This window comes from Actinoallomurus oryzae, assembly GCF_039541955.1.
Lineage (GTDB): Bacteria > Actinomycetota > Actinomycetes > Streptosporangiales > Streptosporangiaceae > Actinoallomurus > Actinoallomurus oryzae.
This window is the reverse complement of the sequence record NZ_BAABHF010000026.1, coordinates 113694-168782: the sequence shown is the minus strand read 5'-3', so window position 1 is coordinate 168782 and position 55089 is coordinate 113694. Positions and strand designations below refer to the sequence as shown.

The 55089-nt window shown below is 73.0% G+C and carries 51 protein-coding genes and 2 riboswitches (2 of these 53 running past the window's edge); of the genes, 17 read left to right on the top strand and 34 right to left on the bottom strand.

Annotation, left to right across the window (positions count from 1 at the left end; genetic code table 11):
• On the top strand, positions 1-192 hold the final stretch of the coding sequence (locus ABEA10_RS26255) for a PPOX class F420-dependent oxidoreductase (RefSeq protein ID WP_345468549.1). It extends 237 nt beyond the left edge of the window; the window shows 192 of its 429 coding nt (coding positions 238-429); the start codon falls outside the window, past its left edge; it ends in the stop codon at positions 190-192.
• Between the two features lie 99 nt (positions 193-291).
• Here the strand turns inward: ABEA10_RS26255 and ABEA10_RS26250 are convergent, their stop codons facing one another.
• Entirely contained in the window at positions 292-1422 is a 1131-nt protein-coding gene (locus tag ABEA10_RS26250) for a tetratricopeptide repeat protein (protein WP_345468547.1), read from the bottom strand.
• A gap of 246 nt (positions 1423-1668) precedes the next feature.
• On the opposite strand from ABEA10_RS26250, the gene ABEA10_RS26245 reads away from it, so the two are divergent.
• Both ABEA10_RS26245 and ABEA10_RS26240 read left to right on the top strand, forming a co-directional pair.
• Positions 1669-1872 (top strand): helix-turn-helix transcriptional regulator, encoded by a 204-nt coding sequence (locus tag ABEA10_RS26245; protein ID WP_329235699.1) that lies wholly within the window; start codon positions 1669-1671, stop codon positions 1870-1872.
• Positions 1850-2257 carry a hypothetical protein gene (locus ABEA10_RS26240; RefSeq protein WP_345468546.1) on the top strand — a complete coding sequence of 136 codons (408 nt, stop codon included), beginning with the start codon at positions 1850-1852 and terminating at the stop codon, positions 2255-2257. Before ABEA10_RS26245 ends, ABEA10_RS26240 begins: the two co-directional genes overlap by 23 nt.
• A 50-nt stretch (positions 2258-2307) precedes the next feature.
• Here the strand turns inward: ABEA10_RS26240 and gcvP are convergent, their stop codons facing one another.
• The 3 genes from gcvP to ABEA10_RS26225 form a co-directional block, all read right to left on the bottom strand.
• The gene (gene gcvP, locus ABEA10_RS26235; protein ID WP_345468544.1) at positions 2308-5148 is read right to left on the bottom strand and encodes an aminomethyl-transferring glycine dehydrogenase; all 2841 of its coding nucleotides are present in this window, start codon (positions 5146-5148) and stop codon (positions 2308-2310) included.
• Positions 5149-5203: 55 nt separating this feature from the next.
• A riboswitch (glycine riboswitch) is annotated at positions 5204-5317 on the bottom strand.
• Positions 5318-5415: riboswitch (glycine riboswitch) on the bottom strand. It lies immediately after the preceding riboswitch.
• An 83-nt stretch (positions 5416-5498) separates the two neighbouring features.
• Positions 5499-6332 carry an ABC transporter permease gene (locus ABEA10_RS26230; RefSeq protein WP_345468543.1) on the bottom strand — a complete coding sequence of 278 codons (834 nt, stop codon included), beginning with the start codon at positions 6330-6332 and terminating at the stop codon, positions 5499-5501.
• Positions 6332-7321, bottom strand: coding sequence for an ATP-binding cassette domain-containing protein (locus ABEA10_RS26225; protein WP_345468542.1), 990 nt, complete (start codon positions 7319-7321; stop codon positions 6332-6334). The genes ABEA10_RS26230 and ABEA10_RS26225 overlap by 1 nt, the downstream gene beginning before the upstream one ends.
• A 107-nt stretch (positions 7322-7428) precedes the next feature.
• Between ABEA10_RS26225 and ABEA10_RS26220 the strand changes: the two genes are divergently transcribed.
• On the top strand, positions 7429-8223 hold the full coding sequence (locus ABEA10_RS26220) for a TetR/AcrR family transcriptional regulator (protein ID WP_345468541.1): 795 nt from the start codon (positions 7429-7431) through the stop codon (positions 8221-8223).
• Positions 8224-8327: 104 nt separating this feature from the next.
• Entirely contained in the window at positions 8328-10784 is a 2457-nt protein-coding gene (locus tag ABEA10_RS26215; RefSeq protein WP_345468540.1) for a lysylphosphatidylglycerol synthase domain-containing protein, read from the top strand.
• 340 nt (positions 10785-11124) lie between these two features.
• Here the strand turns inward: ABEA10_RS26215 and ABEA10_RS26210 are convergent, their stop codons facing one another.
• The 7 genes from ABEA10_RS26210 to ABEA10_RS26180 form a co-directional block, all read right to left on the bottom strand.
• Positions 11125-11718, bottom strand: a complete 594-nt coding sequence (locus tag ABEA10_RS26210) for a MerR family transcriptional regulator (protein WP_345468539.1) — start codon at positions 11716-11718, stop codon at positions 11125-11127.
• 689 nt (positions 11719-12407) lie between these two features.
• Positions 12408-12878 (bottom strand): bifunctional nuclease family protein, encoded by a 471-nt coding sequence (locus tag ABEA10_RS26205; protein ID WP_329235718.1) that lies wholly within the window; start codon positions 12876-12878, stop codon positions 12408-12410.
• Positions 12879-13238: 360 nt separating this feature from the next.
• Positions 13239-13949, bottom strand: coding sequence for a transcriptional regulator FtsR (gene ftsR, locus ABEA10_RS26200; RefSeq protein WP_345468537.1), 711 nt, complete (start codon positions 13947-13949; stop codon positions 13239-13241).
• Between the two features lie 82 nt (positions 13950-14031).
• Entirely contained in the window at positions 14032-14583 is a 552-nt protein-coding gene (locus ABEA10_RS26195) for an FHA domain-containing protein (protein WP_345468535.1), read from the bottom strand.
• A gap of 324 nt (positions 14584-14907) precedes the next feature.
• Entirely contained in the window at positions 14908-15771 is an 864-nt protein-coding gene (locus tag ABEA10_RS26190; protein ID WP_345468534.1) for a DUF881 domain-containing protein, read from the bottom strand.
• On the bottom strand, positions 15768-16100 hold the full coding sequence (locus tag ABEA10_RS26185) for a small basic family protein (RefSeq protein ID WP_285576105.1): 333 nt from the start codon (positions 16098-16100) through the stop codon (positions 15768-15770). Before ABEA10_RS26185 ends, ABEA10_RS26190 begins: the two co-directional genes overlap by 4 nt.
• Positions 16097-16960 carry a DUF881 domain-containing protein gene (locus ABEA10_RS26180; protein ID WP_345468531.1) on the bottom strand — a complete coding sequence of 288 codons (864 nt, stop codon included), beginning with the start codon at positions 16958-16960 and terminating at the stop codon, positions 16097-16099. Before ABEA10_RS26180 ends, ABEA10_RS26185 begins: the two co-directional genes overlap by 4 nt.
• Positions 16961-17052: 92 nt before the next feature.
• On the opposite strand from ABEA10_RS26180, the gene ABEA10_RS26175 reads away from it, so the two are divergent.
• The 3 genes from ABEA10_RS26175 to ABEA10_RS26165 all read left to right on the top strand — a co-directional run bounded on the left by ABEA10_RS26175 (position 17053) and on the right by ABEA10_RS26165 (position 18717).
• Complete coding sequence (locus tag ABEA10_RS26175; protein WP_345468529.1) at positions 17053-17526, top strand: zinc ribbon domain-containing protein; 474 nt, start codon at positions 17053-17055, stop codon at positions 17524-17526.
• A gap of 157 nt (positions 17527-17683) precedes the next feature.
• Positions 17684-18232, top strand: a complete 549-nt coding sequence (locus ABEA10_RS26170) for a 2'-5' RNA ligase family protein (RefSeq protein WP_345468527.1) — start codon at positions 17684-17686, stop codon at positions 18230-18232.
• A 74-nt stretch (positions 18233-18306) separates the two neighbouring features.
• Entirely contained in the window at positions 18307-18717 is a 411-nt protein-coding gene (locus ABEA10_RS26165; RefSeq protein ID WP_345468524.1) for a hypothetical protein, read from the top strand.
• Between the two features lie 10 nt (positions 18718-18727).
• Here ABEA10_RS26165 and ABEA10_RS26160 read toward each other — a convergent pair whose 3' ends face one another.
• The 5 genes from ABEA10_RS26160 to ABEA10_RS26140 form a co-directional block, all read right to left on the bottom strand.
• The gene (locus ABEA10_RS26160) at positions 18728-19741 is read right to left on the bottom strand and encodes an alpha/beta fold hydrolase (RefSeq protein WP_345468521.1); all 1014 of its coding nucleotides are present in this window, start codon (positions 19739-19741) and stop codon (positions 18728-18730) included.
• Positions 19738-22236, bottom strand: coding sequence for a mannose-1-phosphate guanyltransferase (locus tag ABEA10_RS26155; RefSeq protein ID WP_329235737.1), 2499 nt, complete (start codon positions 22234-22236; stop codon positions 19738-19740). Before ABEA10_RS26155 ends, ABEA10_RS26160 begins: the two co-directional genes overlap by 4 nt.
• A 31-nt stretch (positions 22237-22267) precedes the next feature.
• Complete coding sequence (clsA, locus tag ABEA10_RS26150) at positions 22268-22861, bottom strand: cardiolipin synthase ClsA (RefSeq protein WP_345468518.1); 594 nt, start codon at positions 22859-22861, stop codon at positions 22268-22270.
• Positions 22862-23088: 227 nt separating this feature from the next.
• Complete coding sequence (locus ABEA10_RS26145) at positions 23089-23328, bottom strand: DUF397 domain-containing protein (protein WP_345468516.1); 240 nt, start codon at positions 23326-23328, stop codon at positions 23089-23091.
• A 621-nt stretch (positions 23329-23949) separates the two neighbouring features.
• The gene (locus ABEA10_RS26140; RefSeq protein WP_345468514.1) at positions 23950-25599 is read right to left on the bottom strand and encodes a beta-N-acetylhexosaminidase; all 1650 of its coding nucleotides are present in this window, start codon (positions 25597-25599) and stop codon (positions 23950-23952) included.
• Between the two features lie 373 nt (positions 25600-25972).
• On the opposite strand from ABEA10_RS26140, the gene ABEA10_RS26135 reads away from it, so the two are divergent.
• The gene (locus ABEA10_RS26135) at positions 25973-26659 is read left to right on the top strand and encodes a dienelactone hydrolase family protein (protein WP_345468512.1); all 687 of its coding nucleotides are present in this window, start codon (positions 25973-25975) and stop codon (positions 26657-26659) included.
• Between the two features lie 20 nt (positions 26660-26679).
• On the opposite strand, the gene ABEA10_RS26130 is transcribed toward ABEA10_RS26135, so the two are convergent.
• Positions 26680-27564 (bottom strand): phosphotransferase family protein, encoded by an 885-nt coding sequence (locus ABEA10_RS26130; protein WP_345468510.1) that lies wholly within the window; start codon positions 27562-27564, stop codon positions 26680-26682.
• 172 nt (positions 27565-27736) lie between these two features.
• On the opposite strand from ABEA10_RS26130, the gene ABEA10_RS26125 reads away from it, so the two are divergent.
• Positions 27737-30397 carry a methyltransferase domain-containing protein gene (locus tag ABEA10_RS26125; protein WP_345468507.1) on the top strand — a complete coding sequence of 887 codons (2661 nt, stop codon included), beginning with the start codon at positions 27737-27739 and terminating at the stop codon, positions 30395-30397.
• Positions 30397-31953: a glycosyltransferase family 39 protein gene (locus ABEA10_RS26120; protein ID WP_345468505.1), complete on the top strand. Its 1557-nt coding sequence runs from the start codon at positions 30397-30399 to the stop codon at positions 31951-31953. The genes ABEA10_RS26125 and ABEA10_RS26120 overlap by 1 nt, the downstream gene beginning before the upstream one ends.
• A 54-nt stretch (positions 31954-32007) precedes the next feature.
• On the opposite strand, the gene ABEA10_RS26115 is transcribed toward ABEA10_RS26120, so the two are convergent.
• Entirely contained in the window at positions 32008-33024 is a 1017-nt protein-coding gene (locus ABEA10_RS26115; protein WP_345468503.1) for a class I mannose-6-phosphate isomerase, read from the bottom strand.
• 79 nt (positions 33025-33103) lie between these two features.
• On the opposite strand from ABEA10_RS26115, the gene ABEA10_RS26110 reads away from it, so the two are divergent.
• Together ABEA10_RS26110 and ABEA10_RS26105 are read left to right on the top strand one after the other, a co-directional pair.
• Positions 33104-33919, top strand: a complete 816-nt coding sequence (locus ABEA10_RS26110) for a phosphotransferase (protein WP_345468501.1) — start codon at positions 33104-33106, stop codon at positions 33917-33919.
• A gap of 131 nt (positions 33920-34050) precedes the next feature.
• On the top strand, positions 34051-36084 hold the full coding sequence (locus ABEA10_RS26105; RefSeq protein WP_345468499.1) for a phosphocholine-specific phospholipase C: 2034 nt from the start codon (positions 34051-34053) through the stop codon (positions 36082-36084).
• Positions 36085-36137: 53 nt separating this feature from the next.
• On the opposite strand, the gene ABEA10_RS26100 is transcribed toward ABEA10_RS26105, so the two are convergent.
• Complete coding sequence (locus ABEA10_RS26100; protein WP_345468496.1) at positions 36138-36977, bottom strand: SAM-dependent methyltransferase; 840 nt, start codon at positions 36975-36977, stop codon at positions 36138-36140.
• A gap of 222 nt (positions 36978-37199) precedes the next feature.
• Here ABEA10_RS26100 and ABEA10_RS26095 point away from each other — a divergent pair, with 222 nt between their 5' ends.
• Positions 37200-37988 (top strand): putative protein N(5)-glutamine methyltransferase, encoded by a 789-nt coding sequence (locus ABEA10_RS26095; RefSeq protein ID WP_345468494.1) that lies wholly within the window; start codon positions 37200-37202, stop codon positions 37986-37988.
• A gap of 51 nt (positions 37989-38039) precedes the next feature.
• On the opposite strand, the gene ABEA10_RS26090 is transcribed toward ABEA10_RS26095, so the two are convergent.
• Both ABEA10_RS26090 and ABEA10_RS26085 read right to left on the bottom strand, forming a co-directional pair.
• Complete coding sequence (locus ABEA10_RS26090) at positions 38040-38690, bottom strand: YHS domain protein (RefSeq protein ID WP_345468492.1); 651 nt, start codon at positions 38688-38690, stop codon at positions 38040-38042.
• 160 nt (positions 38691-38850) lie between these two features.
• Positions 38851-40038 (bottom strand): MFS transporter, encoded by a 1188-nt coding sequence (locus tag ABEA10_RS26085; protein ID WP_345468489.1) that lies wholly within the window; start codon positions 40036-40038, stop codon positions 38851-38853.
• A gap of 73 nt (positions 40039-40111) precedes the next feature.
• On the opposite strand from ABEA10_RS26085, the gene ABEA10_RS26080 reads away from it, so the two are divergent.
• Positions 40112-40870: a DeoR/GlpR family DNA-binding transcription regulator gene (locus tag ABEA10_RS26080; protein ID WP_345468487.1), complete on the top strand. Its 759-nt coding sequence runs from the start codon at positions 40112-40114 to the stop codon at positions 40868-40870.
• 15 nt (positions 40871-40885) lie between these two features.
• Here the strand turns inward: ABEA10_RS26080 and ligD are convergent, their stop codons facing one another.
• Positions 40886-41848 (bottom strand): non-homologous end-joining DNA ligase, encoded by a 963-nt coding sequence (gene ligD, locus ABEA10_RS26075; protein WP_345468484.1) that lies wholly within the window; start codon positions 41846-41848, stop codon positions 40886-40888.
• 147 nt (positions 41849-41995) lie between these two features.
• Between ligD and ABEA10_RS26070 the strand changes: the two genes are divergently transcribed.
• The gene (locus tag ABEA10_RS26070) at positions 41996-42457 is read left to right on the top strand and encodes a GNAT family N-acetyltransferase (RefSeq protein ID WP_345468482.1); all 462 of its coding nucleotides are present in this window, start codon (positions 41996-41998) and stop codon (positions 42455-42457) included.
• 86 nt (positions 42458-42543) lie between these two features.
• Here ABEA10_RS26070 and ABEA10_RS26065 read toward each other — a convergent pair whose 3' ends face one another.
• Genes ABEA10_RS26065 through ABEA10_RS26055 form a run of 3 tightly spaced genes read right to left on the bottom strand, consistent with a single transcriptional unit; the run spans position 42544 to position 44115 of the window.
• Complete coding sequence (locus ABEA10_RS26065; RefSeq protein WP_345468480.1) at positions 42544-42849, bottom strand: DUF6204 family protein; 306 nt, start codon at positions 42847-42849, stop codon at positions 42544-42546.
• Positions 42837-43490 carry a TetR/AcrR family transcriptional regulator gene (locus ABEA10_RS26060; RefSeq protein ID WP_345468478.1) on the bottom strand — a complete coding sequence of 218 codons (654 nt, stop codon included), beginning with the start codon at positions 43488-43490 and terminating at the stop codon, positions 42837-42839. The genes ABEA10_RS26065 and ABEA10_RS26060 overlap by 13 nt, the downstream gene beginning before the upstream one ends.
• A gap of 46 nt (positions 43491-43536) precedes the next feature.
• On the bottom strand, positions 43537-44115 hold the full coding sequence (locus ABEA10_RS26055; RefSeq protein ID WP_345468475.1) for a hypothetical protein: 579 nt from the start codon (positions 44113-44115) through the stop codon (positions 43537-43539).
• A gap of 176 nt (positions 44116-44291) precedes the next feature.
• On the opposite strand from ABEA10_RS26055, the gene ABEA10_RS26050 reads away from it, so the two are divergent.
• Positions 44292-45281 carry an aldo/keto reductase gene (locus ABEA10_RS26050; RefSeq protein WP_345468472.1) on the top strand — a complete coding sequence of 330 codons (990 nt, stop codon included), beginning with the start codon at positions 44292-44294 and terminating at the stop codon, positions 45279-45281.
• A 54-nt stretch (positions 45282-45335) separates the two neighbouring features.
• Here the strand turns inward: ABEA10_RS26050 and ABEA10_RS26045 are convergent, their stop codons facing one another.
• From ABEA10_RS26045 to ABEA10_RS26005, 9 genes are all read right to left on the bottom strand, one after another.
• On the bottom strand, positions 45336-46034 hold the full coding sequence (locus tag ABEA10_RS26045) for a GntR family transcriptional regulator (protein WP_345468470.1): 699 nt from the start codon (positions 46032-46034) through the stop codon (positions 45336-45338).
• The gene (locus tag ABEA10_RS26040) at positions 46027-48543 is read right to left on the bottom strand and encodes a penicillin acylase family protein (RefSeq protein WP_345468467.1); all 2517 of its coding nucleotides are present in this window, start codon (positions 48541-48543) and stop codon (positions 46027-46029) included. The genes ABEA10_RS26045 and ABEA10_RS26040 overlap by 8 nt, the downstream gene beginning before the upstream one ends.
• Complete coding sequence (locus ABEA10_RS26035; RefSeq protein ID WP_345468464.1) at positions 48540-49511, bottom strand: ABC transporter ATP-binding protein; 972 nt, start codon at positions 49509-49511, stop codon at positions 48540-48542. The genes ABEA10_RS26040 and ABEA10_RS26035 overlap by 4 nt, the downstream gene beginning before the upstream one ends.
• A 153-nt stretch (positions 49512-49664) precedes the next feature.
• Positions 49665-50642, bottom strand: coding sequence for an ABC transporter ATP-binding protein (locus ABEA10_RS26030; protein WP_345468462.1), 978 nt, complete (start codon positions 50640-50642; stop codon positions 49665-49667).
• On the bottom strand, positions 50635-51480 hold the full coding sequence (locus ABEA10_RS26025; RefSeq protein ID WP_345468459.1) for a polysaccharide deacetylase family protein: 846 nt from the start codon (positions 51478-51480) through the stop codon (positions 50635-50637). Before ABEA10_RS26025 ends, ABEA10_RS26030 begins: the two co-directional genes overlap by 8 nt.
• Positions 51477-52265, bottom strand: a complete 789-nt coding sequence (locus tag ABEA10_RS26020) for an SDR family NAD(P)-dependent oxidoreductase (RefSeq protein ID WP_345468457.1) — start codon at positions 52263-52265, stop codon at positions 51477-51479. The genes ABEA10_RS26025 and ABEA10_RS26020 overlap by 4 nt, the downstream gene beginning before the upstream one ends.
• Before the next feature lie 55 nt (positions 52266-52320).
• A complete protein-coding gene (locus tag ABEA10_RS26015) occupies positions 52321-53184 on the bottom strand; it encodes an ABC transporter permease (RefSeq protein ID WP_345468454.1) in 864 nt (287 codons plus the stop codon).
• Positions 53181-54155, bottom strand: a complete 975-nt coding sequence (locus ABEA10_RS26010; RefSeq protein ID WP_345468451.1) for an ABC transporter permease — start codon at positions 54153-54155, stop codon at positions 53181-53183. The genes ABEA10_RS26015 and ABEA10_RS26010 overlap by 4 nt, the downstream gene beginning before the upstream one ends.
• A gap of 2 nt (positions 54156-54157) precedes the next feature.
• Positions 54158-55089, bottom strand: partial view of an ABC transporter substrate-binding protein gene (locus ABEA10_RS26005; RefSeq protein ID WP_345468449.1) — the 3' portion only. The gene runs 586 nt beyond the window's last position; 932 of the gene's 1518 nt are visible here — the last part of the coding sequence; its start codon lies beyond the right edge, outside the window; the stop codon is at positions 54158-54160.

Below are 55089 nucleotides of genomic sequence, written 5' to 3'. Positions count from 1 at the left end.
GTGTCGCTGTGGGGACGCGCGACGCTCTCCACGGACGTGGACGAGGTCCGCCGGTGGGCGACCCGCCTCGGCGGCCGCTACATGGGCGCCGAGCACGCCGAGGAGTACGGCGCGCGCAACGGCGTACCGGGCGAATACCTCGTCCGCGTACGCATCGAGAAGGTCGTGGCAGTGAGGGACATCGCCGACTGACAGTAATGAAGCGGCAGGTGAGGGACGAGCCGTCCGCGTAGCGAGTGCGACCATCCGACACGAGCGGCGAGCCGACGAGCGACCTTCGCGCTCATCGGCTCACTCGTCGCCGGGCCACCTCGGGGGTGGTATCGGCGTGTCCGGGCCCATGACCTGCCGCAGGCGTTCGGCGAAGCTCTCCTTCAGCGCCTCGCCCCAGGCGTAGTCCTCCGGCACCCGGACGAGCTGGCCGAGCAGGTCGTAGATCTCGGCGGGCAGCCCCTCGGGGCCTTCGCCGTGGCGCATGGCGGCGATGGCGTACATGTGGTCGAGCGCGCCGAACGCCTCGCCGGTCAGCAGCGGGAGGGCGCCGGCCCGCAGCGCGGCCTCGATGTCGTCCTCCCACCACAGGTGCTCGCCGCCGTCGGTGGCGAACGTGCGCCGCAGCCGGGCGCGTACGTGCTCGCCCAGCGCCGGGTCGTCCAGCCCGCGGCGCCACACCTCCTGGGCCGCCTCGTCGCGGCCTCGCAGCGGAAGCGTGCGGGCCAGCAGCTCGATCGCCAGCGGCACGACCTCGGGGTCGGAGTCCTCGGTCGGGGTGACGCTGCCGAACGCGGCGATCGCCTGCTCCAGGTGGGCGATGCCGAGACTCACCGCGAGGCGCGCGTGCGCCTGCCGGTCGCGCTTGCGGTCGAGGACCTCCATCGCCCCGTCGAGGGCGCGCTGGGCGCGCGCGGGCTCGCCCCAGTCGAGCAGCCGCAGTGCGAGGTCGTGCGCGGCGGCCGGGGCGTAGCGCGGGTCGCGGGTGGCGATGGCACGCTCCCACCACTCGCAGGCCTGCGCGGCGTCGCCCTCCTCGTCGGCGATCTGCGCGAGCGCCAGGCAGGCGGGCGGCAGGTAGGCGGGGTTGGCGAAGTCGACCACGGTGCGCCAGGCCTCGCGCGCCCGGTCGCGGTCGCCGGAGCGCTCCCACGACAGCGCCAGGTGGTACGCGGCGCGCGCGCCGTACTCCGGGTCCTTGGTGCCGATCGCGACCCGGTCGGCCTCGCGGGCGCCGTCGAGGTCACCGCCGCTCTCGAGCACCACGGCGAGCCCGAGGGCCGCCTGCGCGCGCTCGGTGGTGCCGCCGGTCTCCAGCACCTGGCGGAACAGCGTGGCGGCGTCGTCGAGCCGGCCGCCCTCGGCGTGCGCGCGCGCCTCGTCGAGCCGGGTCGACGGCTGCGCGGCCGTCTCCTCCGGCGGGGTCGTCATGACGTGCTCCCGCGGCCACGGGGGAACCCGTCACCGGACGTCCTCATCGGCGCCTCGCAGGCGTCGCTCGCACTCATCTCCGTGCCCTTGGGGGTAGGCGGCGTGTGGGATGAGCCTAACGGGATTCGGGCCGCCCCGTCCCGCAGCGTGACCGTGATGTCCGGCTCGGGCCAATGGAAAGCGTCCTTGACATCTCGACCGTGTAAAGCATACTTTCCATGGCGAACGTCAAAGGAGCTTTACAGCATGCGGAACGACGTGCGCGAGCTACGGGCCGCGAAGGGCCTGTCGCAGCAGGCGCTCGGGCAGGCCCTCGGCGTGTCCCGTCAGACGATCAACGCGATCGAGCAGGGCCGGTACGACCCTTCCCTCCCGCTCGCGATCCGCATGGCCCGCTATTTCGGCAGGACCGTCGAGGAGGTCTTCCATGTCGACGATGAGAGGTCATGAGGCCGCCCGCACACGGCGCTGGCTGGTGCCAGGCCTGTGTGTCGTGGCCGGCGCCGGCTACGCCGCCGTCTTCCTGGCCCACCACCGTCCGATCGCGGCCGTGATCGGCGCGGGTGTGATGCTCGCGTACGCGCTCGTGCTGGTGATCTTCTCGCGGCGCAGCGAGGCGGTCGCCCTGCTCCGCGAGGACGGCCCGGACGAACGCCGTGCCCTGATCACGACGAGGGCGGCCGCGACCACCCTGTACGCCCTGATGGTCCTCTCGGTGATCATGCTCTTCGTCCAGCTCGCCCGCGGCGCCGACCCCGGCGCGTGGGGCGTGGTCTCCGGCGTCGGCGGCTTCGTGTTCATCGTCTCGATCGCGTACGAGTCGCGGCGCCGCTGACGCCGCACAGGGGCGTCCGGACCGCGGCCGGCCCGGACGCCCGTACGGGATCAGGACTCGAAGGCCTCCGGCGGCGGGCAGGCGCAGACGAGGTTGCGGTCGCCGTAGGCCTGGTCGATGCGGCGCACCGGCGGCCAGTACTTGTTCTCCCGCAGCGACGGGAGCGGGTAGGCCGCCTCCTCGCGGGTGTAGGAGTGCTTCCAGTCGGTGGTCAGCAGCGCCGCCGCGGTGTGCGGGGCGTTCTTGAGCGGGTTGTCGTCGGCGTCGTAGTCGCCGGCGGCGACCCGCTCGACCTCCCGCCGGATCTCGATCATCGCGTCGCAGAAGCGGTCGAGCTCGGCGCGGTCCTCGCTCTCGGTCGGCTCGATCATCAGCGTGCCGGCCACCGGGAAGGCGAGGGTGGGGGCGTGGATGCCGTAGTCGATGAGCCGCTTGGCGACGTCCTCGGCGGTGACCTTGGTCTCCTTGGTGATCTTCCGGATGTCGATGATGCACTCGTGGGCGACGAGGCCGCCCCGGCCGGTGAAGAGCACCGGGTAGTGGCCGTCGAGCCGCTTGGCGACGTAGTTGGCGGCCAGCACCGCCGCCTCGGTCGCCTCGCGCAGCCCGTCGGCGCCCATCATCGCGATGTAGGCCCACGAGATCGGCAGGATGCCCGCCGAGCCCCACGGGGCCGCCGAGATCGGGCCGCTGCCGGTCTCCGGACCGGCCTCGGACCGCAGCGGGTGGTTCGGCAGGAACGGCACGAGGTGCTCGCGCACGCCCACCGGGCCGACGCCCGGCCCGCCGCCGCCGTGCGGGATGCAGAAGGTCTTGTGGAGGTTCAGGTGCGACACGTCGGCGCCGAACTCCCCCAGGCGTGCCAGCCCGACGAGGGCGTTGAGGTTGGCGCCGTCGACGTAGACCTGGCCGCCCGCCGCGTGCACGCTCTCGCAGACCTCGGTGATCGTCTCCTCGTAGATGCCGTGCGTCGAGGGGTACGTCACCATGATCGCGGCGAGGGAGTCGCGGTGCTTGTCGATCTTGGCGTGCAGGTCGTCGAGGTCGATGTCACCGCTCTCGGTGCTCTTCACCACGACCACCCGCATCCCGGCCATCACCGCGCTGGCGGCGTTCGTGCCGTGCGCCGAGGAGGGGATCAGGCAGACGTTCCGGTGGCTCTCACCGCGTGAGGCGTGGTAGCCGTGCACGGCGAGCAGGCCGGCCAGCTCCCCCTGCGAGCCGGCGTTGGGCTGCACCGACACCTTGGCGTACCCGGTGATCTCGGCCAGCCACGACTCGAGCTCGCCGATCATCTCGACGTACCCCTGCGCCTGCTCCAGCGGGGCGAACGGGTGGATCTGCGCGAACTCCGGCCAGGTGATCGGCTCCATCTCGGTCGTGGCGTTCAGCTTCATCGTGCAGGAACCGAGCGGGATCATCGAGCGGTCCAGCGCGATGTCCTTGTCCTGCAGGCGGCGCAGGTAGCGCAGCATCGCCGTTTCCGACCGGTGCGCGTGGAACACCGGGTGGGTCAGGAACTCGCTCTCCCGCCGCAGAGCCGGCGGGAACTCGTCCCCGGCCGCGTCGGCGGCCTCGTCCTCCGCGCCGCCGAACGCCCGCAGGACCCGCGTGACGTGATCGCCCGTGGTCGTCTCGTCACAGGCGACACCGACCTGGTCGGCGTCCACCCGGCGCAGGTTGATCCCGAGGTCGAGCGCCCGGCGTACGACCTCATCGGCCCGGCCGGGGACCCGGGCCAGCACCGTGTCGAAGAAGCGGTCGTGCACGACCTCGACGCCCTGCCGGCCCAGGCCGGCGGCGAGGCGCGCCGCGTGGCCGTGCACCCGCTCGGCGATGCCCTTCAGGCCCTCGGGACCGTGGTAGACCGCGTACATGCTCGCCATCACGGCGAGCAGCACCTGGGCGGTGCAGATGTTGCTGGTGGCCTTCTCTCGGCGGATGTGCTGCTCTCGCGTCTGCAGCGCGAGCCGGTACGCCTGCCCGCCGTCGGCGTCGAGCGAGACCCCGACGAGCCGCCCGGGGAGCTGGCGCTGGATGCCATCGCGCACCGACATGTAGCCGGCGTGCGGGCCGCCGAAGCCGTACGGCACGCCGAAGCGCTGCGTGGTGCCCACCGCGATGTCGGCGCCGAACTCCCCCGGCGGCCGGAGCAGCGTCAGGGCGAGCAGGTCGGCGGCGACCACGACCTGGGCGCCGCGCCCGTGCGCCGCCTCGGTGAGGCCGGACAGGTCGCGTACGGCGCCGCTCGCCCCCGGATACTGCAGCAGCACGCCGAAGAAGTCGCCCTCCGGCAGCCCCTCGGACGTGTCGGCGACGACGACCTCGATGCCCAGCGGCACCGCGCGGGTGCGGATCACCTCGACGGTCTGCGGCAGCACGTCGGTGTCGACGAGGAAGGCGTCGCCGCTCCCCCGCGGCGCGACGCGGTGCGCCAGCGTCATCGCCTCCGCGGCGGCGGTGCCCTCGTCCAGCAGCGAGGCGTTCGCCACCGGCAGCCCGGTCAGGTCGCTCACCATGGTCTGGAAGTTCAGCAGCGCCTCGAGCCGGCCCTGGGAGATCTCCGGCTGGTACGGCGTGTAGGCGGTGTACCAGCCGGGGTTCTCCAGGACGTTGCGCAGGATCACGCCCGGGGTGATCGTGCCGTGGTAGCCGAGGCCGATCATCGAGGTGAGGACCTGGTTGCGCGCGGCCAGCTCGCGCAGCCGCGCCAGCGCCTCCACCTCGCTCAGGGCGGGCGGCAGGTCGAGCGGGCGGCCGGTGCGGATCCGGGCGGGCACGGCCGCGTCGACGAGCGCGGCGACGCCGTCGTACCCGGCGGCCTCGGCCATCGCGGCGCGTTCGGCCGGTGAGGGTCCGATGTGGCGGGCGGCGAACGGAACCTCGATCATGGGAAGCCTCCAGGCGGGTCGGGGCGCGAACACCACCGGGCACGGCCGGTGGCCGGTCTCCCCCTCTGTCACCTGAACCTGAGAGCTTCGCCGCGACGGGCGCGGCTTGCACCTTCGGTGAGGATCGGCGGCCGGCAACGCGGCCTCCGGTCCCGCTTTCCAGAGGTGCCTCGCCCGCACGGTCCTTTTGCCTGAGAGGTTCCGGGGAGGTTTGCTCCTTCGGCGCCCCTGTGCTGGCTGCACCGGGGTCTCTCCCGCACGGGTTCGACGGCGATCTCCACCCTACCGGAGGCTTATCGCCACGACGTTAAGCGCGGGGCGTACCGACCGTAAGAGCCCGGCTCTAAAGGTCAGCGGTTCAGCGTACGGAAGCGACGGACGGTCAGCGGGACGAAGATCGCCAGCAGCACGCCGCACCAGACCAGCGTCGCCGCGACCGGATGCCGCAGCGGCAGGGCGGCGTGCGCCGTGACGACGCCCGGGTTGCCGAAGAGGCCGCGGCAGGCGGCGACCATCGCGCTCACCGGGTTCCAGTCGGCGATCACTCGCAGCCAGGCCGGCATGCCCGCGGTCGGCACGAAGGAGTTCGACAGCATCGAGACCGGGAAGATCAGGGGGACCATCTGGTCGGCGGTCTCCTCGTTCTTCACCAGCAGGCCGCAGAGCACCCCGGCCCACGAGAGGGCGTACCGCAGGAGGATGAGCAGGCCGAACGCCGCGAGGGCCCGCGGCAGCCCCTCGTGGATCCGCCAGCCGACGGCCAGCCCGCAGCCGACCATGATGACCATGCCGGCGAGGCCGACGATGATGTCGCCGCCCACCTGGCCGAACGGCACCGCCGACCGGGCCATCGGCATCGAGCGGAACCGGTCCATGACCCCCTTGGAGGAGTCGGTGGCCACCCCGACCATCGTGGCCATGAAGCTGGTCATCGTGGTCATGGCGAACAGGCCGGGCATGAGGTACTCCCGGTAGTCACCGCCGCCGGGGACCTTGATCGCGCTGCCGAAGACGTAGCCGAACAGCACGACCATCACGGCCGGGAAGACCAGAGCGCCGACGAGCTCCCCGGGCTGGGACCTGAGCTGGAGCAGATTGCGCCACACCAGCGTGAGGCCGTCGGTGAGGGTCCAGCGGAGCCGGCCGAGGCGGCCGGTGGGCGCGGCGGGGGCGTGGAGGACCATCAGGCGCTCACCTTCTCTTCGGTCTCTTCGGTCTCTCGGGCGTCTTCGGGGTCCTCGGTCCCGCCGGTGAGGCGCAGGAACACCTCATCGAGGGTGGGGCGCCTCAGCGTGACGTCCTCGACCCCGACGCCGGCGCGGTCCAGCTCGAGCACGACGGCGGGCAGGGTGAGGGAGCCGGCGGGGACGGGGACGCTCACCCGGCGGGACTCCGGGTCGGTGTCCGGCTCGCCGATGCGGGAGAGCACGGCGGTGGCGTCGGCGAACGCGGCCACGTCGGACACGACCACGTCGATGCGGCTGCCGATCTCACCCTTCAGCTCGTCGGGCGTGCCCGAGGCGATCACCTGGCCCCGGTCGACCACCGCGATCCGGTCGGCGAGCCGGTCGGCCTCGTCGAGGTACTGCGTGGTCAGCAGCACGGTCACGCCGTCGGCGACCAGCTCGCGGATCGTGTCCCAGATCTCGCCCCGGCTGCGCGGGTCCAGGCCGGTCGTGGGCTCGTCCAGGAAGAGCACCGGCGGAGCGGTGATCAGGCTGGAGATCAGGTCGATCCGGCGGCGCATGCCGCCGGAGTAGGTCTTGACCAGGCGGTCGCCGGCCTCGGCGAGGCCGAAGCGCTCGAGCAGCTCGTCCGCGCGCCGCCGGGCGGTCTTGGCCGGCAGGCGGTACAGGCGCCCGAAGAGCCGCAGGTTGTCGCGCCCGCTCAGCTTCTCGTCCATCGAGGCGTGCTGGCCCGCCAGGCCGATGCGGTGGCGCACCTGGTCGGCCTCGCGGACCACGTCGTACCCCGCGACCCGCGCCCGCCCGGCGTCGGGCAGCGTGAGCGTCGACAGGATCCGCACGGTCGTGGTCTTGCCGGCGCCGTTGGGGCCGAGCAGGCCGAGGACGCTGCCCTCGGGCACCTCCAGGTCGACCCCGCGCACGGCCTCCGTCCGGCCGAACCGCTTGCGCAGCCCCTCGGCCCAGATGGCCGACTCCGAGCTCGTCATCTCATCGCTTCCCCTCGTACTGTGTACCCCGTACGCTTCGTGTGTACAACGTACGCGCTCTGCGTACGTTGTACAAGCCCTGATAGGTTTGGTCGGGTGAGGGCGGGATGACTGACGCGGTGAACCCCGGGGACGACGGGCGGGACGAGCGGCTCCGCAAGGTGGCCGAGGAGTTCGAGAGGCAGCGGGCGCAAGGCCGGCAGAAGCCGACGCTCTGGGAGCGCCTCGAGGGTCCCGGGCGCGGCCCGCGGCCCGCGCTGACGCATCAGCAGATCGCCGCTGCCGCGGTCGAGATCGCCGACGCCGAGGGGCTGGGCGCCGTGTCCATGCGGCACCTCGCCGAACGCCTGGGCGTCGCCACCATGAGCCTGTACCGCTACGTCACCGGCAAGGACGAGATCTACGAGCTGATGCTCGACGCGGTGATGGCCGAGATCGCCCTGCCCGAGGGAGGCTGGCGCGAGGTCGCCGACGCGTACGCCCGCCAGTTCCGCGCGGTCAGCCTGCGCCACCCATGGACGATCCAGGCGTTCACCCGTGTCCCCATGGCCCTGTCCCCCAACAGCGTCGCGCTCACCGAGCAGGCCCTGACCTCGGTCGACGGCCTCGATATCGACGTCGACACGATGATGGCGGTGTTCGGCGCGGTGAGCGCCTTCGCGCGCGGCGCGGTCTTCTCCGAGGTGGCGCAGCGGGAGGTCCTGCGGCGTAAGGGCTGGGAGTCCGAGGACGACGTACGGCTGGCGTACCTGCCGTGGGTCCGGTGGATGCTGGAGTCGGGCCGCTACCCGGTGCTGAGCCGTTACATCGTCGAGGGATCCAATGAGGACGACGCCGACTGGCAGTTCGAGTTCGGCCTCACCTGCGTACTCGACGGCATCTCCGCCCGGCTCGGCATCTGAGGCTCCCCTGGTGCCTCTCGCGAGGGCACCCTTCCGTACCCCGGAAGGCGGCACTGAGGACATCCCGCAGATAACCGAGCTGCCGGCCTGGGAAGATTCACCTCGTGCCCGCTAATGAATCCCCCGACCGGCCGCACGACGGTGACATGCTGACGCGGCCACGCGGCGAAGTCCCGGGCGGCACCACGGCCGATCCCCTGGTCGAGGAGCCCTCGCTGCCGGCGCGCATCCGCCGGCCCGCCGACGCCTTCCGGTTCCTGGTGTCCGTCGGCGTCATCGCGCTGATCCTCGGGCTCGCCCACGTGGCCCGCCAGACGACCACCGGCCTGTCCTCCGACATCACGCACGGCACCGAGCAGGCGCCGCACCTGCTCCTCACCCTCGCCGGGCTCGCCTCCGGCATCGTCGTGCTCGCCGTCCCGGTCGCCTTCGGCGTCGAACGCGTCATCCACCGCGACGGCCTGCGCATCGCGATCGGCGTGCTCGCCGCGGTCCTGGCCCTCGGCGTGTCGCTGGCGGTGGACTCCTGGGTGACCGCCGCCGGCATGCGCGACCTCGCGTGGTACCTCACGTGGAAGCGGCACGGCGGCTGGTTCCCCGGCCCGGCGCACATCGACATCACCCCGGTCATCGCCTACGTCACCGCCGTACGGCTGTCCGGCCGTACGCGCTGGCAGGTCGTGACCTGGGCGGTCGTCTTCCTGGACGCGATCGCCTCGCTCACCGCCGGGGCGATCACGCCGCTCGCGCTCGTCACGACGTACGTCATCGGGCGCGCCGTCGGGTACGGCACGCTGTACGCGGCCGGTTCGCCCAACACGCGGCCGCCGGGCCGCGCGGTGATGACGGCGCTGCGGCGGGTCGGCCTGGAGCCGGTCCGCGCCGCGCGGACCTCCGGCGATCATGACGACTTCCGCAGCTACGGCGCCACGCTCGCCGACGGCCGCAGCGTCGACGTGACCGTGCTCGACCGCGACCAGCAGACCGCCGGGCTGCTCTACCGGGTGTGGCGGCGCGCGCGGCTGCGCGGCGGCACCCCGCGCCGTACGATCCGTTCGCTGCGCCGGTCGCTGGAGCAGGAGTCGCTGATGGCGTACGCCACGGCGGCGGCGGGCGCGGCCACACCGCGGCTGCTGGCCACCTCGGAGGTGGGCAGCGAGGCGGCGCTGCTGGCGTACGAGCGCGTGCCCGGGCGCACGCTCGACGAGCTGCCCGAGGAGGAGCTGACCGACGCGCTGCTCGCCGACGTCTGGCGGCTGCTCGCCCTGCTCCAGCGGCACCGGCTCGCCCACCGCCGGCTGGTCGCCGCGAGCGTCCTCATCGCCGCGGACGGCCGCCCCCACCTCACCGACCTGCGCACCGGCGAGACGGCCGCCGGTGACCTGGCCCTGCGGATCGACCTGGCCCAGCTGCTCACCGACGTGGCCCTGCGCGTCGGCCCGGAGCGCGCGGTCCGTACGGCGGCGGCCGTGCTCGGCCCCGAGGCCCTCGCCGCCGCGGTTCCGCTGCTGCAGAAGGTCGTGCTCGCCCGGAGCACCCGGACCGCCCTGCGCCGGGACAAGCGGTCGCTCAGCGCGCTGCGGGAACAGATCCGCGTCCTGCGCCCGGAGATCGCCGCCGAGCCCGCGCAGCTCGACCGGTTCAGCCCCCGCACCCTGATCAGCGTGATCGCCGGGATGGTCGGCGCGTACATCCTGCTGTCCCAGCTCGGCAACGTCGACGTCTCGGGCCTGGTCTCGAACGCGGACTGGCGCTGGTTCGGCGTCGGGCTCGCGGCGTCGGCGCTCAGCTATCTCGCGGCGGCGTTCATGCTGCTCGGCTTCGTGCCGGAGCGGCTGCGGCTGTGGCGTACGGTGCTGGTCCAGCTCGCCGCCTCGTTCGTGAAGCTGGTGGCGCCCGCGGCGGTCGGCGGCATCGCGGTGAACACGCGCTACCTGCAGAAATCCGGCGTCCCGGCGGGGCAGGCGGCGGCCAGCGTCGGCGCCTCGCAGCTCACCGGGATGGGCTGCCACGTGCTGCTGATCCTGCTGTTCGGGTACGTCACGGGCAGCGGCGGCACCGGACCCTCGCTCCCGCCCTCGCGGACGATCATCATCGCGCTGCTCGCGGCGGCCGTCCTGGCCGTCGTCGTCTTCTCGATCGGGCCGCTGCGCCGCCTCGTCACGTCCCGGACGCGCTCGCTGTTCGCCGGGGTCGTGCCACGGCTCCTGGACGTCCTGCAGTCCCCGAAGAAGATCGCCACGGGCATCGGCGGCACGCTGCTGCTCACCGTGGCGTTCGTGGTCTGCCTGGACGCCTCGATCCGCGCGTTCGGCGGGTCGATGGGCTTCACGACGGTCGCCGTGGTGTTCCTGACGGGCAACGCGCTGGGCTCTGCGGCGCCGACACCGGGCGGCCTGGGGGCCGTGGAGGGCGCTCTGTCGCTGGGCCTGACGCTGGCCGGCCTGCCCGCGGGTACGGCGACGTCGGCGGTGCTGATGTTCCGGCTGCTGACCTTCTGGCTGCCGGTCCTGCCCGGCTGGGCCGCCTTCACCCATCTCCAGCGTTCCGAGGCGATCTGAGGCGCCCGGAAACGGAGACCGCCGCGCGTACGGCGGGGCCCGCCCTGCGCCGTGCGGTTCGTGGCTCCGGCGGGTCAGCCCGTGCGGCGAGCCGGTTCGTGTGGCGACGGGGCGCTCAGGAGGCAGGCCGAGTGTGGCGGGCACGGCGACCGTGAGCCGGTCGTACGGCGCTCAGGAGACGAGCGGGAGGCGGGTCGGCCCGTACGGATCGCGAGCCGGTTCGTACGGCGTCACGGCGCTCAGGAGATGAGCCGAGGGCGGGTCGGCCCGTGCGGCGGGCACGGCGATCGCGAGCCGGTTCGTACGGCGTCACGGCGCTCAGGAGGTAAGCCGAGGGGGGTCAGCCCGTGCGGCGGGCGCGACGGCGGTGAGCCAGTTCGTCGCCCGGCGCGTCGTGTTCGCTGTGGGCGCGTTCGGCGGGGAGCTCGGCCAGACCGGCCTCCACCTCCTGCCAGACCCGTCCGAGCGCGATGCCGAAGACGCCCTGGCCGCCCTGGAGGAGATCGACGACCTCGTCGGGCGACGTGCACTCGTAGACGCTCACGCCGTCGCTCATCAACGTGATCTGCGCGAGGTCCTCCACGCCGCGGTTCCGCAGGTGCTCGACGGCCGTACGTATCTGCTGCAGTGACACTCCCGTGTCGAGCAGCCGTTTGACGACCTTGAGCACCAGGATGTCGCGAAAGCTGTAGAGACGCTGCGAGCCGGACCCGTGCGCGGACCGTACGCTCGGCTGCACGAGCTCCGTGCGCGCCCAGTAGTCGAGCTGGCGATAGGTGATGCCTGCGGCGGCACACGCGGTCGGCCCGCGGTATCCGACGTCGTCGGGAAGGGGCGACACCGCACCACCGAACAGGAGTCCCTGCTCTCCGGCGCGTTGAGAGGCATCACGCCTGTCGCGGGCCGCCTTGCCCTCGCCGCTGCTTGCCGCCACGCGGACCTCCGGCTCTATCATCCCGCAGTGATCCACCAAGGGGGTTTGACGGAATTACACCGCAGGTGTTCAAGCAGCACGGTAGGTCGCGGCCAGACGAGGGTCAACGTCCGCCCTCGGCGCGTCGCAGGCGACTGCAAACCGTTACGACGTCTCCAAATCACCGCAGTCGCTGTCTTTGGGGCATCTGCCCACGTACCACCGGCCTTGGTGACGAGGCTATGCCCCCGGCTCGCATGGAGGAAACCTTCCGGCCTCGGCGCTTTCCCCGTCCAAGACCCGAATGCACCCCAGGTCAGACGGACGGTCGCCGCCGCGAGCCTCCCAGCGCACGCGGAGGACCACGTACGCCGCGCCCCGAGTCATCCACAGCCACCGGAACGCCTTCCCCGGCGGGCCCTGGCCCTGGACAATGAGAGTGGGATGGAACCCCCAGGGAGGGCGGACGTTCCACGGGACCGGGACACCTCCACGCGACCCGGCCACCTCCAGGGGGCCGGTCACCTCTAGGGGCCGGGCTGGGTCCATGCGTCAGCGGGGCTAAGGCCATGCGTCAGCGGCCGGGGCGGCCTGAAGTCTGTGCCCGTGACGGTATCGCGTCCACGGCGCCGACGGTCGGCCCGTGCGGCGCGCCCTCACCGGTCATCGGCGAACGGGGGCCGACGACGGGTCAGCGGCGTGCGGCCGGGTCAGGTGGCGCGGCCGAAGTCCTCGGGCGAGATCGTGTCGAGGAACTCCCTGAACTTCTCGACCTCGTCCTCCTGCTCGTCCGGGATCGCGACGCCGGCCTCCTCCAGCACGTCCTCGCTGGCGAAGATCGACGCGCCGGTGCGCAGTGCCAGGGCGATCGAGTCCGAGGGGCGGGCGCTGACCTCGACTCCGTTGGAGAAGATCAGGTCGGCGAAGAAGATGCCCTCCCGCAGGGCGGTGATGTTCACGGTGCGGAGCTGGACCTCGAAGGCGTCCAGGACGTCACGGAACAGATCATGAGTGAGCGGACGCGCGGGCAGCACACCCTGCTGGGCGAAGGCGATCGCGGTGGCCTCCACCGCCCCGATCCAGATGGGCAGGTAACGGTCCCCATCCGTCTCCTTCAGCAGCACGATGGGCTGGTTGGAGGGCATCTCGACCCGTACGCCGACGACCTCCATCTGCTTCACTGCGGCTCCCTGCTGAGACGGCTTACCCGAAACCCTTTAGCCCAACGTACACCCGGGCCGGGCCGTGCCGGGGCGCCGCAGAGGGCCGGATCCGCCCGGTTCACCGGGCGTACGGGCCTGGTCGGGGCACCGCACGGGCCCCGAAAGCGGCCGGCGAGCAGCATCATGATCTTCCTCTCGCCGCAGGGACTCCGGGCGTGCCGCTACCAAGCGTTGCGACCAGACTCCTGACAGTCACGAGACGCCTCCCTCTGTCCGCGGCGGTCGACGAGAGGCGGCGGACTCATGCGAGGGCTCCGCGACGGTGAACTCGCCGAGGGACGCGCCCGGCGCACGGCAGGCGGCTGGGCCGGGAAGGGGTCAGGGTTCGAGGGTGGCCCGCAGTCCGGCGGAGACGAGGGCCGCGTGCAGCTTCAGCGACAGCGACGCGATCTCCTTCGCGGTCTCGGCGGCGCGTGCGTGGGCGCCCGGGCTGCGCTGGCGCATGGTCGGCGCGACGGCCGCCTCGATCAGGCCGACCTCGCGGTCCGCCGCGGCCTTGACGGCCCGCAGGTGACGCGGCTCGAAGCCGAAGGGGCGCAGCGCCGCGGCGGCGCGCGCGATCGTCAGCGCGTCGCCGTCGTACTGGCCGCCGACCCGGCTGACGAGCCCGAACTCCTCCAGCTCGCCGAGCACCTCCGGATCGATCCCGGCGGCGTCGAGAAGCTGCCGGCGCGTCAGCCGTACGTCGCCGGTGTCCTCGTGGACACTGTCGGTGGCGACGAGTCCGCGAGGCGTGCGGCGGCGTCCGCCCAGCGGCGGTGGGTTCTGTCCGCGGTCGACCGCGTCGAGGTGCTCCTTGATGACCCGCAGCGGCAGGTAGTGGTCACGCTGCGCGGCCAGGATGAACCGCAGCCGTTCGGCGTCCGCCGGGGCGAACTTGCGGTAGCCGGACGGGCTGCGTTCGGGTTCGATCAACCCCTCCGACTCGAGAAAACGGATCTTCGAGACGGTGATGTCGGGGAACTCCGCCGACAGGAGTCCCAGCACCTCTCCGATCGTCATGGACGCGCGTGCGGCCGACCCGCTCATGCGCGCACCCACGGCGGGCGAAGGTCGACGGACCCGGCGGCGCGGACCTCATGCGCCCCGGGCGACCAGGCCTCCAACGCCCTCACAGCCCTCCTGGAGGCCGCACGTCGCCGGCGTGGTGCGGGTTGGTGAGGAACACCAGCCGGAACTTGCCGATCTGGACCTCGTCACCGCCGGACAGGCCCGCCTCGTCGATCCGCTCGCGGTTGACGTAGGTGCCGTTGAGGCTGCCCACGTCGCGTACGGAGAACTGGGCGCCGCGGCGGTAGAACTCGGCGTGCCGGCGGGACACCGTCACGTCGTCGAGGAAGATGTCGCTGTCGGGGTGGCGGCCCGCGCTGGTGCTGTCGCTGTCGAGGAGGAAGCGGCTCCCGGCGTTCGGCCCCCGCTTGACGACCAGCAGCGCGGTGTTCGGCGGCAGGGCCTCGACGCCGGACTGGTCGGCGGGGACCTCGTCGCCGACGTCGCCCACCTCGGCGTCGACGGCGCCCAGCGATATCGTCGACGTCGGGTCGTTCGGCTCGCCCATCACCGGCGGCGGCCCGCTCCGCGTCAGCGGGGTGCCGCACTGCGAGCAGAAGCGTGCATCATCCGGATTGGCGTGACCACACTGCGTGCAGTAGACGCTCGGCATTTATCGGCTCGGCCTCCTACCTATGGCCTCGGGTGTGCCAGTGGCACCGTACGGCGCGGAGGACGAGCGCTCGGCACCGCGGGTCTGCTCGGTCCCCAGCACGTCATCCCCCTCCGAGCGCCGTCGGCGATGACGCCCGTTTCGTCCTCACCCCGCAACGACGACGGTTGCCGCAACTTACGCGGCAACGCCCGAGGGGTCAACCACGACAGGCGTCGTCTGCCCTCAAGCTACCGTCGGCACTGATCGCCGGTCCACGCCGCCGCGCCGGGGGAAGAACCAGGCGTACCTCTCGCTACCGAAAGTAGTGGATAACCACACCGCCTACGGCGATCTTACCGCCTGAACGGTGATTTTCTCACGCTGTGCGACGACGCCGTCGGCTCCGCTGTTGTGCAGGGTCCGCAGGACGCCTCCGGGGATGTTCATCGCCGTGGCGAGTGTGTGCGGATCGCCGATGGCGAGGAACCGGTACGGCGGCGTGAGCAGGTGCCCGTCGGCCATCACACCGCCGCCTCCGGACGGATCGGTGAAGTAGGTGCTCACGCCCACGCGTACGTCCCCGACCTGGACGACCTCGGCACCCGCGTCGCGCAGCTCCTCCAGCGTGTCGAGAAGGGAGGCGGCGCGCACCCGGCCCTGCGGGTCGTTGATGGTCAGCTCGATGCCGGGGCCGGTGGCGGGCAGCGTGCCGGCGAGGATGCCGTACGTCGTGGCGCGGCGCCGGGCGTCCTCGAGCGCGGCCTGCCCCTGGGCGTCGTGTTCGAGTCCGGACTTGGTGGCGTCCAGGTCGCGGATGTCGGAACGCAGCCGGTCCGAACGCTGCGACAGGTCGCCGAGGATGCCGACCAGCTCGTCCTGACGCGCGGTGGCGAACTTGGTGTCCTTGTCGTTGGAGCGCACCTGGGCGGCGACGGCGAAGCCGAGCACCGCGCACAGCACGGCGACGATCAGCTGTCCACGGTTGAGGCGCGGGCGCAGCAGCCCCTTCCTCCCGGCCGCGCCCGGGTTCTCCCCTCCGCCGGTAGGGGACTCCGGCGCGCCGCGCTCGCCGCTCCCCTCGCCCACCGGCCCTCCCTCACCGGAAGAGACCTCGGGCGCACCACGCTCGCCGCTTCCCTCGCCCACCGGCTCTCCTTCGGCGGAGGAGGCCTCGGGCGCGCCGGTCCGCTCGCTCTGTTCGCTCATGCCTGGAAGAGCTTGCGCCGGATCGCGGCGACGTTGGAGAAGATGCGGATGCCGAGGACGACCACGACGCCCGTGGACAGCTGCGAGCCCACGCCGAGCTGGTCGCCGAAGAACACGATGAGCGCCGCGATGATCGTGTTGCTGAGGAACGACACGACGAACACCTTGTCGTCGAAGACGCCGTCGAGCCGGGCCCGCAGGCCGCCGAACATGGCGTCGAGCGCGGCCACGATGGCGATCGGCAGGTACGGCTGAAGCCACAGCGGCACCCCGGGGTGGAAGACGAAGCCGAGCACGACTCCGGCGGCGAGGCCGATGAGGGCGATCACTTGGGGGTCTCCTCCGGCTGGGCGTAGCGGAGTTGCGGGGCGGGCGCCGCGGGGAGCCGCACGTCGTCCTCCTGGCGGATGTCGAAGCGGATGCCGAACGTGGCCTCGAGGGTACGGAAGGCGCGGCCCGCCGGGGAACCGGCGAAGTCCTTGCCGATGCCGTCGTCGCCGAGGGCGGTCACGACGTACGGGGGCGAGAGCGGCCGGTAGTCGACCAGGATGGCGTCGCCGGCGGAGCGGATCGCGGTCGTGGCGGTCATCCGCTGGCCGTTGACGGCGACCGCCGTCGCGCCGACCGCCCAGAGCCCGTTGACGAGCCGTTGCAGGTCCTGGTCGTAGATGCGGCCGTCCTGCTGGGCGGTCGCGCCGTGCGTGGTGTGGGAGTCGTCCACCGTGACGACCGCCCCCGCGCCGGAGGCGGGCGCCGCCGCCGCCTCGCCGGCGGCACGGTCGAGCGACTGGTGGGCGTTCTGACCGGCGTCGCTGCGGGCCAGCGCCGAGCGGCGGAGGCTCTCGGTCTGCCGTTGCAGGGAGTCGGCCTGCCGCTGGAGGGAGTCGGTCTCGTCGGTACGTTGGCGGATCTGCGCGATCAGGGCGTTCCGCTGGCGTTCGGCGACCGGCGCGCCCCGGCGCACCTGGATGACCGCGACGGCGCCGAGCAGGCCGAGGAGCAGGGTCGCCGCGAGCAGCCGCGACGCCCGCCCGGCACGGCCCGTCCGGCCGGTCCCGCCCGAGGCGGCCCGGCGCGCGGCGGCCTTCTCGTACCCGGGGTCGAGGCCGGAGCCGGACAGCAGGTCGGCGAGCAACGACATGGAGGCGTCCGGCCGGTCCCACCGCCTCCTCGCTCCCTCTTCGCTCATCGGATGTGCGGCGTGAAGTTCTCGGCTTTCAGGCCGGTGAGAGAACGCCGCTCCCTCCTTGGAATGTCGGTGACGGTGGTTAGCGTGTTCACATGCGGTTTCGGCTTCAGCCCACACCCGCCCAGGAGCAGGTTTTGCTGGAGCACTGCACACACGCCCGATATGTGTGGAATCTCGCCTGTGAGCAGCAGAAACATCGGCGGCCGGGACGGACGAGCACACCAGGCCATGCCGAGCAGTCCCGCCGGCTGACGGAAGCGAGGCGTTCGGAGGACAAGGCCACGGGCCGGGTGGAGAAAGTCGCTTCCGTCTACACGTCCCAGACCTGTAACGCCTGTGGGCGCTGCGCAGCGGACAACCGTGAGAGCCGAGCGGTTTTTCGCTGTCGCGCCTGCGGGCACACCGACAACGCGGATGTGAACACGGCCGAAAACATCGCGGCAGGGCGTGCCGTGACGTTCCTGCCCCGACCAACCGACCCCGGCCGACCTCCCGAGCGGGGAGCCCTCCAGCCGTTGGGCGGGGTTGCGAACCGCGAACCTCAACCTGCTCTCTCCTCCGCGTAGGAATGAGTGGCTTGGAATCCTCTGCCGTCAGGCGGGGGAGGACGTCAACCGCCCCATTGTGGCAAGCCCGCACCACTCACCGAACCGTGCGGGCGCTACAGACGGCTTCAGGGGAAATACGGTGGAGTTTCCGCACGGTCGACCGGACACTTCCGGCATGACGCCGACGCAGAGTGCGCTGATCGTGCCCGTACCCGAGGCCGAGGAGGCGGTCGGCCCGCACCGCGCGTCACTCGACACCGCCGCCTCGTGGGGTGTGCCCGCGCACGTCACGGTGCTCTACCCGTTCCTGCCGCCCGGCCGGATCGACGACGAGGCGCTCGCCCGTGTCGCCGGCGCGGTCGCCGCCGTACCCCGGTTCGCGATGACCCTGCGGAGCGTCCGCTGGTTCGGCGACGCGGTCGTCTGGCTGGCGCCCGAGCCCGGCGAGCCGTTCCGGGCGCTCACCGCGGCCGTCTGGGGGCGGTTCCCCGAGACGCCGCCGTACGGTGGCGCGCACCCTGACTCGACGCCGCACCTGACGATCGGGCACGACGCGCCCCGCCCGGTGCTGGAGCGGGCGGCCGACGCGGTCACGGCGCACCTGCCGATCCGCGCCGCCGTCGGCTTCGTCTCCCTCATCGTGGGGTCACCGGAGCCGAACTCCTGGCGCGCCGTCGCCGAGTTCCCGCTGGGCGACGGCGGGCGAACTCCCAGGGAACTCTGAGCGGGCTCGCACGTGTTCCCCAGGACCCACCGGTGGACTGGATCCCGGCACGCTCCGACGGTGGGGGGTCATCGATGGGACACACGGGGGAGGTTCCGCTCCTGCGGCTGCCGATCAGCGGCTGGACGGTCCGGGTGGGCCGGGGCGCCGCCGACCGCGCGGCGCTGGAGGTGTACGAGGGATCCCGGATGGCGGACGTCTGCGTCGCCACGCCCGTGTCGGTCTCGGTCCTGCGCGGGGCCTGGCGCAGCCCGCGCGGCGGCGTGCCCTGGGCTCTCGCCTGGGGCCAGCTTCCCACCGGGACGACCTCGGTCACCGCGGGGTTCACCACCGGCGGGCTCAGGCCGGCGATGCGGCGGATCCCGGCGATCGTCATCGAGGGCATCTACTGGGTGGCCGAGGCCGCGGGCGGCTTCGGCGGCGTGACCGTGCACGCGGGCCCGGTCCTGGTCAGCGGCCGGCTCCGCCGCGCACGCGCCCGCTGAGAGGGCCGTGTCAGGGACGGCGCCGGGCCGCGAGGCCCTCGACCGCGCGGGCGACCTCGCCCGGCGAGGAGATCATGGTCAGGTGACGGGCGCCCGGGATGAGGGTGGGCGGCGGGGCCCCGATCCGCCGGGCGGTGTCGGCCGCCGACGTCTTGGCGAAGACGTGGTCGTCCGCGCCGTACACGACCGCCTTGGGCAGGCTCACCCCGCGCAGCAGCTCCAGCCGCCGAGCCGGCAGGCCCGCGACGCCGTTCCGCAGCATGCCCCAGACCCCGGCCTCCGCCCCCGCGACCTCGTACGGGCGGCGCCACACGTCCACCCCGGCGGCGTCCAGGCGCGGGCAGGCCGGCCCGCACTGGGACGAGTAGATCTCGCGGATCAGCCAGTCGGAATGCACGACCATGCGCAGGAGCGTGATCCGGTACGGCGGGATCAGCAGGTGGCGGAGGACGGCCGGAGGGCCGGCGCCGCCGGCCAGCGCGTCGCCGTCGAGGAGCAGCAGCCCGCCGGCACGCGCGGGGGCGCGCAGCACCGCCTCGGCCACGATCGCGGCGCCGGCCGAGTGGCCGACGAGCACCGGCCGGTCGAGCCGCATCGCGTCCAGGAACGCCAGCAGCTGCCGCGTCTGGTGGTCCACCGTGTACGGTCCGCGGCGGGTCGTGTAGCCGGCGCCGTCCAGGTCGATGGCGTACACGCGGTGGTCGCGGGCGAGGAGCGGCGCGAGACGCGCCCAGGTGTCGGCGGACTCCGCGGCGCCGTGCACGAGCACGATCGGCGAGCTGCCGCTCCCCCACACGCGGTACCGCGTCATCAGGTCGCCGGTCCGCACGTACGTCAACCCGGCCGGAGGGCGCGCGCGGCCGGCCGTCGCCGCGTTGTAGATGAACGAGAAGACCGTGGCCGCCACGATGAGCGCCGCGACGGCCGCCGCCAGGCGCCGCAGCCACCGCCGGACCCGGGAACGCCTCCGCGGGGCGGGCGTGCCGTCGACCGGCGCGCCCGCGGCCTCTTCCGCGCCGATCAACTACCGGCGCTCTCGACCACGCGCGCCCAGTCCTGCAGGAGGTCCTGGGCGGTGTCGCGGTCGGCTCCCTCGGCCCAGAGGTGGGTGACGGCCTCCGCGGGGTCCGGCAGTACCAGGATCCAGCTCGTGTCGTCCTCGATGACGCGTACGCCGTCGGTGGTGTCGACCCGGCGGTCGCCGGCGGCCTCCACGACGTGGCGCATCACGCTGCCCTTGGCCGCCCACGGGGTGGGCACGGACCGCTTGAGCAGGTGCGCCTCGGGGATCCGATGGTCGATCTGGGACAGGGTCAGGCGCGTGCGGGCGACCAGCCCGAGCATCCGGATGAACGCCGCGATGCCGTCCACCGTCGGGCTGAACTCCGGGATGATGAACCCTCCGCGCCCGTCGCCGGCGAAGATGTTGTCCTCCGCGGCGGCGGCCTTGGTCAGCACGTCCTGCGAGGTCGAGGTCCACTCGACCTGCACGCCGTGGAAGCGGCACACCTGCTCGGCCACGCGCGTGGTGGTGACCGGCAGGGCGACGCGGCCGCCGCGCCGCTCGGAGGCGACCAGGTCGAGCACGACGAGGAGGCCGCGGTCGTCGCTGATCAGCTCGCCGTTCTCGTTGACGAGGGTGATGCGCTCGCCGACCGGGTCGAACCGCACGCCGAACGCCGCGCGCGAGGACGACACGAGCTCGCCGAGACGCTGCAGGTCGCGCATGCGCTCGGCCAGGGTCTCGGTGGGCGACACCTCGTCGAGCCGGTTGTTGACGGTGAGGACCTCCACGCCGAGCCGGCCGAGGAGCTGCGGCAGGACGAGCGAGGCGGTGCCGCCCGCGCAGTCGATGACGATCTTGAGCTCGGCCTCGCGGACGCCGCGCATGTCGATGCAGCGCTGCAGGTCGCGGACGTAGGTCTCCACGACGCGGGAGGGATAGGTCAGCTCGGCGATCTCGCCGGGGAACGCCCGGCGGTACTCCTGCCGCCCGAACACCCGCTCCAGCTTCCGCTGGGCCGCCTGGGACAGGTCGGCGCCGTGCTCGTCGAGGAAGACGATGTCGACGCCCTGCGAGTCACCGGGGGTCGTGCGGATCACGATGCCGCCCGCGCAGTCCTCGCGCGCCGTCTCGTACCGCGCGACCGGGATCGGGCACGCCTCCAGGTCCCGTACGTTGATCGCGCTGGCGGTGAGCGCGCTCTGCACGGCCCGGTTGAGCGTGCGGGCGGCGCGCGAGGCGTCGCGGGAGGCGGTGACGCCGGCGCCCTTCTTCAGGGTCGTGGCGTACGCGCTGGCGAGCCGTACCGCGAGCTCCGGGGTGATCTCGACGTTGATCAGGCCGGAGACGCCGCGCGGGCCGAACAGGGTGCGCTGGCCGCGGGACTCCCAGATGACGCTCGTGTTGACGACCGCTCCGGCCTCGATCGTCTTGAACGGGTACACCTTGACGTCGCTGGAGACGTACGCCTCGGACTCGATCACGCACTCGTCGCCGATGACCGCGCCCTCCTCGATGCGGGCGCCGGCCATGACGTCGGTGTTCTTGCCGACGACGCAGCCGCGGAGGTTCGTGGACGGCCCGATGAAGACGTTGTCGTGCACGACGGCGCGGTGCAGGAACGCGCCCTCCTTGACCACGACGTTGCTGCCGAGCACGGTGAACTCCCGCAGCTCCGCGCCGGCCTCGACCTTGGCGTAGTCGCCGATGTAGAGCGGGCCCTTCAGCACCGCCTCGGAGTCGACCTCCGCACCCTCGGCGACCCACACGCCCGGGGAGACCTCGAAGCCGTCGGGCTCGATGTCGATCTTGCCCGACAGCATGTCGGCCTGGGCCTTGAGGTAGCTCTCGTGGGTGCCGACGTCCTCCCAGTAGCCGTCGGCGACGTAGCCGTACAGCGGGGCGCCCTCGGCGAGGAGCTTGGGGAACACGTCACCGGACCAGTCGACCGGCTCGCCCGCCGCGACGTGGTCGAGGACCTCCGGCTCCATGACGTAGATGCCGGTGTTGGCGGTGTCGGAGAAGACCTGGCCCCACGTGGGCTTCTCCAGGAACCGCTGCACGCGGCCGTCGTCATCGATGATGATGATGCCGAACTCCAGGGGGTTGGGCACCCGCTTGAGCGCGATGGTGACGAGCGCGCCGTTCTCCTTGTGGAAGCGCACCAGGTCGGTCAGGTCGATGTCGGTGAGCGCGTCACCGGAGATCACCAGGAAGCGCTCGTCGCGCAGGGCGTCCTGGGCGTTCTTGACGCTGCCGGCGGTGCCGAGCGGCATCTCCTCGGTCGCGTAGCTGAGGCTCATGCCGATCTCCTCGCCGTCGCCGAAGTAGTTGCGCACGAGCGCGGCGAGGAACTGCACCGTCACGACGGTCTCGGTGAAGCCGTGCCGCTTCAGCAGGCGCAGCACGTGTTCCATGATCGGTTTGTTGACCACCGGCAGCAGTGGCTTCGGCTGGTTGGCCGTCATGGGCCGCAGCCGCGTCCCTTCCCCACCCGCCATCACAACCGCTTTCACGGGAGCCACTCCTTTGCGATGGGTGCGCCGATCATGGTCTGGGTTCCGCTCCCTTCAGTTCGCCGGGGCTGTGCACGGTCCGGACGAGCTGCCGGGTCTGGGCGGTGTAGAGCACCGCCGCCCACCAGTACAGGCCGGTCCCCCAGAGCGTGAACGCCCAGCCGACGACCTTCGGCACCGTGGCCCACGCGCCCGAGTGGGCGCCCAGCAGCAGGAGCGGGAAGGCGTAGAGCAGGCAGAGGGTGGCGGCCTTGCCCACGAAGTGGACCGGGAGCGCCCCGAAGCCGTGCCGCCTGAGCACGTAGAGGGGGACGCCCATGTAGACCTCGCGGGCGACGAGCAGGACCGCGAGCCACAACGGGACGATGTCGCGGACGACCAGGCCGATGAGCGTGGCGAAGATGTAGAGGCGGTCCGCCGCGGGGTCCAGGAGCGTGCCGATCCGGCTGGTCTGGTCGAGCATCCGGGCGAGCTTGCCGTCCAGCCAGTCCGAGAGCCCGGCGAAGACCAGAATGCCCAGTGCCCACCAGTCCTGCTCGATCAGTATGAGCCACAGAAAGACGGGGACACCGAGCAGACGGGCCAAGCTCAATGCGTTCGGCCACGTCCACAGACGGTCGTTCAACGGCCACCTCCCGCTCCCCAGCGCTGGTCATGACCTTACCTGTCGGTACTGGCGTGCCGAATAAGTGGTGCTGGACACAACCGGAACAGGCCATTGACGGCGCACGCTGCCCGGACATCTGACCTGCGCTGCAGCGGTCACGGGGGCGGATCCGATCTTCGCGGGCCGGGCACGTCCGGCATCGGCCAGCCACGGAGACGGCGCTGGCCCGGACCACGCGCCGCATGTTATTGATCCGGCCCGCGGGCCGGCCGGAGCGCCGCCGGACCGGGCCGTGGCGCCGCGTCCCGGCCCGCCGCCCCGGCGGGGTGAGCGCCTCCGCCCGCCGCCCGCCGAGCGCCTCCATCGGCCGCTTCCGCGGGGGCCCGTGCCACCTCGACGCAGTTTCCACTCGGATTGCTCCGGCTGCTCTTTCGCCAAGCCGCAGCGGGGAGACCTGACTGCGGGTCGCTGCCGACAGGACGCATCCCCGCCCCCTTTTGAACGACGCCCTCACGGGTCGTGAGCCACCACGGACCAGCGGACGCGATGGCGGCGAATGATCGGCGAGGAGACCCACGGCCCGGCACGCACACATCCGATTTGCGGACATCATAGATCCTGCACATACCCGGTGCACGTGCATATCGGCGGACCAGGTTCCGGACGCATTCGAATTCATCGATGCAGTCGGCCAAATCGCACAATAACGTCGATCGTCCGCCGGCTCCGCCGAGGCGGAGGGCGGGTTGAGGGGCGCCGGGCGCACACGGCCTGGGCTGCCTGAGCCGGCGCGGCGTCCAGCGCCCGTATCGCCGGCCCCCGGATGCGCGTCAGGGCCGGCCAGTGACGGAGCCGGACCTTCTGGGGCGGATCGGGACCCCGTCATCTTCTTCTCGTTCCGCCGGCCACACGGGTTGGGCGGTGCGATTCGTTGGAGATCCACAGAGGATCGGCACACCCGCTGACCTGGTGGAACACTTCGAACGTAACTCCATGTGTCACGGCGGCGGAAGAGGATCGGGCGGACGGAAATTCGCAACGGGCGCGGCCCCGGATCCGTAACTCGCCGACGCCCGGGCGCCGCTCGCCCCGCCGGTCGGGGCGGCTCACGAAGCGGTCATCGGCCAGGGCACCTGCGGTGATCGGTAGTAGTTCACCGACAGCGCCGACCAGCGGGGGCCCTGGGCGGCGAGACGCAGCCGGAAGTCGCTCCACGCCCGCGCCGCCCGCGGCGACCAGCCGATCTCGGCGATGGCCGGCAGCCGCGGGAACGCCATGTAGTCGATGTCGTCGTCGGTGACGATGGTCTCCGACCACAGCGGGGCCTCCACGCCGAGGACGTCCTTTTCGGTCACGCCGTCGACCAGCGAGGCCGGGTCCCAGTCATAGGCGTCCCGGACCTCGACGAGACCGGCCCAGTCCTGCCCCAGCCGGGTGTTCTCGTCGTACTTCATGTCGAGGTAGGCGCGGTTCGCCGGGGACATCACGACCTTGGCGCCCTGGGCGACGGCCTCGCGCACGGTCCTGGTGCCGCTCTCCGAGCCCGTGGCGGTGTTCCAGTACTGCGCGACCGACCCGGCCGGGAGCCGCCCCGCGCCGATCTCGTTCCAGCCCGCCATCTTCTTGCCGTGCGCGGTGACGATCGGGCCGATCCTGCCGATGTACGTCGCGTAGTCGGCGGCCGTCGTGCTGTGCGCCTCGTCGCCGCCGATGTGGAGGTACGGCCCGGGGGTCAGCCGGGCGAGCCGGCCGAGCACGTCGTCGAGCAGCTCGTACGTCACGGGCTTGGCGATGCACCAGGAGCTGAACCCGACGTCGGTACCGGTGTAGAGCGGCGGCGCCTTGTCGTCGCAGTTGAACCTGGCGTACGAGGCGAGGGCGGCGTTGGTGTGACCGGGCCCGTCGATCTCCGGGACGACCGTGATGTAGCGCTCGGCGGCGTAGCGGACGATCCGGGTGTAGTCGGCCTGCGTGTAGTAGCCGCCCTTCCCGCCGCCGACCTCGGTGCTCCCGCCGTAGGAGGCCAGGCGCGGCCAGCCGTCGATCGCGATGCGCCAGCCCTGGTCGTCGCTCAGGTGCAGGTGCAAGGTGTTGATCTTGTACAGCGCGGCCAGGTCGATGTAGCGCTCGACCTGACCCACCGTGAAGAAGTGCCGGGCGACGTCGAGCATCGTGCCGCGCCACGCGAAGCGCGGGGAGTCCTCCACCCGCACGCCGGGCACGGTCCACGGGCCGCGCTGGACGGTCGACGCCTCCACGGCCGGAGGGAGGAGCTGGCGGAGCGTCTGGACGCCGCGGAACAGGCCCTCCGCCGTGCCGGCCTCCAGCCGCACGGACGTCCTGCTCACGGCGAGGCGGTAGGCCTCGCCCTGCTCCCGGCCGGACAGGGCCAGCGAGATGACGTCGTGCGCGGCGCCGCCGGCGACCACCGGCAGGCGGTAGCCCGTGGAGCGGCGCAGGATGCCGGCGAGGTAGGTCCCGGCCGTACCCGATCCGGGCCGCGCGACGATCCGGGTGGCGCGGGTGAGGGTGAACGTCACTCCGGGGACGGCCCGCACCGACGAGGGCTCCGGCACCAGACGCGGCGCGGCGACGTGCGGGGTGGCCGTGGCCGGCCGGGCGGTCGCGGGAGCGCCGGGGACGCAGGCGAGGGCCGTGGCCGCCGCCCCGGCGGCCAGGACACGGCGTCCGCGGTCGGTGCGCCCGGCGAGAGTGCCGCCGGGACGGCCGGACCGGGCCGGTGGTGCACCTGCCACGCGAACCTCCGCTGGGAACGGGCGGCCCGCGCGGGCCGCGTGCGCCCGGGCCCCCGCCCCGCCCGGCGGTGCTCGGCCGACGTTTGTTAGGAAGGCTTCCTATATGCCCCGCGACGATAAGGAAACTCTCCGACCGCGTCAAGACCGTTCTTCGCCGACCATCCTAACCATCGGTCATGACGCGCGTCAGGACGCGCCCGCCTTCGACGAGGGTGGAACCGGCGCGTACGCCGTCGGACATCGCGGACGACCCGGCGCTCCCACCGGCAACGGCGATCGCGTACCGCGAGGCGGCCCCCGGCCGGTGAGCCGGGCGACGGGTGCGGCGCGACGAGGCGTAGCGTCGAAGGTACGGCGAGTTCGGAGGTCGGACATGAACGCGGACATGAACACCGTCGAGGAGAACCGCCACATCCCGGTCGCGGACGTCATCCTGGAGGCCGACGTCGTCGTCCCCGCCCAGGCCCGCGGGGTGGTGCTGTTCGCGCACGGCAGCGGGAGCAGCCGGCACAGCCCCCGCAACCGGCACGTCGCGAGCGTGCTGCGCGAGGCGGGCCTGGCCACCGTCCTGGTCGACCTGCTCACCCCGGCGGAGGAGCAGCGCGACGCCTGGACCGCCGAACTCCGGTTCGCGATCGGCATGCTCGCCACACGCGTCGCGGCACTGGCCGACTGGGTCTCGGCGTTCTCCCGCACCGAGGGGCTGGGCATCGGGCTGTTCGGCGCCAGCACGGGTGCGGCGGCCGCGCTCGTCGCGGCGGCGGAGCGGCCCGAGATCGTCCAGGCGGTCGTCTCCCGGGGCGGACGGCCGGATCTCGCCGGGGAGTACCTGCACCTGGTCCGCCAGCCCACGCTGCTGATCGTCGGGGAGAACGACCCGGCCGTCATCGACCTGAACCGCCGGGCGCTGCGCGAACTGCCCGGCGAGGGGCGCCTGGAGATCGTCCCGGGCGCGTCGCACCTCTTCGAGGAGCCCGGGGCACTGGAGCAGGTGTCGTCGCTGGCCCGCGACTGGTTCCTGCTGCACCTGCGGCCCGTGGCGCACGTCGTCGGGAGCTGACGCCCCCGTGTCGGCCGCCGTCACAGCTCCGACAGCGCGATGGCGACCCAGTGCTCGAAGCGCCCGTAGCGGTCGGCGACCTCCTGCGTGCGCGGGAGCGGCATGTCCAGGATCGCGTCGGCCGCGTCGGTGAGGTCCCAGTACGGGTGCCGCAGATCCCGGCCGGACGCCTCACGGTAGGCCTGCTGGAACCGCGCGGCGACCTCCACCCCGTACTCGGCGGCCAGGTTGAGCCGCATCCGCGCCAGGTCGATCCCGTACGGCCCGTGGCTGCCGGTGGTCCAGTCGACGATGCCGGTCAGGCGGTCGCCGGACCACACCGTCTGGCCCGGATGGAAGTCACGGTGGATGAAGCCCGAGGGCGTCTCCGGCGCGTCCCCCGCCAGGGCGGCGAACACGCGCTCCCACAGCTCGGGGCCGGCCGACCACTCCGGCGGGCGCCGCTCACCGCGTACGGCCGGGTCGTGGTACGGGGCGTACGGGGGCAGCGCGGTGTCGAGCGGCACCTCGTGGACGCGCGCCATCGCCTGGGCCATCGAGGCGAGGAAGCCCGCCATGTCCCAGGGCCGTACGGCGGGACGGCCGGGCACCCGCGTGGTCAGCAGCGCCGGAACGTCGCAGATCCGCCCGTACGGGTCGGCGGCGAGCAGACGCGGCGCGGGCACCTCGGTGTCGTCGAGCAGCTCGAGCACGGCCGCCTCGTTGGCCGGGACGTACCAGGGGTCCGAACGCAGCCGCTCGGCGTCGTGGAAGCGGCGGACGACGAGCCGCCGCGGTGGTTCGCCCGCGTCGACGGCGTGCAGGGTGGTCGAGCGGATGCCCATCGAGCGGATCGAGGAGATGCGCCCGCCGACCACGTCGCGTACCCAGCCGAGCACCGTCTCCGGCGGATGCGGAGATGCCATCTACCCGTCGGCGGTGAGAAGGCCGAGTGCGAATACCACCGGTACGCCCGCCCTGGTGACGTCCATGTGCCCACCTTCTTCCCCGTCGATACTCCGGCGTCTCCTGCTGGACACCGTCCGTTCGCCGAACACGGCTAGCGTCGCTGGGCCACATCCGACGACAAGAGGCTCAATGGCTAATTCCGATCGCATCTCCGAGGTCTACAAGGGCGAGATCTGGGCCGAAAGCACCCAGCAGGTCGCTCGTGATCGTATCGACTGGCTCGTCGCGCAGGCCACCGGAGACGTCCTGGACATCGGTTGTTCGCAGGGCATCGCCTCGATTCTGTGCGCACGGCGCGGGCTGACCGTCATCGGGGTGGACGTCCAGGCCGACCGTGTCGAGTACGCGAAGGCGGAACGCGAGAACGAGCCGGAGGACGTACGGGCCCGGCTGGACTTCCGGCTCGCCGACGGTACCGCGCTCGACTTTCCCGACGGGTCGTTCGACACCGTTCTCATGGGCGAGATCGTCGAGCACTCCCCGGACGCCTCGCCGCTGCTCGCCGAGGCGGCCCGGGTGCTGCGGCCGACGGGCCGGCTCGTGCTCACCACGCCGTTCGGGCTGAGCCGCCACCACGACCACTACGCCACCTTCTACGTGGACTCCCTGGTGCGCCTGCTCGCGCCCCACTTCACCGTCGAGGAACTCGACATCGTCGACCGGTACCTGCGTGCCGTCGGGCGGCCGGGGGCGATGGCCGACCCGGACGGTCTGGTCATCGCGTCGCAGCCGCTCATGGAGCGGGCGCTGATCGCGATCCAGGAGGCGGTGCAGGACGAGAAGGAGCGGATGCGCCGCTACGACATCGCCATCGCGCGGTACGAGCAGGTCAACGCGCGGATGAAGAACCTCGAGGCACGGCTGGCGCACCAGTCCTACCGCACCGAGTACGTCACCTGGCAGCTGAAGTCGGCCAAGTCGCGCAAGTGGTGGCGGCTCGGCGAGGCGCTGTGGAGCGCCAAGCGCCCGGCTCAGGCGCTGCGGCTGCCCAGGAACGTCGCCACCGCGCTGCGGGCCGCGCCGCGGCTGGAGGAGCCCAAGCCGGAGACGACGGCGGGCTCACCGGACCTGTCGGGCCACTACTCGGCGATCAACATTCCCGAGGTGCCCGTCCCGGACGGGCCGGTGGCGCGCGACATCAAGGTCGCGGTCATCCTCGACGTGTTCTCCACGGGCGCCTTCCGGTACGAGTGGCAGCAGGTCGCCTTCGGCCCGGACGACTGGCGCGAGGTGCTCGAACGCGAACGGCCGTCGCTGCTGTTCGTCGAGTCGGCCTGGCACGGCAACGACGGCCGCTGGGCCACGATGATGAGCGCGGCGGGCGCGCCCAAGCAGCCGGTGCGCGACCTGGTCGCCTGGTGCAAGGCGCAGGGCATCCCGACGGTCTTCTGGAACAAGGAGGACCCGCCGAACTTCGACCGGTTCATCGAGACGGCCAAGCTGTTCGACCACGTCTTCACCGTGGACGCCGACTGCGTCCCGCGCTACGTCGAGGCGGTCGGCCACGACCGCGTCGCGCTGCTGCCGTTCGGCGCCCAGCCGCGCATCCACAACCCGGTCGCGGTGCCGGGCGGGCGCAGGCACGAGGTCGCGTTCGCCGGGACGTACCACGCGAAGAAGTACCCCGAGCGCGCGGCGCAGATGGAGACGATCCTCGGCCCCGCCCGCGAGTTCGACCTGCACATCTACAGCCGGATCTCCGACGACCCGGACTTCGCCTTCCCGCCCGAGTACACCGACCACATCGTCGGCTCGCTCCCGTACGAGCGGATGCTCGCGGCCTACAAGGCGTACAAGGTCTTCCTGAACGTCAACTCGGTGACCGAGTCGCCGACGATGTGCGCCCGGCGGGTGTTCGAGCTGTCCGCGTGCGCGACGCCGGTCGTGTCGGGCCACTCCCGCGCGCTGGAGAACGTCTTCGGCGACCTCGTCCGCCTGTCGTCCACGCCCGAGCAGACCACCGAGGCGCTCGTGGAGCTGATGAAGGACGCCGACCTGCGCGACCGTGTCGGTCACCTGGCCATGCGGGAGGTCTTCGCCAAGCACCTGTACGGCCACCGGGCCGAGACCGTGCTGGCCGCCGCCGGGGTGTCCGCGCCCCGCCGCGAACGCTCCATCTCGGTGATCCTGCCGACCAACCGGCCCGACCAGATCGACCACGCCATCGCCCAGGTCGCCGCCCAGGACCACCGGCCGCTCCAGCTCGTCCTCGTGCTGCACGGGATGCCCGCGGACGGCGTGGGGGCGCGGGCGCGGGCCGCCGGGCTGGAGGACGTCGTCGTGCTGTCCGCCGACGCCTCTCTCACGCTCGGCGCGATCCTCAACCTCGGCATCGACGCCGCCGACGGCGCGTACCTGGCCAAGATGGACGATGACAACCTCTACGGGCACCACTACCTGAGCGACCTGGCGTACGCCTTCGACTACACGACGGCGGGCCTGGTCGGGAAGGGCGCGCACTACTGCGAGATGCGCACGCACGGCGTCACGCTGCTGCGCTTCCCGCACCTGGAGCACACCGAGGCCGAGCTGATCCAGGGCGGCACGATCCTGGCCGACGGCGACGCGCTGCGGAAGCTGCGCTTCTCCGACCTGCCGCGCGCGGTCGACAGCGACCTGCTGCGGCGCGCGCGGGCCGAGGGCGTCGGGATCTACTCCGGTGACCGCTTCAACTTCGTGTCCGTGCGCGGCGACCGTGAGGCGCACACCTGGAAGGTGAGCGACGCGGAGTTGATGCGGCACGGGCGCGTCGCGTTCCACGGGCCGGCCGGGGAGCACGTGCTGTTCTGATGCTCGACACCGCTTCCGAGCCGGTCGCCGAGCGGCGCGCGGCGCCCGCCTGGCTTCCGGCGGTCGTTCTCGGCGCCGTCCTGACGCTGCTGTACGCCGTGGTACTGCTGTGCGACCTGTCCGTGCCGCAGCCGGTCGACCACAGCCGCTACATGGACGCGGCCCGGTCATTCCCGTCACGGCCGAAGGACCCGATCTTCGACCACCAGTACCTGCGCATCGGGCTGACCGGGCCGACCGCGCTGGTCATGAAGGTGTTCGGGTACTCCGAGGTGACCTACCACGCCTTCCCCGTGGCGGCGGCGCTGCTGCTGTTCGCCTCGGTGTACGCGATCGGCTGCCTGCTGTTCGGGCGCCTCGTCGGCGCGCTGTCGGCGGCCGTGCTCGGCTGCGTGGGGATCGTCGTGGTGGCGGGCACCGAGCTGCTGCCGGACCTGCCGGCGACGGCGCTGTTCACCGCGGCCGTGGCGCTGACGGTCGCGGTGCGCGAGGGGCTGCTGCCCTGGCGTCGCCTCTGGCTGGTCGTCATCGGCGTGCTGCTGGGGTGGAGCTATCTCACGCGCGAGTTCATCGTGTTCGTCTGGCCGCTGGTGCCCGCGCTGCTGTGGCGGCGGATCGGGCGGTGGGAGTGGCTGTGGGGGTTCGTGCCGGTCGCCCTCACCGGGATCGGCGAGACGGTGCTCAACGCCCACCTGTACGGCGACCCGCTCGCACGGCTGCACGCCGGGTCGGGGCTCGGTGACCTGCCCTCCCGCCCGGAGGTCGCCAGGACGTTCCACAATCTGCCGCTGTGGGTGTACCTGTGGCGGCTCCCCCAGCAGCTCGGCCGCCTGGCCGAGGCGCCGGGGATGCTGCTGCTGCTCGCGCTGACGGTCGTGGCCGGGGCGTACGTCGCCGTCCGGCTGGTGCGCCGCACGTCCACGCTCCCCGAACGCCGGGTGGGCGTGTTCGCGCTGTGGCTGATGCTGCTGTGGGTGCCGCTCACGCTGGAGGGCGGCGTGCTGAACCCCGCCCACCCGAAGCTGCGGCTGCAGCTGCTGCGCTACTGGTACCCGATCTTCCCGGCGTTCGTGCTGGGCGGCATCGCCGCGCTGTGGGTCGCCGTCCGCGCGCTGCGGCCGACCGGCCGCCGGCGGGCGGGCGCGGTGGTCTCGTGCGTCGCGGTGGCCACGGCCGCGCTCGCCGTCGTCGGCCGGCCCGGCATGCCGGGCTGGATCGGGTCGGACCGGGTCCGTTCGGACGCGCTGCCGGAGTTCCGCTCCTGGCTGGCCCGCTCCCCGGCGCGGACCGTGTGGGTGGACGTCAAGCTCTTCCGGATCCTGCCGATCTACTTCGTGACCTCGACGGGCCACCGGATCCGGCACGGGCGCATGCGCCCGATGACCTCATCGGCCCGGCCGCCGTCGGGCGACTACGTGGTGGTCTACAGCGTCGGCAGCGACGCCTGCCCGCGCTGCGGCGACGCCGCGCGCGCCGTCCTGCCCTCGGTGCCGCCGACGTGGCGGCCGGTCATGACCAGCCACGACCACCTCCTGCACGTGTGGCGGGTGGGCTGACCGGATACCGGTCAGCCTCCGCTCGTGCTCTTCCTTCGAAAGGTCACTGACGCGTTACACCGGCGGGCGGCAGCGGATCGCGGTGACCTCGCCGCGCAGCACGCACTCGCCCGAGGCGTACGGGACCAGCAGCGTGTGACCGGCGCGCACCTCGACCGGCTCGGCGTGCGCGGACTCCAGCGTGCCCGCCCCCTCGACGACCACGACGACCGAGAAGGCCGGGTCCAGCACGCTGACCGGGCCGGGCCGCAGGCGCTCGGCGGCGAAGAAGGCGTCCGCGGCCTCGGGGAACAGCCGGTCGACGCCCGGGCGTACACCATGGCCCGCGCGGCGGGCCCGGCGCAGGTCCTCGATCCGCCCGGCGTCCCAGGAGGCGCGGTCGACGCAGCGCAGCGCCTGGTCGAACCCGAGCCCGAGGTGACCCGCGTCGGCCTCGATGTCGTAGCCCTCCCACTCCAGCAGGACCGAGAAGTCGGTGGGCTCCTGGACCTCGACGAGCAGGATGCCCTCGCCGATCGCGTGCGGCACGCCCGCCGGGCAGAGGACGGCGTCCCCCGGCTTCACCGGGACGCGGTTCGTCGCGTCCAGCATCGCGGCCACCCGCTGGCCGCCGACCCAGCTCGCGAGCTCCTCCGGGTCGACGTCCCGCGCGAACCCGAGGTGCACGGCGGCGTCCGGCGCGGCGTCGACGATGACCCACGCCTCCGTCTTGCCGTACGGCGAGGCCAGGTGGGTACGGGCGAACGCGCGGTCCGGGTGGACGTGCAGCGGCAGCCGCTCCCCCGCGTCGAGGAGCTTGACGAGGATCGCCGGGTCCGCGCCGTGCGCGGCGACGTGCCCGGGGCCGAGCCACCGCTCGGGGTCCGCGGCGATCGCCTCGGCGAGGGTCCGCCCGTCCGGCAGCGTGCTCAGCCCGGCGGGCGCCGCGCCGGCGCGCGCGGTCACCGACCCGATCCAGTCCTCGGGGTGGTACGCGTCGGCCGGCGCGGCGTCGCCACGAAGGCGTTCGATGCGGCCCGCGCCCCGATAGAACGAACGCGGCATGTTGGCGGAAAGCATGATAGGTCGCACGAGCCCATCCTCCTACGCTCCCAACAGGAGGATCGTCTTCGGGTGGGCGACGTCGGCAGGAGACGGGGATACTGGCGCCGTGGCGGATGACGGTGACGAGCCGCTCGCCGGCGGGCGGATGACGCGGGGCGTCCTGCGCCGTGGGGAGCGGGTGCTGCGTCCCCTGGGGCCGTGGTCGGAGGCGGTCCACGAGTACCTCCGCCATCTGGAGAGCGTGGGATTTCCCGGTGCTCCCCGCGTCCTCGGCGTCGAGGGAGACCGCGAGGTCGTGACCTACCTGGACGGGGAGGTGGCCGCCGATCCGAGCTGGCAGCCGGGTCGCGGGCACCGCCTTCCCGCGCCCGCTCGCGGCGATGAGGCGCTCGTCGCCGCCGGACGGCTCGTCCGCGACCTCCATGAGGCGTCGCGGGGGTTCCGCCCCCACCGCACCGGCTACCGCTTCCACCCCTGCCCGCCTCGCCCCGGCCAGATCGTCTCCCACGGCGACCTCGGCCCCTGGAACACGGTCTACCGCGACGGCCGGCCCGCGGCGTTCATCGACTTCGACAGTGCGGGACCGGTCGATCCCGTGGACGAGCTGGCCGCGGCCGCGTGGGCCTTCGTGCCCCTGGCGCCCGATCGGCGCCTGCGCGAGGCCGGGTTCGACCCGATCCCCGACCTGCCGCGCCGGCTGCGCCTGTTCGTGGACGCCTACGGCCTGCCCGACCGCCGCGCCGTCCTGCCCGCCCTGCGGCGCAGCGTCCTGGCCGGCGCGGAGCGCATCGCCACGTGGCCGCTGTCCCCGGCCGAGACGGCCGCCTCCCTGGAGTACCTGGCCGGCGAGCTCCGCTGGCTCCACACCGTGGCCCCTGCCCTCGAACGCGCCCTCGGCGGGCGGGCCGGCGCCGGCCCGTGAGCGCGTCGCGGGACATGACGATCAAGGTTGGCCCAGCATTCCCTGCCCGTTTCCCCGCCTGCCGCGCATCGTTGCCGGGCGCTTGAGAGCACTGTCTCGCCCCACCGAGCCGATTTCTGAGGCAGGCTGTCATGACCGGCATCAACCGGCGAAGATTCATGCAACTGGCGGGCGGCACCGCTGCGGCGTCCGCGCTCTCCACCAGCATCGCCCGCGCCGCCGAGATCCCCGCGAACCGCCGCACCGGCACGCTGCACGACGTCGAGCACATCGTCGTCCTGATGCAGGAGAACCGTTCCTTCGACCACTACTTCGGCACGCTCCGCGGCGTACGCGGCTTCGGCGACCCGCACCCGGTGACCCTGCCGAGCGGCAAGCCGGTCTGGTACCAGTCCGACGGAACGCGGGACGTACTCCCCTTCCGCCCCGAGGTCGACGACCTTGGCATGGTGTTCCTGCAGGACCTGGACCACAGCTGGAACGGCGGGCACGCCGCGCTGAACCAGGGCCGCTACGACCGGTGGATCCCGGCCAAGACCGCCACGACGATGGCGTACTTCACGCGCGAGGACATCCCGTTCCACTACGCGCTGGCGGACGCGTTCACGATCTGTGACGCCTACCACTGCTCGCTGCTCGGGCCGACCGACCCGAACCGCTACTACATGTGGAGCGGATACACCGGCAACGACGGCAAGGGCGGCGGCCCGGTCCTCGGCAACGACGAGCTGGGTTACTCCTGGACGACCTATCCCGAGCGGCTCGAGCAGGCCGGGATCTCCTGGAAGATCTACCAGGACGCGGGCGAGGGCCTGGACGCCACGGGCTCGTGGGGCTGGACCCAGGACGCCTACATCGGCAACTACGGCGACAACTCGCTGCTCTACTTCGACCGGTACCGCGGCGCGAAGCCGGGCGACCCGCTGTACGACAAGGCCCGCACCGGCACGAACGCCAAGGGCGGCCAGGACTTCTTCGAGATCCTCAAGGCCGACGTGTCGAGTGGGCGGCTCCCGCAGATCTCCTGGATCGTCGCGCCCGAGGCGTTCACCGAGCACCCGAACTGGCCCGCCAACTACGGCGCCTGGTACGTGTCGCGGATCCTCGACACGCTGACCGCCGACCCTGACGTGTGGAGCCGCACCGCCCTGTTCATCTGCTACGACGAGAACGACGGCTTCTTCGACCACGTCGTGCCCCCGTACGCTCCCGGGGACCAGGCCCGCTCGACCGTGGACCTCACCGGGGAGCTGTACCGGCCGCCGGCCGGGGACGGGAACGCCGCCGGGCCGTACGGCCTGGGCCAGCGGGTGCCGATGTTCGTCGTGTCGCCGTGGAGCACGGGCGGCTGGGTCGACTCCGAGGTGTTCGACCACACCTCGATCATCCGGTTCATGGAGCGGCGCTTCGGCGTGCGCGAGCCGAACATCTCGCCGTGGCGGCGCGCGGTGTGCGGCGACCTGACCTCGGCGTTCGACTTCGGGCGTACCGCCACGCGGGTGCCCCGGCTACCCGACACCAGCCGCTACACGCCGCCCGACCGCGACCGGCACGACGACTACGTGCCCAAGCTCCCGGCGAAGCCGGCGCTGCCGCGGCAGGAGCCCGGCTCGCGTCCCGCCCGGCCGCTGCCGTACGACCTGGCCGTCGACGGCCGGGTCGCCGCCGGCGGCCTGCGGATCGACTTCGCCAGCCGCGGCACGGCCGGGGCGAGCTTCCACGTGACGTCGGCGACGCACACGGACGGGCCGTGGACCTTCACCGTCGGTGCCGGCCGGCGTCTGTCCGGCGAGTGGACGCCGGGCGCGTACGACGTCACGGTGCACGGCCCGAACGGCTTCCTGCGACGGCTGCGGGGCCCCGGGACGGCGGGCCCGGAGGTGTCCGCGCGCCACGACGGCGCGGTCGAGCGGGTGCGGCTGGTGCTGACCAACGCCGGGAGCGCGATCGTCCGTCTCACCGTCGAGGACGCCGACGGACACACGTCCGAGTACCGGATCCGCCCCGGCGGCAGCGCGACGCACGAGGCGCGGACACGCGTCAGCCACGGCTGGTACGACCTGACGGTCACCTCCGACCAGGACAAGACGTTCCTGCGTCGCCTCGCCGGTCACGTGGAGACCGGCCGGCCCAGCGCGAGCGACCCCGCGCTCGGCGCCCGCTGAGCCTTCTCCGAGCGGCACCGCCCCGGGTGCGGGGCGGTGCCGTGGCCTTCCGGTCAGGGCTTGCGGCCGACCGCGGCGACGGCGAGGCGGAGTACGGGGTGCTCCTCGGCCGAGTCCTCGGTGCCGTTGGGCCGCCAGTCGGGCACGCGCACCAGGCCCGGCTCGACCAGTTCGAGGCCGTCGAGGAACGCGCGGACCTGGTCGGGGGTGCGGAAGAAGCCGCGGCCCATGCCCTGGCGCATCGCGGCCTCGGCGGCCCTCTCCCCGGGCGTGCCCACCTCGACCAGGTGGTGGAGGAAGACATGGCTGCCGGACGGGAGCGGCGCGACCAGACGGGCGATGAGGCCGCCCGGATCCTCCTCGTCGCTGATGTAGTGGACGATGCCGCAGAGCAGCAGCGCGACGGGCCGGTCGAAGTCGATCTCGGCACGCAGCTCGGGCGCATCGAGCAGCCGCTCGGGTTCACGCAGGTCGCGGTCGACCACGGCCACGCCGGAACTGCCGGCCAGCAGCGCCCGTGCATGGGCCAGGACGATCGGATCGTTGTCGACGTAGACCACGCGCGTCTCCGGGGCGATGCCGCGGGCCACCTCGTGCACGTTCCCCGCGGTGGGCAGCCCGGACCCGATGTCGATCAACTGGCGGATGCCGGCCTCGCCGACCAGGTAGCGGATCGCCCGGCCCAGCACCATCCGCTGGGCACGTACGCCGAGGTGGACCTCGGGCAGGGCCTTCTTGATGTTCTCGCCCAGCTCGCGGTCCGGGGGAAAGTTGTCCTTTCCGCCGAGAAGGTAGTCATAGACCCGGGCGATGCTCGGCCGGGTGACGTCGACTCCCTGCGGCAGTCGCCCTCCGGCATCGGTCGTCCACCCGCCGCCCCCCACACCCGTCACGGCGCACCCTCCTCCGAAATGTCCAAAAGATCATGAATCGCGCCAGCTTAGTCCTCGGAGCCGGGTCGCGCCGCTCCGCGGCCGGGTCCGGTAATCTTGCGGTCTCCGGCGACCGAGGAGGTGAGCCCCATTACCGCCAGAGCAGGCCGGGCGCTCTCATCTGCCTCGACTCGCCTCGGATAGGTGACGCGAGGGCGCCCTCACCATTGGAAAGGCGCTCTCATGACCTCCCCTCTCTCCCCCACCGCCGTCGTCACCAGGCTCCGCGCCGCAGGCTGCGTCTTCGCCGAGGACGAGGCGCGGCTGCTCGTCTCCGCCGCGCGGACGCCGGACGACCTCACCGCCATGGTCGAACGCCGGGCCTCCGGGCTGCCGCTCGAGCACGTCCTCGGCTGGGCGGAGTTCTGCGGCCTGCGCGTCGCCGTCGACACCGGCGTCTTCGTGCCCCGCCGCCGTACCGAGTTCCTCGTCCGCCGGGCCGTCGCGCTGGCCCGCGAGGCGCCCCGGCCGCTCGTCGTGGTGGATCTGTGCTGCGGATCGGGCGCGGTGGGGCTCGCACTGGCGGCGGCGCTGGCCCCGGTCGAGCTGCACGCCGCCGACGTCGACCCGGCCGCGGTGCGGTGCGCCCGGCGCAACCTCGCGGGCACGGGCCGGGTCCACGAGGGCGACCTGTACGAGCCGCTCCCCGATGCGCTGCGGGGACGCGTCGGCGTCCTGGCCGCGAACGTGCCGTACGTGCCCACCGACGAGGTCGCGCTGCTGCCGGCGGAGGCGCGCGAGCACGAGGCGCGGGTCGCCCTCGACGGCGGCGCCGACGGTCTCGACGTCGTACGGCGCGCGGCGGCGGGGGCGCCCGCCTGGCTCGCGCCCGGCGGCCACCTGCTCGTGGAGACGAGCGAGCGTCAGGCGCCGCTCGCGGCCGCGGCCTTCGGCCTCGCCGGGCTGCTGCCCCGGGTCACCACCTCGGAGGAGGCGCACGCCACGGTGGTCACCGGCACCCGCCCGTCGTGAACACCGCGCGCCCGCGCCGGCCCAGACCACGAGTGACCGGCCTGACCCGCGTCACCGGGCCGGCTCTCCGGCCAGCCTGCCGATGAAGTGGCGGCGGCAGCCCGGGCTGCAGAATCCGTAGGTCGTGCCCTCGTGTTCCAGGATCGCCACCATGTCGCTGGCGACCATGCCGCACACCGGGTCGACCAGCGCGTTGGGATCGTCCGGGACCGGGACGTCGGTCTTGGCGTCGCTGATCATCTCCATGAGCTCCGTCTGGCCGACGACCCGGCCGAACACTCCGTATCCACCCTCCGGCACGCCGATGACATGGACTTCGACGCTCGGCTCGCGGTGGCAACGCTCAGGCTCGGGGTCGGCCTGGGCGAGCGCCCGGGTGATGGCGGCGATGAGGAACGGGCTCATGGGCTTGCGCCAGGGGCCGGGTACGTACACGCGTGCCACGTGGCGGGGCGGCTCGGCCGGGGTCAGCGCACGCCCGCCGGCGATCCAAGTGCCGATCTCGTGCACGACGACGTGGTTGATCGATTCGAGGAGGTCGAGGACCCCGGGGTTGGCGCTGGAGCCCTCGGCGGCGCCGATCACATCGCGGATGGCGTCCACATGGGTCAGCAACCGCTTCATGGTGAGGCTCTCGGCGAGCCGGCGTAGCTGTTCGTCGCTGTACGTCCCGCGTGGGACGAACAGCTCGAGGAACATCATCCCAGATCCTCCGCGCTCGGCTGAGTCGGCGCTGGTCACGCGCCTCGAACGTGCTCCGCCCCACAGTAGCGCGACGACGTGTCAGATCACCGTCAACCGAGTGTCAGCCGCCGGCCGGCCGACGCGCGCCGATCGGTGTTCCGGACGCGCCGCCGGCCGGTCACGGGTTCACCGTCTCGGCCTCCCGGTGCGGAGCGGCCTCCTGCCGGGGGCGCAGGACGCCGGCCGTGACGGCGGCGGTGACGCAGAACGCCACGGGCAGGAAGAACGCGACGTTGAGCGGCATGAGCCGGGTCAGCGGGCCGATGACCGCGGGACCGGCGAGCATGCCGAGGTAGCCGATCCCGGCGACGCGGGAGACGTTGGTGGCGGCGGCGTCCCGATCGGCGTGCCCGGCGGCGCTGAACAGCTGGGGCACGCAGCCGGACAGTCCGGCGCCGAACACCGCCCAGCCCGCCAGGGCCAGCGGGACCCAGGGCGAGAGTGCGGCGGCGGTCAGGCCGAGCGCGGCGGCGGACGCCCCGCGCCGGAGCACGGCCGCCGGGCCGACGCGTGCGGTCACCCGGTCGGCGACCAGGCGGCCCGCGGTCATGGCGGCGGAGAAGGCGCCGTATGCGAACGCGGCGGTGGAGGCGGGCGCGTCCAGCACGTTGCGCAGGTGAAGCACGCTCCAGTCGTTCGCGACGCCCTCGCACAGCATGATCATCAGGGCGAGCGCGGCCAGCGTCCAGATGTGCCGCGGCGTCCGGCGCCGCGTCCGTACGGGCGTGGCCGCCTCCGGCGCCCGGGGCTCGGCCCGCAGCAGCGCCGGCGCCGCGAGCGCGGTGGCGGCCAGGCCGAGGGCGGCGACCGCGCCGAGCGACGTCGCGGGGCTCCAGCCCCAGCTCAGCGTGCGGGCGCCGACGAGCGAGGCGAAGACGCCGCCGATCGAGTAGGTGGCGTGGAAGGCGGACATGACGGGCCGCGGGTAGCCGCGCTCGACCTGGACGGCGTGGGCGTTCATGGAGACGTCCAGGGCGCCGTTGCCGAAGCCGTACACGACCAGCGCCACGGCGAGCGTCCCGGCGCCTGCGGCCAGGCCCGGCAGGACCACGGACGCGGCGCAGAAGCAGGCGCTGAGCGGCACGACGGTACGGGCGCCGAAACGGTCGGTGAGCGGGCCGGCGACCTGCATCCCGGCGAAGGCTCCCGCGCCGAGCACCAGCAGGAGCCAGCCGAGCACGGCGTGGTCGATGCCCACCCGGCGCTCGATGCTGGGGATGTGGACGACCCACATGCCCATCAGGAAGCCGTTCAGGGCGAAGTAGGCGAACGTGGCCAGCCGGCCGGCCCGCAGCGATCTCTCCATGCTGCGAACATAACGAACATCTTTTTTGTTCGAAAGGCTGTTTTTCACGCGGAGATTGTGTTCAATAGGCGCCATGACCGGGACGGACCGTCTGAGACAGATCACCGAGGCCGTATGCGAGGCGGGCAGTCTCGGCGTCGCGGAGCTGGCGCGGCTCACCGGCGCCTCGGAGATGACCATCCGCCGCGACCTGGAGGTCCTCGCCGCGCAGGGCGTGCTCCAACGGTACCGGGGAGGGGCGAGAAGCCTGGTCCTGCGCGGCGAGGGGCCGCCCTTCGCGCTGCGGTCCCAGGACGGGCTGGAGGCCAAGCGGCGCATCGCCGCCCAGACCGCCGCGCTCATCGCCGACGGCGAGTCCGTCGTCCTGGACAGCGGCACCACCTGCCTGGAGGTGGCACGGGCCCTCGAACGGCGGCGCGTGACCGTGATGCCGCTGTCGCTGCACGCGGTCAACGCGCTGGCCGGTGCCCCGGAGGTGACGTTGCTGGTGCCCGGCGGGCACCCCCGGCCGGGCGAACTCGCGCTGGCCGGCCCGCTGACCCAGGCCTCACTGGCCGCGCTGCGCTTCGACACGGCGATCATCGGCTGCTGCGGCCTGAACGCGACCAACGGACTGACCGCCTACGACCTCGACGACGCCGCCGTCAAGCGCGCCGCGATCGCCTCGTCCCGCCGCGTCGTCGCCGTCACCGAGGCCGCCAAGCTGACCCGTACGGCCCTCGCCCACGTCGCCCCGGTCTCCGCCCTGCACGCGGTCGTCACCGACGCTTCGGCCCCGGAGGAGGAGACCGCCCGCCTGACCGCGGCGGGCACGGTCGTCCACCGGGCCTGACCGCTCCGCCCCGGCTCAGCGTGCCTCCTCGCGCCGGACCTGCTCCGGCCGTTTGTCGACGCGGAGGCCGCGCCAGCTCGGATGCCTCAGGTGACCGTCGCCGGTCCACTCGGTGAAGGCGACCTCGCCGACGAGTTCCGGCTCGGTCCAGTGGGCCGCGCGGGCGACGACGCCCGGCACGGTCGTGTCGAACGGGTTCGTCTCGCGCCGGAGCGGGTCCAGCCGCCCGGCGAGGTCGCGCAGTGAGACCTCGGTGAAGCCAGTGCCGACGTTGCCGACGTAGCGCAGGCCGTGCTCGTCGTACACGCCGAGGACGAGAGAGCCGATCATGTCCGCCCGGCGGCCCTCGCCCGGGGTCCAGCCGGCCACGATGACCTCCTGGTGGCGCACGTTCTTCACCTTGATCCACGGGCCGCGACGGCCAGGCAGGTAGCGGGAGGTCAGCGGTTTTCCCACGACGCCCTCGAGCCCCTGCTCGACGCTCGCCGTGAGCACCGCGTCGCCGCCGCCGCGCCACCAGGGCGGCGTGTGAACCGGGTCATCGTCCAGGCCGAGCGCCTCCAGGGCCTCGCGGCGGGCCGTGTACGGCTCGCCCAGCAGCGAGCGGTCGTCTCGGTGGAGCAGGTCGAACACGTAGTACAGCACCGGCGCGGCGGCGACCAGCCGGGCCGGCGGGCGCCGGACGTGCATCCGCGACTGCAGCAGCCCGAAGTCCGGCCGCCCGTCCCGCAACGTGATGATCTCCCCGTCGAGGACGACCGGCTCGGTGACCATGCCGCCGAGCGCGGCGAGCTCGGGGTAGGAGCCGGACATGTCCTTGTCGTTCCGCGACATGAGCGTGACCCGGTCGCCGGCCACGTACGCGACGGCGCGCACGCCGTCCCACTTCAGCTCCCATCCGTAGGCGTCGTCATCGTCGGGCATGCCGTGCCGCAGCACGGCCATCATCGGCCTGACCAGGTGTGGTAGCTCACTCATCGGATGTCCCCCGACCGTGGACCTACCCACCAGGAGCACCTCGCGGATCCGCCGGGCCGGCTCGGGCACGGCCGCGCTCCGGTGCCGTACGAGTCCCTGACGGGGCCGGTGGACTGCCGCCGAGCGGGCCTGGAACGATGCATGGCCATGAGCGAGACCCCGCGTCTGCGATCCGCGAAGCGCGACGACTACGACCGCATCGTCGGTGTGGTGGATGACTGGTGGGGCCGGCCGATCAGCTCGAGCCTGCCCCGGCTGTTCCTGGACCACTTCCACCGCACCAGCCTGGTGGCCGAAGACGGCGACGGGCTGGCGGGATTCCTCATCGGGCTGCTCTCACCCTCGATGCCCGACTCGGCCTACATCCATTTCGTCGGCGTCGCGCCGCGCGCCCGTCGCGGCGGGCTGGCCCGCGGCCTCTACCAGTGGTTCTTCGATCTCGCCGCGGCCGAGGGCCGTACGAAGGTCAAGGCGATCACCTCGCCGCGGAACCAGCGGTCCATCGCCTTCCACACCGCGATGGGCTTCACCGTCACCGGCCCGGTCGCCGACTACGACGGCCCCGCCGTCGACCGCATCGTCTTCCAGCGGGAGCTACCGCTCCCCTGACGCGGCGCCCCGCGCCGTGTCCGCCTGGTCGTCGGCCGGGTAACGCTCGGCCCCTCTCCTCTTCGTACCGGCCGCCCCGGGTGCGATCACCGCCGCCGGCCCTTCCGGCGGATCTTGATGTCGCGCATGTCCGTCACCGCCACCCGGAGGATCCGGCAGGGATATCCGTGCGCCTCCAGCGCCGCGACGGCCCGCTCGGTGGCCTCCTTCTCACCGTCCTCCGGACTCGCCGGCACCTGGCAGCGGAAGGTGAACGCCGAGAAACCGCGGTCGCTGGTGAAGGTGCCCGCCTCGGTGAAGGCGGCTCCGAAGGCGTCGTCCCCGGTGAGAACGGCGGCGCGGTCGGCGGCGCCGAGCTCGCCGAACGTGCCGCGAATCGTCACTCTGAACACGGTCGGTCCTCTCGTACGGCGTAGGCGAGCAGGCGTTCGCCGAGCAGTGTCTCGACGGTGTCGAGGAGGTCGAGCACCGCCGTGGCGATCTCGTCGGGGCCCTGACCGGCCGTCACGCGCTCGCCGATCTCGGCGAAGACCAGCGCGTGGAACCAGCCGATCTGGGCGGCCACGACGCGCGGAAGCGGGTCGTCCGGCGCCGCCCCGGCCTCCTCGGCGAGCACGGCGGCGAGGGCCTCGGTCATCTGCCGGCCCAGCTCGTCCAGCCGGGCGAGCAGCGTGGGAGCGACCCGCATCATCTCGAAGACACGGCCGAACCCCTCGGTCAGCCCCAGCATGCGGTCACGACGGCGCACCTCTTCGCGAAGCCGCGCCAGCACCGCCCGCGCGGCGGACTCGCCGGGCGGGCGCTGCCGCACGATGTCGGCGAGCCGCTGCGGGGAGGCCTCGTCCGGAGGCAGGACGAGATCCTCTTTCGCGCGGAAGTAGTTGTAGACGGTGTTGACGGACACGTCCGCCGCCGCGGCGACCTCGGCGATCGTGACGCTCTCGAAACCGCGCTCCACGAACAGACCGGTGGCCACCGCGGAGATGCGCCGCCGTGTCTCGCGCTTCTTGCGCTCCCGCAGCCCCTCGGACATGAGCCGGAATATAGCCGACCCCAAACTTTAAGCGCATTACAATTTTTCAGTCGGCTTCAGCATTGTGCGCGGTGGAGAGCCACACCGGGACGGCCGGCAGAGGGGCGTCGGTGACCGCGAAGTGGCCGGCCGTGACGGTGGTGAACGGGGCGATCGCATAGCAGCCGGGCAGCTCGGCGGGCGAGTCGAGCACCCCCCAGGAGAAACCCAGACGCTGGTGGCGCCCATGGCCGGCCACGCTGAACCCGACCGCGCCCGCCATGATGCCGGGCGGAACGGTCCGGGTGATCGTGCCGGTCATGGTCGCGGTATCGCCCCCGGTGGCGAGGCAGTCCACCTCTCCCCACGCCTCCCCGGTCACGGGCCTGCCGTCGGCACCGATGCCGCTGTGACGGAAGTGGAACGTGCCGCGCGCGAGGGTGTAGAAGCCGTGGGCGTCGAAGTCGAACCGGATGTCGTCATCGGGTGCGTACGCGTAGTGGATCTTCGCGCTGCCGACCAGGCCGGGCTCTTTCGGCGCCCCGGCCGTCGGCGTGCCGGCCGAGGCGGTCGCACCGGTCACGGTGAGCGCGGCCAGAGCGCCGATGGAGACCAGGGCCGTACGGGAGCTGAGCGAACGGTTCACGGGTTTTCCCTCATCAGATGGGCGTCGGCGCCGTCATCCGGCGCCGTCCGCAATCCTTCGGCCCGTGCCGTACCGGCGGCCTCCCCCGTGAGCGCCGGTCCCCTCCCCCGCAGGTACCGGCCCGGCACGGACTCCGGGTGTGCCGACGGCCGCGCGACCTGATTGGCTGGAGGGTCATGGACTACACGCAACTCGGACGGACCGGGCTCAAGGTGAGCCGGTTGGTACTCGGCACGATGAACTTCGGACCGCTGACCGACGAGCCCGACGCCCACGCGATCATGGACGCGGCGCTCGACGCGGGCATCAACTTCTTCGACACCGCGAACGTCTACGGCTGGGGCGAGAACAAGGGGCGCACCGAGGAGATCGTCGGCACCTGGTTCGCCCAGGGCGGAGGCCGGCGTGACAAGACGGTCCTGGCCACGAAGGTCTACGGGAACATGGCCGGGGACGGCGAGGCCTGGCCGAACCACGACCGGCTGTCCGCGGTCAACATCCGGCGGGCCGTCGACGCGTCCCTCAGGCGGCTCGGCACCGACCGCATCGACCTCTACCAGTTCCACCACATCGACCGGAACACGCCCTGGGACGAGATCTGGCAGGCGATGGACGTCCTGGTCCAGCAGGGCAAGGTCCTCTACGTCGGCTCCTCCAACTTCCCCGGCTGGAGCATCGCCCGGGCGAACGAGACGGCGGCGCGGCGCGGCTCGCTCGGGCTCGTCAGCGAGCAGTGCCTGTACAACCCGGCCGAACGGCGGGCCGAGATGGAGGTCATCCCGGCCGCGGAGGCGTACGGCCTCGGAGTGATCCCCTGGTCACCGCTGCACGGCGGCCTGCTCGGCGGTGTCCTGCGCAAGGAGCAGGAGGGCCGGCGCTCGACGTCCGGGCGCGCGGCGGCGACGCTGGCCGACCCCGACCAGCGGGCGCGGATCCAGGCGTACGAGGACCTGTGCGACAAGCACGAGGTACCGCCCGGTGAGGCCACGCTCGCATGGCTGCTCACCCGGCCCGGCGTGACCGGGCCGATCGTCGGCCCCCGCACGCGCGAGCAGCTCGACTCGGCGCTGCGGGCGGTGGCGCTGGAGCTGCCGCAGGAGTTCCTCGACGGTGTGGACGAGATCTTCCCCGGCCCCGGCCCCTCTCCGGAGGCGTTCGCCTGGTGAGACGGTGCCCCGGGACGCGTCTGCGGGTTCCGCTGTCCTCCTGTGCGCCGCTCGCTACGGTCGGGGACTTCGGGACGCGTCCTGGGGCAGCGTGCTCCGCTCGGGCAGCACCTTCTCCAGGGCGCGGATGACCTGGGCGACGTGCCGGCGGGCCGCCTGTTCGGCGGCGGCGGTGTCGCCGGACAGGAGCGCGTCCACGATCTCCACGTGCTCGTCCAGGCTCGCCGATGGACGGCCGGGGACGGCGGTGGTGAGGTTGTGTCCGAGCCGCAGCTGGGCGGTCAGCAGGTCGGCGATGGCGGTCAGGCGCCGGTTGGCCGAGCCGCGCCAGATGAGCGCGTGGAACTCCCGGTCCAGTTCGGCGTACGTCTCCACGTCGCCGGCCGTCAACGCGGTCCGCTGGCCCTCGATCAGCTCGCCGAGCCGGTCGAGCAGGCCGGCGGGCCGGGTGCGCGCGATGTGGCGGGCCGCGAGGGCGTCGATCGCCGACCGCAGCTCGTAGATGTCGCGCATGTCCGCGGCGGTCATCTCGGCGACGAAGTAGCCCGAGTGCTTGCGCGCGACGAGGAACCCCTCGCGTTCGAGGACGGCGAGCGCCGCCTTGACCGGGGTCGGCGAGATGCCGAGCCGCTCGGCGAACGGGCGTACGGTGACGCGCTCGCCGGGCAGCAGCCGGCGTTCGAGCACGGCCTGGCGCACGGCCTCGTACGCCGAACGCACCAGGCTGTTCAGCTCCGGGGGCGCTTCAGTCACCGGTCCCCCAGGCCGGGCGCATCGGCACGAGACGGTGCCGCGTCCAGGGCTCCAGCTGGTCGGCGTAGTGCCGGCCGCCGGGCCGGCCGGAGGCTCCGCCCGGGATCACCCATCCGGACCCGTCCAGGTCGGCGAGGTCCAGCACCTGCCGGTACACCGACAGGTTCGTGATGTCGAACGGCGTGCCCTCCTTCCAGCCGTACGCGCCGTTCTGGATGGTCTCGTTGTCACCGCCGATGCCGACGGGCGGCGGGTCGAGGCCGGGGCCGGCGACCGCGCGCAGAGTGTGCCGCGCGGCCGTACGGTGAACCTCGCCCCAGGGCGGCGGGGACTCCGCGTCCCCGCACGCCTGCCGCCAGGCCGCGTCGAGCGCCTCGGTGAGCAGATCGTCGCCGAGCGAGGCGGCCGGCCACGCGCCGTCGTCCGGGCGCGGCCAGGTGAGCGCGGCGAACCAGCGCCGCAGCAGCACCGGAACCCCGGGCAGACCGGACTCCATCAACCACGACCGCGTGCCCGCGCCGAGCTCACGATCCAGCAGGCGCCGCGCCAGCGCGCGACGGAAACAGGCATGCACCAGGCCGACGGTACTCGTGGCGGCGAGGTCGCCACCACCGGCCGCGAGAAGCGCGCGAGCCCGTTCGGCCGCCCCGGCGTACGGCCCGCGCCCGGCGAGCAACTGTCCCCACCGCCGCGCCGCGACCGAGACCGTGTCCCCCTGCCAGGCCACCATGTCGCCGGCCGTGAGCCGCCCGTAACCGGCGCCCTGCCCTGGACCGGCGCCCTGCCCTGGACCGGCGCCCTGCCCTGGACCGGCGCCCTGCCCTGGACCGGCGCCCTGCCCTGGACCGGCGCCCTGCCCCGGACCGGCGCCCTGCCCCGGACCGGCGCCCTGCCCCGGACCGGCGCCCTGCCCCGGACCGGCGCCCTGCCCCGGACCGATGCCCCTCCCGCCCAGGGGGCTCCATCCCACTTCCATTGTCCAGTGCTGATGGCTGGTGGAGAAGGTCTCGGGACTGCTGTGGACAACCCCTGCCCCGGGGGACGCCGACGCGGCGGCGAGTTCGTGGATCCGCTCCGAGCGGTAGCAGTCGTTCATCGAATGTGACACGAACGGCCGTTCGGCGGCGGTCACGGTGTTGTTCGCGGTGACGATGATGCCCTCGGGCGGGTCCTCCATCCGGGGCATCTCGGTGAACGGCACGCGTCCGCGCCAGCCGTAGCCCGGCTCCCAGCCGGGCACCGGGACCTGGGTGGGTACCAGGGTGTCCCGTGCGGGCAGTTCGCCGCGCAGCAGGTAGCCGATGTGCCCGCCGGTGTCGGCGGCGACCAGGTTGTTCAGCGGGTCGACCCAGCCCTCCTGCCCGTCCAGCAGGGTGCGTACGTCGCCGGCCAGCAGCATCCGCCGGAGCACGCCGAACTGCGCGCACGGCCGGTCCGTCGCGGTCCAGCGCAGCGAGAGCGCGGCACCGCTGGCGGGGTCGCCGTGCACGACCGGGCCGTTCGGCGTCATGTGGCACCGCTCGACGTGCTCCTCGCCGCCCCGTACGGCGATCCGCTCCTCGCGCACCGGCGCGGGCTCCCAGCCGGTCGCCGTGCGCACTTCCGTGCCGCCGCGGCGGAACTGCTCGACGTAGAGGTCCTGCGCGTCGCCCGCGGCGTTCGTGATCGCCCAGCCGACCCGGCCGTTGTGCCCGAAGTGCGGGAATCCGGGGAGGCCGGGGAAGGTGGCGCCCGACACGGTGAACTCCGGGCAGCGCAGGTGCGCCTGCCAGTAGGCGTTCGGCGTGTCGAGGGCGCGGTGGGAGTCGTTGACCAGCAGCGGCCGGCCCGTCCTCGTGCGCCCGGCGCCGATCGCCCACGCGTTGGATCCGCCCTCGGCCTCCGCCAGGAAGCCGAGGTACGCGGCGGCGCTCTCGACGTCCGCGCGCGCCTGCTCGGCCAGTGCCGCCCGCGGGTCCTCGCGCGGGACGCGGCCCAGCGGCGGCACCGTCACCCGCATGCCGGGCAGCGGCCGGGGGTCGAAGGCGTCGGCCGAGCGGCGTCCCGCACGCGCGCGCAGCACGGCGCGGGCGACCTTGTACTGCCAGACGCCCATCAGCACGTGCCGGATCTTGAACGCCAGCACCGAGTCGCGGGGTGTCCACTCTTCCCACCCGATCCCGGCGATCGCGTACTCCGGCGGCAGCCCGGACGCGCGGACGTACGCGTTGACCCCGTCGGCGTACCGCTCGAACGTCGCGGCGGTGACCGGGTCCATCGCGGCCAGGTCCCGCTCGGCCGCGTCGGTCAGCCGGAGCCGCCGGGCCAGCCGGTCGGCCGGCAGCGCCGCCGCCCCCACCACCTCGGCCCACCGTCCGCGTGCCCGCCGGCGGTCGTACTCGAGCTGCCACAGGCGGTCCTCAGCGGCCGCCCAGCCCAGCCCGAACCAGGCGAGCGGCTCGGACTCCGCGTCGACCGAGGGGATCCCGTACGCGTCCCGGGTGATCGTGAGACCGTCCGGCAGGCTCATGCCGCACCGGCCCGCGACGACTCGGCGTAGTGGCAGGCCGCCTTACGTTCCGTGCCGGGCAGCGCGCGCAGCGGCGGGTCCTCGGCGCGGCACAGGGCGGTCGCGAGCGGACAGCGCGGTGCGAACGCGCAGCCGCGGCCGCGGCCCAGGGCGCTCGGCGTGTCCCCCGCGACCGTGACCGGTGTCGTGTCCCGGTCGCGTACGCGCGGGCGCGGGGCGGCGGCGAGCAGCAGCCGCGTGTACGGGTGCCGCGGATCGGTGAACAGCTCGCCGGCCGGCCCCTCCTCGACGATCCGGCCGAGGTACATCACCGCGACCCGCTGCGCGAGGTGACGCACGAGCGCCAGGTCGTGGCTGATGAACAGGTACGTGATGCCGCGCTCGTCCTGCAACCGCCGCAGCAGGTTGACCACCTGGGCCTGCACCGACACGTCGAGCGCGGACACCGGCTCGTCGCAGACGACGAAGGCCGGGTCGAGCGCGATGGCGCGGGCGATCGCCACCCGCTGGCGCTGGCCGCCGGACAGCTCGTGCGGGTACCGGCTCGCGAGCGCGGGATCGAGGCTCACCGTGGTCAGCAGCTCGCGCACCCGGGCCGGGAGGTCGCCGTCGACGCGGTGGACCCGCAGGGGCTCGGCGACGATCCGCTCGACGGTCATCCGGGCGTTGAGCGCGTCGTAGGGGTCCTGGAAGACCGGCTGCATGGTGCGGCGCAGCGCGCGCAGGTCGCGCCGGCCCAGACCGTGCACCTCCCGGCCGGCCACGGTGACGCGGCCGGCGTCGGGGCGTTCGAGCGCGAGCAGCAGCCGGCCCGTCGTGGACTTGCCGCAGCCGGACTCGCCGACGAGCGCGAGCGTGGTGCCGCGCTCGACGCGCAGATCGACGCCGTCGACCGCGGCGAGCATGCCGCGCCCGCGTACGGGATAGCGCTTGGCCAGCCCCTCGGCCACCACCAGGTCGTCAGTCATGAGCCCTCCTTCGCCCCCCACGAAAACGCTCCGCAGGCTCCGCGCCCGGGGACCCCGGGAAGAGCGGGCGGACGCGCATATCGGTTCGCTCGTTCGCGGGCCGCCCCCCGCCGCGGAGCGGCCGGGGGGACGCGCTCGTCGGTTCGCTCGCTCTCATGGCGCGGCCTCCGTGAGCTCGTGCGGGTGCCAGCAGGCGACGGCGCCGCCGGAGCCGGCCGGGGTCAGGTCCGGTGGGGTCAGGCAGCGGCCGCTCGCCCGCGTGCAGCGGGGGCGGAACGGGCAGCCCTCGATCCGCTCGCCGACGGCCGGGACCTGGCCGGGGATGGTCGGCAGCTCGCCCGCGACCGGGCGGTCGGGGTCGGGCACGGACCGCAGGAGCGCCGCGGTGTACGGATGGCGCGGAGCGTCGAGCACGTCGCGGACCGGGCCGGTCTCGACGATCTTCCCCGCGTACATCACCGCGACCCGGTCCGCGATCTCGGCGACGACGCCCATGTCATGGGTGATGAACAGCAGGACCGTGTCGCGGGCGCGTTCGCGCAGCAGCGCGAGCACCTGGGCCTGCACGGTCACGTCCAGCGCGGTGGTGGGCTCGTCGGCGACCAGCAGGTCCGGCCGGCCGGCGAGCGCGATGGAGATCATCACTCGCTGGCGCATCCCGCCGGACAGCTGGTGCGGCATCTGCCGCGCCCGCGCGGCGGCGTCCGGGATGCCCACCGACTCCATCAGCTCCACCGCCCGGCGGCGCCGCGCGGACCGGCTCATCCGCGTGTGGATGGCCAGCACCTCGGCGATCTGCGCGCCGACCGGCGTGGTGGGGTTGAGCGAGCTCATCGGGTCCTGGAACACCATGCCGGCGCGGGCGCCGCGGATCCGCCGCAGCGCGCGCTCGTCCCGGCCGACCAGCTCGGTGCCGTCCAGCACCGCCGAGCCGGTCGCGCTCGCTCCGGGGGGCAGCAGGCCCAGGAGCGCGAGCGCGGTGAGGCTCTTGCCGCAGCCGGACTCCCCCACGAGCGCGACGGTCTCGCCGCGCTCGGCGCTCAGGTCGACGCCGCGCACGGCCTCGCGCCCCGGGCCGAAGCCGACCCTGAGGTCGCGGATCCGCAGGAACTCCGTTGCCGGCTCAGTCATGGGCGGGCCGATCGAGCCGGTCCAGGGTGACCGTGCGCCCGCCCTCCTGGGCCCGGTGGTGCGCGGCCAGGTCCCGTACGGTCGGGGTGCACAGCTCGGCGTCGGCGACGACCGGCCCGAGCAGTTCCTCCAGGGCCGCGACGCGTGCGGGACGGCCGGACAGCCACGGATGCACGGTGATCATGCAGAGCGTGCCGTGCCTCTTGGCGGCGGCGATCTCGGCGGCCCAGGCGTCGCGCACCGGGCCGGTCGGCGCGGGCGGGCGCGGGTCGCCGCCGACGTAGCGGTAGTACGGCGCGTCGTCGGTGGCCCAGTCGACCGGGACCTCCACGACGCCGTCCACCTCGTACGGGCGGTCGTCGCCCATCAGCGAGCTGTCGTAGCCGATGCCCAGGGCCCGCAGCACCGGGAAGACGCCGCCGGTCATGTCCCAGCTCGGCGACCGGTAGCCGACCGGGCGTTCGCCGGAGATCCCCTCCAGCGCGCGGATCGCCCGGTCGAGGGTCGCGTGCAGGTCGTCGCCGGTCAGGCTCGTCGGCGGCTCGTGGCACCAGCCGTGCAGGGCCAGCTCGTGCCCTCGCCGGTGGACCTCGGCGACCTGCTCGGGGTAGGTCGCGGCGATCCAGCCGGGCACGAACACCGTCGCCCGCAGGCCCAGGCCGTCCATCATCGACAGCAGGTTCGCCATGCCGCGGCGCGGGCCGTACCGGCGCTGTTCGAGCTCGCCGACGGCGTCGTCACGCCGGTCCCGGTTACGCCACAGGTACGGCGACTCGCCGTCGAAGTCGAGCGTGAAGCACACGGCGGCCCGCGCGCCGCCCGGCCATGGATAGCTCAATTCGCACTCCCGTTCTGCCTCGCTGCCGGGACGAAGTCGCCGGCGGTACGGCCGCCGTCGACGTCGAGGGTGGTGCCGGTGACGAATGAGGCCGCGCCGGAGCACAGCCACAGGATCGCCGCGGGCGCGTCGTTCGGTCCGGAGGTACGGCCGAGCGGGATGCCCGCCCGCATCTTGGCGACGTGATCGGTGGGCAGCTCGCTCACCTCGCTGCCGGGCGCGAAGCCGGGGCCGACGGCGACGACCCGGATCCCCGCCTCGCCCGCCTCCAGGGCGAGCGAGCGGGTCAGCATCTCCAGCGCGGCCTTGCTCGCGGCGTAGACGCCGCCGGTACGGGTCGGGCGCTTGGCCGCGCCGGAGGTGAGGTTCACGACGCAGCCGCGCACGCCCTCGCGGGTCATGGTGCCGATCACGTGCTGGGCGAGCTGGTACGGCGCGATCACGTTGATGTCGAGGATCCGCTCGACCGCGGCGCGGTCGGTGGTCGCCAGGGGCGTACGGGGATAGACGCCGGCGTTGTTGATGAGGATGTCGGCCGATCGCCAGCGCTCGTCCAGGGCCGCGATCAGCGCGGCGACGCCGTCGGCGGTGCTCAGGTCCGCGACCGCGGTGTGCGCGCCGAGGGCCTCGCCGAGCTCGGTGAGGGGCTCGGCGCGCGCGTCGGACAGCAGCAGCTCCGCGCCCTGGGCGCGGAACGCCTCGGCGGTCCACCGGCCGATCACTCCGGCCGCCCCGGTGATGAGCACCCGTTTGCCGGCGAACTCACGGCCGTAGTCGGGGATCATGAAGCCTCCTGACACTGTGATCTCGCTTCGCCGCCGTGCTCGCTGATCCGCTCGCTCACGCCGGTGCCTCCGCCGTACGGGGGCGCCGGAGGAACCGGCGGCGTGTCACCGTCGCGCGCTTGGCCGGGTCGAGCCGGTCGCGCGCGGCGTCGCCGAGGAGGTTCACCGCGAGCACGAGGACGAACAGGGCGAGGCCGGGGAACGTGGCGAGCCACCAGGCCGTCGCGATGTACTGCTGTCCGTCGGACAGGATCGACCCCCAGGAGGCCGTCGGCGGCTGCACGCCCAGGCCGAGGAAGGACAGTGACGCCTCGTACACCACCATCAGCCCGAACTCCAGCGTGCCCACGACGATCGCCACCGGCAGCACCTCGGGCAGCACGTGCCGGGCCAGGATCCAGCCGCCGGACGCCCCGGTCGCCGTCGCCGCCCGTACGAAGCCGCGGCCCCGGGTCTGCAGGGTGGTGGAGTAGGCCACCCGGGCGTACCTCGGCCAGCGCACGATCGCCAGGCACACCACGACGTTGACCAGGCTGGGGCCGAGAACGGCGACGACCAGGACGGCGAGCAGGAAGAACGGCACCGACAGGACGACGTCGACGATCCGCATGACGACCGCGCCGAGCCAGCCGCCCCGCCAGCCCGCGACCATGCCGAGCGCGACGCCGGCGACGCCCGCCACCACCACCGCCGCCGCGGCGACGAGCAGCGAGACCCGCGTGCCGTACATCACGCGCGACAGCACGTCGCGGCCGAGGGCGTCGGTGCCCATGAGGTGGTGCGCCTGGGGCGGCAGCAGCCGCCGGGCCAGCGCGACGGCGTTCGGGTCGTCCGGGGAGAGCAGCGGCGCGAACACCGCCAGCAGCACGTACAGGCCGACGATGACCAGCGGGATCGTGAGACGGGACCGGCCGTTCATGCGGAACCTCCTCCGGCGGCCACGCGCCGGTCGATGACGCCGTACAGCAGGTCGGTGGCGAGGTTGACCACGACGTACACGGCCGAGGCGAGCAGGACGATCGCCTGCACGACCGGGAAGTCGCGCGCCTCGACGGACTGGACGGTGAGCTGGCCGAGCCCCGGCCAGGCGAAGATGACCTCGGTGACGACCGCGCCACCGAGCAGGTTGGCCAGCTCCAGCGCGGCCACGGTGAGCACCGGGATCGCGGTGTTGCGCGCGAGGTGGCGGGTGACCAGGCGCCAGGTGCCGGCGCCCTTGGCGCGCGCCGTGCGCACGTAGTCCTGGGCGAGCTGCTCCAGCATCGCGGCCCGGGTCACGCGGGCGATGGCCGCGGCGGACAGCGCGGCGAGCGTGACGCTGGGCAGCAGCAGCGACAGCGGGCCGTCGTACCCGGTCGAGGGCAGCCAGCGCAGGCCGACCGAGAACACCAGCACGAGGAGCAGCCCGGTCCAGAACGCCGGCATCGCCTGGCCCGCGAGGACGATCGGCATCAGCACCCGCTCCTGCCACCGTCCGCGCCGGAGCGCGGTGACGGTGCCGACCGTGACGCCGAAGAGCAGCGACAGCACCAGCGCCGCGACCGCGAGGTTGGCGGTGTAGGGCAGCCGCTCGGCGAGCAGGTCCGTGGCCGGGCGGTTCTGCACGTACGAGTAGCCGAGGTTCCCGTGGACGGCGTTGCCGAGGAAGGTCGTGTACTGGTGCCAGAGCGAGTCGTTCAGGCCGAGCCGGTCGCGCACCCGGGCGATGTCGGCGGCCGTGGCGCCCTCGGGCACCAGCAGCCGGGCCGGGTCGCCCGAGAGGCGCAGCGCGAAGAACACGATCGTCACCACGCCGAACAGGGCCAGCAGCGCCTGCCCGGCCCGGCCGGCGATGTAGCGGGGTGTGGCGGGGAGGGCGGCGAGACGCCGCCGGGGGATCACGGCCGTCATCGTCAGCGCACCTTCATCGTGTCGAGGAAGAAGCTCTCCTGGGCGTCCGGCGTCCAGGAGACCCGGGAGTTCGCGCCGTAGATCGCGTAGTCCTGGAACAGCCCGAGGCCGGGCAGGTCGCGGGCCAGCACCTGGAACGCCTGGTCATAGAGGGCGCCGCGCCGCTTCGGGTCGATCACCCGGCGGGCCTGCTCGACGAGCCGGTCGAAGGACGGATTGGTGTAGGAGCTCCAGATGCCGCCGGTGTGGAAGAGGGGGTAGATCACGCCGTCGGCGTCCAGGCACGAGCACGACCAGCGGCCGAACCGGATCGATCCCCAGTCGTGCCCGGGGTCCTGCACCTTCTTGAGGTACGTCGGCTGGTCGGTGCCGCGGATCTGGACCTTCAGTCCCACGGCGGCGAGGTCGGCCTGGATCGCCTGGACGATCTGCGGGTTGAACGACGGGGAGGTCGCCATCACGACGGTCGCGCCCTTCGCGCCGGCCTCGGCGACCAGCCGCCGGGCGGCGGCGGGGTCGTACCGGGCGTCCGGCAGCTTCGTGTCGTAGCCGAACGCGAGCGGGGTGAGCAGTGAGTTGATCGGTTTGGCGTATCCGCGCTGGAGGTTCTCGATGAGGGCGCGGTAGTCGATCGCGGCGGCGACGGCCCGCCGCACGCGCGGGTCGTTGGTGGGACCGCCCTTGATGGTGTTGAAGGCCAGGTAGGCGATCCGCTCGGTCGGCGTGGACAGGACGGCGAGCCGGGGGTCGCGCTTGATCTGGTCGGCGGCGTCGGGGGTGAGGCCGGTGGCCAGGTCCGCCTTGCGCGACTGCAGGTCGACGACGCGGCTCGCCACGTTGGGCACCGCGCGGAAGACCGCGCCGCGCACGCTCGGCCGGCCGTGCCACCACAGCGGGTTGGCCTTCAGCTCGACCTGGGATCCGGCCGTGGCCG

What these genes read in the sequence shown, in the direction of transcription:
- ABEA10_RS26090 (WP_345468492.1), bottom strand. Translation starts at nt 38,690, where the DNA reads ATGATGTTCCTCGAGCTGTTCGTCCCACGCGGGACGTACAGCGACGAA.
- ABEA10_RS26250 (WP_345468547.1), bottom strand. Translation starts at nt 1,422, where the DNA reads ATGACGACCCCGCCGGAGGAGACGGCCGCGCAGCCGTCGACCCGGCTC.
- ABEA10_RS26135 (WP_345468512.1), top strand. Translation starts at nt 25,973, where the DNA reads ATGAACGCGGACATGAACACCGTCGAGGAGAACCGCCACATCCCGGTC.
- ABEA10_RS26170 (WP_345468527.1), top strand. Translation starts at nt 17,684, where the DNA reads ATGACGCCGACGCAGAGTGCGCTGATCGTGCCCGTACCCGAGGCCGAG.
- ABEA10_RS26010 (WP_345468451.1), bottom strand. Translation starts at nt 54,155, where the DNA reads ATGACGGCCGTGATCCCCCGGCGGCGTCTCGCCGCCCTCCCCGCCACA.
- ABEA10_RS26220 (WP_345468541.1), top strand. Translation starts at nt 7,429, where the DNA reads ATGACTGACGCGGTGAACCCCGGGGACGACGGGCGGGACGAGCGGCTC.
- ABEA10_RS26040 (WP_345468467.1), bottom strand. Translation starts at nt 48,543, where the DNA reads ATGAGCCTGCCGGACGGTCTCACGATCACCCGGGACGCGTACGGGATC.
- ABEA10_RS26015 (WP_345468454.1), bottom strand. Translation starts at nt 53,184, where the DNA reads ATGAACGGCCGGTCCCGTCTCACGATCCCGCTGGTCATCGTCGGCCTG.
- ABEA10_RS26195 (WP_345468535.1), bottom strand. Translation starts at nt 14,583, where the DNA reads ATGCCGAGCGTCTACTGCACGCAGTGTGGTCACGCCAATCCGGATGAT.
- ABEA10_RS26190 (WP_345468534.1), bottom strand. Translation starts at nt 15,771, where the DNA reads ATGAGCGAACAGAGCGAGCGGACCGGCGCGCCCGAGGCCTCCTCCGCC.
- ftsR (WP_345468537.1), bottom strand. Translation starts at nt 13,949, where the DNA reads ATGAGCGGGTCGGCCGCACGCGCGTCCATGACGATCGGAGAGGTGCTG.
- ABEA10_RS26145 (WP_345468516.1), bottom strand. Translation starts at nt 23,328, where the DNA reads ATGCGTCCTGTCGGCAGCGACCCGCAGTCAGGTCTCCCCGCTGCGGCT.
- ABEA10_RS26050 (WP_345468472.1), top strand. Translation starts at nt 44,292, where the DNA reads ATGGACTACACGCAACTCGGACGGACCGGGCTCAAGGTGAGCCGGTTG.
- ABEA10_RS26130 (WP_345468510.1), bottom strand. Translation starts at nt 27,564, where the DNA reads ATGGCATCTCCGCATCCGCCGGAGACGGTGCTCGGCTGGGTACGCGAC.
- ABEA10_RS26225 (WP_345468542.1), bottom strand. Translation starts at nt 7,321, where the DNA reads ATGACGAGCTCGGAGTCGGCCATCTGGGCCGAGGGGCTGCGCAAGCGG.
- ABEA10_RS26020 (WP_345468457.1), bottom strand. Translation starts at nt 52,265, where the DNA reads ATGATCCCCGACTACGGCCGTGAGTTCGCCGGCAAACGGGTGCTCATC.
- ABEA10_RS26230 (WP_345468543.1), bottom strand. Translation starts at nt 6,332, where the DNA reads ATGGTCCTCCACGCCCCCGCCGCGCCCACCGGCCGCCTCGGCCGGCTC.
- gcvP (WP_345468544.1), bottom strand. Translation starts at nt 5,148, where the DNA reads ATGATCGAGGTTCCGTTCGCCGCCCGCCACATCGGACCCTCACCGGCC.
- ABEA10_RS26240 (WP_345468546.1), top strand. Translation starts at nt 1,850, where the DNA reads ATGTCGACGATGAGAGGTCATGAGGCCGCCCGCACACGGCGCTGGCTG.
- ABEA10_RS26125 (WP_345468507.1), top strand. Translation starts at nt 27,737, where the DNA reads ATGGCTAATTCCGATCGCATCTCCGAGGTCTACAAGGGCGAGATCTGG.
- ABEA10_RS26095 (WP_345468494.1), top strand. Translation starts at nt 37,200, where the DNA reads ATGACCTCCCCTCTCTCCCCCACCGCCGTCGTCACCAGGCTCCGCGCC.
- ABEA10_RS26180 (WP_345468531.1), bottom strand. Translation starts at nt 16,960, where the DNA reads ATGAGCGAAGAGGGAGCGAGGAGGCGGTGGGACCGGCCGGACGCCTCC.
- ABEA10_RS26245 (WP_329235699.1), top strand. Translation starts at nt 1,669, where the DNA reads ATGCGGAACGACGTGCGCGAGCTACGGGCCGCGAAGGGCCTGTCGCAG.
- ABEA10_RS26060 (WP_345468478.1), bottom strand. Translation starts at nt 43,490, where the DNA reads ATGTCCGAGGGGCTGCGGGAGCGCAAGAAGCGCGAGACACGGCGGCGC.
- ABEA10_RS26165 (WP_345468524.1), top strand. Translation starts at nt 18,307, where the DNA reads ATGGGACACACGGGGGAGGTTCCGCTCCTGCGGCTGCCGATCAGCGGC.
- ABEA10_RS26085 (WP_345468489.1), bottom strand. Translation starts at nt 40,038, where the DNA reads ATGGAGAGATCGCTGCGGGCCGGCCGGCTGGCCACGTTCGCCTACTTC.
- ligD (WP_345468484.1), bottom strand. Translation starts at nt 41,848, where the DNA reads ATGAGTGAGCTACCACACCTGGTCAGGCCGATGATGGCCGTGCTGCGG.
- ABEA10_RS26035 (WP_345468464.1), bottom strand. Translation starts at nt 49,511, where the DNA reads ATGACTGACGACCTGGTGGTGGCCGAGGGGCTGGCCAAGCGCTATCCC.
- ABEA10_RS26080 (WP_345468487.1), top strand. Translation starts at nt 40,112, where the DNA reads ATGACCGGGACGGACCGTCTGAGACAGATCACCGAGGCCGTATGCGAG.
- ABEA10_RS26105 (WP_345468499.1), top strand. Translation starts at nt 34,051, where the DNA reads ATGACCGGCATCAACCGGCGAAGATTCATGCAACTGGCGGGCGGCACC.
- ABEA10_RS26030 (WP_345468462.1), bottom strand. Translation starts at nt 50,642, where the DNA reads ATGACTGAGCCGGCAACGGAGTTCCTGCGGATCCGCGACCTCAGGGTC.
- ABEA10_RS26070 (WP_345468482.1), top strand. Translation starts at nt 41,996, where the DNA reads ATGAGCGAGACCCCGCGTCTGCGATCCGCGAAGCGCGACGACTACGAC.
- ABEA10_RS26175 (WP_345468529.1), top strand. Translation starts at nt 17,053, where the DNA reads ATGCGGTTTCGGCTTCAGCCCACACCCGCCCAGGAGCAGGTTTTGCTG.
- ABEA10_RS26120 (WP_345468505.1), top strand. Translation starts at nt 30,397, where the DNA reads ATGCTCGACACCGCTTCCGAGCCGGTCGCCGAGCGGCGCGCGGCGCCC.